General features: G+C 30.0%; 52 protein-coding genes and 1 pseudogene. 10 read left to right on the top strand and 43 right to left on the bottom strand.

The genetic code is table 11. The features are described 5' to 3' along the window. Positions 1–242 precede the first annotated feature (242 nt). From CLCHR_RS07080 to CLCHR_RS07065, 4 genes are all read right to left on the bottom strand, one after another. Positions 243–1,331, bottom strand: coding sequence for a phospholipase D-like domain-containing protein (locus CLCHR_RS07080; protein WP_079438996.1), 1,089 nt, complete (start codon positions 1,329–1,331; stop codon positions 243–245). A 178-nt stretch (positions 1,332–1,509) separates the two neighbouring features. Continuing rightward, positions 1,510–1,917 carry a bacteriohemerythrin gene (locus tag CLCHR_RS07075; RefSeq protein WP_079438995.1) on the bottom strand — a complete coding sequence of 136 codons (408 nt, stop codon included), beginning with the start codon at positions 1,915–1,917 and terminating at the stop codon, positions 1,510–1,512. 308 nt (positions 1,918–2,225) lie between these two features. After that, complete coding sequence (locus CLCHR_RS07070) at positions 2,226–2,453, bottom strand: hypothetical protein (RefSeq protein WP_079439021.1); 228 nt, start codon at positions 2,451–2,453, stop codon at positions 2,226–2,228. Between the two features lie 510 nt (positions 2,454–2,963). Further along, positions 2,964–3,329, bottom strand: a complete 366-nt coding sequence (locus CLCHR_RS07065) for an arsenate reductase family protein (protein ID WP_079438994.1) — start codon at positions 3,327–3,329, stop codon at positions 2,964–2,966. 291 nt (positions 3,330–3,620) lie between these two features. Between CLCHR_RS07065 and CLCHR_RS07060 the strand changes: the two genes are divergently transcribed. The 3 genes from CLCHR_RS07060 to CLCHR_RS07050 all read left to right on the top strand — a co-directional run bounded on the left by CLCHR_RS07060 (position 3,621) and on the right by CLCHR_RS07050 (position 6,919). Beyond that, positions 3,621–4,661 carry a galactose ABC transporter substrate-binding protein gene (locus CLCHR_RS07060; protein ID WP_079438993.1) on the top strand — a complete coding sequence of 347 codons (1,041 nt, stop codon included), beginning with the start codon at positions 3,621–3,623 and terminating at the stop codon, positions 4,659–4,661. 380 nt (positions 4,662–5,041) lie between these two features. Next, a complete protein-coding gene (gene larE / locus CLCHR_RS07055) occupies positions 5,042–5,866 on the top strand; it encodes an ATP-dependent sacrificial sulfur transferase LarE (protein WP_079438992.1) in 825 nt (274 codons plus the stop codon). A gap of 129 nt (positions 5,867–5,995) precedes the next feature. Continuing rightward, positions 5,996–6,919: an AEC family transporter gene (locus CLCHR_RS07050; RefSeq protein ID WP_079438991.1), complete on the top strand. Its 924-nt coding sequence runs from the start codon at positions 5,996–5,998 to the stop codon at positions 6,917–6,919. Positions 6,920–7,005: 86 nt separating this feature from the next. Here CLCHR_RS07050 and CLCHR_RS07045 read toward each other — a convergent pair whose 3' ends face one another. The 6 genes from CLCHR_RS07045 to CLCHR_RS07020 all read right to left on the bottom strand — a co-directional run bounded on the left by CLCHR_RS07045 (position 7,006) and on the right by CLCHR_RS07020 (position 13,332). After that, positions 7,006–8,010: a BMP family protein gene (locus CLCHR_RS07045; RefSeq protein WP_139376216.1), complete on the bottom strand. Its 1,005-nt coding sequence runs from the start codon at positions 8,008–8,010 to the stop codon at positions 7,006–7,008. Positions 8,011–8,089: 79 nt separating this feature from the next. Then, positions 8,090–9,031, bottom strand: coding sequence for an ABC transporter permease (locus CLCHR_RS07040; protein ID WP_079438989.1), 942 nt, complete (start codon positions 9,029–9,031; stop codon positions 8,090–8,092). Then, positions 9,031–10,104, bottom strand: coding sequence for an ABC transporter permease (locus CLCHR_RS07035; protein ID WP_079438988.1), 1,074 nt, complete (start codon positions 10,102–10,104; stop codon positions 9,031–9,033). The genes CLCHR_RS07040 and CLCHR_RS07035 overlap by 1 nt, the downstream gene beginning before the upstream one ends. Next, entirely contained in the window at positions 10,101–11,636 is a 1,536-nt protein-coding gene (locus tag CLCHR_RS07030; RefSeq protein ID WP_242965999.1) for an ABC transporter ATP-binding protein, read from the bottom strand. The genes CLCHR_RS07035 and CLCHR_RS07030 overlap by 4 nt, the downstream gene beginning before the upstream one ends. Positions 11,637–11,935: 299 nt before the next feature. Next, the gene (locus CLCHR_RS07025; RefSeq protein WP_079438987.1) at positions 11,936–12,958 is read right to left on the bottom strand and encodes a 5'-3' exonuclease; all 1,023 of its coding nucleotides are present in this window, start codon (positions 12,956–12,958) and stop codon (positions 11,936–11,938) included. Between the two features lie 152 nt (positions 12,959–13,110). Then, positions 13,111–13,332, bottom strand: a complete 222-nt coding sequence (locus CLCHR_RS07020) for a hypothetical protein (RefSeq protein WP_079438986.1) — start codon at positions 13,330–13,332, stop codon at positions 13,111–13,113. 160 nt (positions 13,333–13,492) lie between these two features. Between CLCHR_RS07020 and CLCHR_RS07015 the strand changes: the two genes are divergently transcribed. Further along, entirely contained in the window at positions 13,493–13,861 is a 369-nt protein-coding gene (locus tag CLCHR_RS07015; RefSeq protein WP_079438985.1) for an HsmA family protein, read from the top strand. Positions 13,862–13,920: 59 nt separating this feature from the next. On the opposite strand, the gene CLCHR_RS07010 is transcribed toward CLCHR_RS07015, so the two are convergent. The 5 genes from CLCHR_RS07010 to CLCHR_RS06990 all read right to left on the bottom strand — a co-directional run bounded on the left by CLCHR_RS07010 (position 13,921) and on the right by CLCHR_RS06990 (position 16,802). Then, entirely contained in the window at positions 13,921–14,280 is a 360-nt protein-coding gene (locus CLCHR_RS07010) for a hypothetical protein (protein ID WP_079438984.1), read from the bottom strand. Positions 14,281–14,559: 279 nt separating this feature from the next. Beyond that, positions 14,560–14,766, bottom strand: a complete 207-nt coding sequence (locus CLCHR_RS07005; protein ID WP_079438983.1) for an alpha/beta-type small acid-soluble spore protein — start codon at positions 14,764–14,766, stop codon at positions 14,560–14,562. A gap of 231 nt (positions 14,767–14,997) precedes the next feature. Beyond that, positions 14,998–15,177, bottom strand: a complete 180-nt coding sequence (locus tag CLCHR_RS07000; RefSeq protein WP_079438982.1) for a hypothetical protein — start codon at positions 15,175–15,177, stop codon at positions 14,998–15,000. 283 nt (positions 15,178–15,460) lie between these two features. Then, the gene (locus CLCHR_RS06995) at positions 15,461–16,015 is read right to left on the bottom strand and encodes a GNAT family N-acetyltransferase (protein WP_079438981.1); all 555 of its coding nucleotides are present in this window, start codon (positions 16,013–16,015) and stop codon (positions 15,461–15,463) included. A 133-nt stretch (positions 16,016–16,148) separates the two neighbouring features. Further along, a complete protein-coding gene (locus CLCHR_RS06990) occupies positions 16,149–16,802 on the bottom strand; it encodes an HAD family hydrolase (protein ID WP_079438980.1) in 654 nt (217 codons plus the stop codon). 409 nt (positions 16,803–17,211) lie between these two features. On the opposite strand from CLCHR_RS06990, the gene CLCHR_RS06985 reads away from it, so the two are divergent. After that, on the top strand, positions 17,212–17,799 hold the full coding sequence (locus CLCHR_RS06985) for a 3D domain-containing protein (protein WP_079438979.1): 588 nt from the start codon (positions 17,212–17,214) through the stop codon (positions 17,797–17,799). A gap of 100 nt (positions 17,800–17,899) precedes the next feature. Here the strand turns inward: CLCHR_RS06985 and CLCHR_RS06980 are convergent, their stop codons facing one another. From CLCHR_RS06980 to CLCHR_RS06945, 9 genes are all read right to left on the bottom strand, one after another. After that, complete coding sequence (locus CLCHR_RS06980; RefSeq protein ID WP_079438978.1) at positions 17,900–18,235, bottom strand: YnfA family protein; 336 nt, start codon at positions 18,233–18,235, stop codon at positions 17,900–17,902. Positions 18,236–18,330: 95 nt separating this feature from the next. Further along, complete coding sequence (locus CLCHR_RS06975) at positions 18,331–19,518, bottom strand: M20 metallopeptidase family protein (protein WP_079438977.1); 1,188 nt, start codon at positions 19,516–19,518, stop codon at positions 18,331–18,333. A 558-nt stretch (positions 19,519–20,076) separates the two neighbouring features. Then, positions 20,077–21,060, bottom strand: a complete 984-nt coding sequence (locus tag CLCHR_RS06970; RefSeq protein ID WP_079438976.1) for a methyl-accepting chemotaxis protein — start codon at positions 21,058–21,060, stop codon at positions 20,077–20,079. 15 nt (positions 21,061–21,075) lie between these two features. Next, positions 21,076–22,176: an FIST signal transduction protein gene (locus CLCHR_RS06965; protein WP_079438975.1), complete on the bottom strand. Its 1,101-nt coding sequence runs from the start codon at positions 22,174–22,176 to the stop codon at positions 21,076–21,078. A gap of 305 nt (positions 22,177–22,481) precedes the next feature. Then, the gene (locus tag CLCHR_RS06960) at positions 22,482–23,906 is read right to left on the bottom strand and encodes an MFS transporter (protein ID WP_079438974.1); all 1,425 of its coding nucleotides are present in this window, start codon (positions 23,904–23,906) and stop codon (positions 22,482–22,484) included. Positions 23,907–23,989: 83 nt separating this feature from the next. Further along, positions 23,990–24,154: a 4Fe-4S binding protein gene (locus CLCHR_RS24400; RefSeq protein WP_119366615.1), complete on the bottom strand. Its 165-nt coding sequence runs from the start codon at positions 24,152–24,154 to the stop codon at positions 23,990–23,992. A 38-nt stretch (positions 24,155–24,192) separates the two neighbouring features. Continuing rightward, on the bottom strand, positions 24,193–25,221 hold the full coding sequence (locus tag CLCHR_RS06955) for an epoxyqueuosine reductase (protein ID WP_079438973.1): 1,029 nt from the start codon (positions 25,219–25,221) through the stop codon (positions 24,193–24,195). A gap of 311 nt (positions 25,222–25,532) precedes the next feature. After that, positions 25,533–25,988 carry a MarR family winged helix-turn-helix transcriptional regulator gene (locus tag CLCHR_RS06950; protein ID WP_079438972.1) on the bottom strand — a complete coding sequence of 152 codons (456 nt, stop codon included), beginning with the start codon at positions 25,986–25,988 and terminating at the stop codon, positions 25,533–25,535. A 174-nt stretch (positions 25,989–26,162) separates the two neighbouring features. Beyond that, on the bottom strand, positions 26,163–27,242 hold the full coding sequence (locus CLCHR_RS06945) for an NADH:flavin oxidoreductase (RefSeq protein WP_079438971.1): 1,080 nt from the start codon (positions 27,240–27,242) through the stop codon (positions 26,163–26,165). Between the two features lie 646 nt (positions 27,243–27,888). Here CLCHR_RS06945 and CLCHR_RS06940 point away from each other — a divergent pair. The 4 genes from CLCHR_RS06940 (at position 27,889) to CLCHR_RS06925 (ending at position 35,999) form a co-directional block, all read left to right on the top strand. Next, complete coding sequence (locus CLCHR_RS06940; RefSeq protein ID WP_119366612.1) at positions 27,889–28,350, top strand: response regulator; 462 nt, start codon at positions 27,889–27,891, stop codon at positions 28,348–28,350. 164 nt (positions 28,351–28,514) lie between these two features. Further along, complete coding sequence (locus CLCHR_RS06935; protein ID WP_079438970.1) at positions 28,515–29,450, top strand: DUF2804 family protein; 936 nt, start codon at positions 28,515–28,517, stop codon at positions 29,448–29,450. A 45-nt stretch (positions 29,451–29,495) separates the two neighbouring features. Then, positions 29,496–35,444 carry a protein kinase domain-containing protein gene (locus CLCHR_RS06930; protein WP_079438969.1) on the top strand — a complete coding sequence of 1,983 codons (5,949 nt, stop codon included), beginning with the start codon at positions 29,496–29,498 and terminating at the stop codon, positions 35,442–35,444. Further along, on the top strand, positions 35,445–35,999 hold the full coding sequence (locus CLCHR_RS06925; protein ID WP_079438968.1) for a chemotaxis protein CheX: 555 nt from the start codon (positions 35,445–35,447) through the stop codon (positions 35,997–35,999). It begins immediately after the preceding gene. Between the two features lie 280 nt (positions 36,000–36,279). Here the strand turns inward: CLCHR_RS06925 and CLCHR_RS24720 are convergent, their stop codons facing one another. From CLCHR_RS24720 to CLCHR_RS06910, 4 genes are all read right to left on the bottom strand, one after another. Beyond that, positions 36,280–36,450, bottom strand: coding sequence for a hypothetical protein (locus tag CLCHR_RS24720; RefSeq protein WP_169896772.1), 171 nt, complete (start codon positions 36,448–36,450; stop codon positions 36,280–36,282). 299 nt (positions 36,451–36,749) lie between these two features. Next, a complete protein-coding gene (locus CLCHR_RS06920) occupies positions 36,750–37,817 on the bottom strand; it encodes a galactose ABC transporter substrate-binding protein (RefSeq protein ID WP_079438967.1) in 1,068 nt (355 codons plus the stop codon). Positions 37,818–38,178: 361 nt separating this feature from the next. Beyond that, positions 38,179–39,741, bottom strand: a complete 1,563-nt coding sequence (locus CLCHR_RS06915; protein WP_079438966.1) for a hypothetical protein — start codon at positions 39,739–39,741, stop codon at positions 38,179–38,181. Positions 39,742–40,126: 385 nt separating this feature from the next. Beyond that, a complete protein-coding gene (locus CLCHR_RS06910) occupies positions 40,127–41,581 on the bottom strand; it encodes an MDR family MFS transporter (RefSeq protein WP_079438965.1) in 1,455 nt (484 codons plus the stop codon). A 134-nt stretch (positions 41,582–41,715) separates the two neighbouring features. Here CLCHR_RS06910 and CLCHR_RS06905 point away from each other — a divergent pair, with 134 nt between their 5' ends. Continuing rightward, a complete protein-coding gene (locus CLCHR_RS06905) occupies positions 41,716–42,291 on the top strand; it encodes a PadR family transcriptional regulator (RefSeq protein ID WP_079438964.1) in 576 nt (191 codons plus the stop codon). Between the two features lie 104 nt (positions 42,292–42,395). Here the strand turns inward: CLCHR_RS06905 and CLCHR_RS06900 are convergent, their stop codons facing one another. The 15 genes and pseudogenes from CLCHR_RS06900 to CLCHR_RS06830 form a co-directional block, all read right to left on the bottom strand. Beyond that, positions 42,396–43,436, bottom strand: a complete 1,041-nt coding sequence (locus CLCHR_RS06900; protein WP_079438963.1) for an N-acetylmuramoyl-L-alanine amidase family protein — start codon at positions 43,434–43,436, stop codon at positions 42,396–42,398. 345 nt (positions 43,437–43,781) lie between these two features. Continuing rightward, the gene (locus CLCHR_RS06895) at positions 43,782–44,420 is read right to left on the bottom strand and encodes a plasmid pRiA4b ORF-3 family protein (protein ID WP_079438962.1); all 639 of its coding nucleotides are present in this window, start codon (positions 44,418–44,420) and stop codon (positions 43,782–43,784) included. Between the two features lie 116 nt (positions 44,421–44,536). Then, positions 44,537–44,773: pseudogene (locus CLCHR_RS06890) on the bottom strand (nitrogenase component 1); the annotation flags it as partial. A 228-nt stretch (positions 44,774–45,001) separates the two neighbouring features. Next, complete coding sequence (gene cysK, locus CLCHR_RS06885) at positions 45,002–45,916, bottom strand: cysteine synthase A (RefSeq protein WP_079438961.1); 915 nt, start codon at positions 45,914–45,916, stop codon at positions 45,002–45,004. Next, the gene (locus CLCHR_RS06880; RefSeq protein WP_079438960.1) at positions 45,913–47,073 is read right to left on the bottom strand and encodes a trans-sulfuration enzyme family protein; all 1,161 of its coding nucleotides are present in this window, start codon (positions 47,071–47,073) and stop codon (positions 45,913–45,915) included. The genes cysK and CLCHR_RS06880 overlap by 4 nt, the downstream gene beginning before the upstream one ends. A 232-nt stretch (positions 47,074–47,305) precedes the next feature. Further along, entirely contained in the window at positions 47,306–48,178 is an 873-nt protein-coding gene (locus CLCHR_RS06875; RefSeq protein ID WP_079438959.1) for a radical SAM protein, read from the bottom strand. 135 nt (positions 48,179–48,313) lie between these two features. Then, entirely contained in the window at positions 48,314–48,661 is a 348-nt protein-coding gene (locus CLCHR_RS06870; protein ID WP_079438958.1) for a NifB/NifX family molybdenum-iron cluster-binding protein, read from the bottom strand. A 14-nt stretch (positions 48,662–48,675) separates the two neighbouring features. Next, complete coding sequence (locus CLCHR_RS06865) at positions 48,676–49,521, bottom strand: MetQ/NlpA family ABC transporter substrate-binding protein (protein WP_079439018.1); 846 nt, start codon at positions 49,519–49,521, stop codon at positions 48,676–48,678. 244 nt (positions 49,522–49,765) lie between these two features. Beyond that, positions 49,766–50,434 carry a methionine ABC transporter permease gene (locus CLCHR_RS06860; protein WP_079438957.1) on the bottom strand — a complete coding sequence of 223 codons (669 nt, stop codon included), beginning with the start codon at positions 50,432–50,434 and terminating at the stop codon, positions 49,766–49,768. Then, a complete protein-coding gene (locus CLCHR_RS06855; protein ID WP_079438956.1) occupies positions 50,431–51,210 on the bottom strand; it encodes a methionine ABC transporter ATP-binding protein in 780 nt (259 codons plus the stop codon). The genes CLCHR_RS06860 and CLCHR_RS06855 overlap by 4 nt, the downstream gene beginning before the upstream one ends. A gap of 29 nt (positions 51,211–51,239) precedes the next feature. Beyond that, positions 51,240–52,073 carry a nitrogenase iron protein gene (gene nifH, locus CLCHR_RS06850; RefSeq protein ID WP_079438955.1) on the bottom strand — a complete coding sequence of 278 codons (834 nt, stop codon included), beginning with the start codon at positions 52,071–52,073 and terminating at the stop codon, positions 51,240–51,242. A gap of 270 nt (positions 52,074–52,343) precedes the next feature. Continuing rightward, the gene (locus CLCHR_RS06845; protein ID WP_079438954.1) at positions 52,344–53,642 is read right to left on the bottom strand and encodes an O-acetylhomoserine aminocarboxypropyltransferase/cysteine synthase family protein; all 1,299 of its coding nucleotides are present in this window, start codon (positions 53,640–53,642) and stop codon (positions 52,344–52,346) included. A 201-nt stretch (positions 53,643–53,843) separates the two neighbouring features. Then, positions 53,844–55,172, bottom strand: coding sequence for a nitrogenase component 1 (locus CLCHR_RS06840; protein WP_079438953.1), 1,329 nt, complete (start codon positions 55,170–55,172; stop codon positions 53,844–53,846). Further along, positions 55,156–56,637 (bottom strand): nitrogenase component 1, encoded by a 1,482-nt coding sequence (locus tag CLCHR_RS06835; RefSeq protein ID WP_079438952.1) that lies wholly within the window; start codon positions 56,635–56,637, stop codon positions 55,156–55,158. The genes CLCHR_RS06840 and CLCHR_RS06835 overlap by 17 nt, the downstream gene beginning before the upstream one ends. 428 nt (positions 56,638–57,065) lie before the next feature. Next, entirely contained in the window at positions 57,066–57,218 is a 153-nt protein-coding gene (locus CLCHR_RS06830; protein WP_079438951.1) for a YezD family protein, read from the bottom strand. Positions 57,219–57,671: the final 453 nt, after the last annotated feature.

Below are 57,671 nucleotides of genomic sequence, written 5' to 3'. Positions count from 1 at the left end.
AAATTAAATTCAAAACAAAAAAACTTTAAATAATAAACAATTACAAAAAAAAAGTGCTATTAACACTTTCTTTTTAGGCACATGAAAATAAATAACAAGTCCAAAGTTGCCATGATTATTTTTCATCAGGCAAGGAGGTAAATTGCCCTCATAGCGGGCCTATTAGGTCAATTTGGTGACGAAGGATGATGGAAAATAGGCTGGCAAATGGACTTGTTATTTTTTTGAATGTGCCTTAACAATTAGAAATTAAAATACCTGCTCCTTAAATCTTTTATTACTTCGGTGTTTGTGCTAAACGTTGCTCCTTCGTCTCTAGTATCCTTTGAATCGCTATCATATTCTCCTGAAAAAGATAATAAATTAAAACTTGTTTCTATATAATAGCTTTCATCACAGATTAAAAGCTTATTATGAGAATTAACTTTTCTTATCTTAAATCTATTCCCATAATGTTTAAATTTTTCTTCTAATTTTTTAGCTATTCTATCACTATTTTTATTCTTATTACTATTTTCTCTTTTAAAGTGATACGATGAACTATTCTCCCCTATGCCATAGATAATTTTGATAGCTCCTCCTCTTGTAAGTAAACCTTCCATCATCTCTATTAAATTTTCATTAACAACATAATTATTCATCCAAGGGCTTGCAATATTCAGCTCATGCTTTGCATCTGAAAAAGCTTTAATAAAATGATCTCTGATTTCCCTATTCTGTAAATGATATTCTTCATACTTACTAGCAATTTCATTTAATGTTCCCAATATTTCTTTATTCAAAGGCTCTATATTTTTTATTATATACTTTTCATCCTCATAACTTATATATAAATCACATATTTTTTCAACACTAAATTTATGTATTTCATATGTTTTTTCAATAGTTATTTCGTCTTTATCTAATTTATCTATAATTGCTTCTATCTCGGCAAGACTTTCCTTGTCAAAAAATATTAATCCATTTATAGCTTTTACATCAATGTGTATATTTTTATATTCAAAAAATCTTTGGTATAAACTATTCTTTTTGCAATTAATAACTGAGTTTAGATCATTAGATGTTATTAAGCAATAATCCATATCCTTTATTTCATCATCATATTTTAATAACTCAGTTTCATATCTTTCAAGTTCAAGTTTTTTAGCCTTAAATTCTTCAAATTGCTTTTTTGCTGATTCTAAATTAAGATCTTCTTTATTTTCCGATTTTACATTTTTTATTCTATGTTTAATTATATTTTTAATTCCAGATAATTTTTCACTCAAAAAAGTTCTTGAAAATTTATTATTTTCTTTATTTCCTTCGGAGTATAGTAAATTATTCTTCATATAAATCCACCTCATTTGTTTACTATTCTGGATTTTGTTTTTTTATTTACCCTAATTTTACATACTCCAATTACATACGTCAATCAATATTTTAGCAATGTTAAAGGGCTGAAAGTTAAACTTATATATATAACTTTCAGCTCAAATATAATTAATATTTCTTATTGAATTTTCTTGTTTATTTAGTATTTTTCATTAGAAAGTTACCTAATTCTTTATCAGAACTCATAATATGATCTTTGCACCATTTAACCATCTTTTGTTGTGTATTTATTACAAATAATGATGATACTCCAGTACTTTCAAAAGTTCTTCTCAATTCTTTCAGCTCATTTTTAAATTCTTCATGTTGTTTATGTTGTATATTCAATTTGGGATAATTATTCTTCCTTTGAATTTCCTCTTCATCTGTAAAATGTTTAACCACATATTCCTCAAGAAAATCTAAAGTTGTAATTACTTCGCCTTTACCCTTTCCTTCCTTCATAGCTTCTAATAATTTATTCAATCGATAAAATAATTCTTTATGCTGTTCATCAATATTATTATTCCCTACTGCGAATGTATTGTTCCAATTTAATATCATAATGTCCCCTCCTTCATCGATAAAACTAGTATCTAGTATTTATTTCTTTTTTTAATTTGCTATTATTAATAATTTGTACTTTACAGCCTTACAAAATAAATACTGACAATAGATTCCCAATTGATGCATTAATACTAATTATAACTTTCTCTAATATTTTTACGAACTTTTAAGTTTTTTCTAAATATTCTGAAAATATATGCCAAAAAAATTATAAGTATATCTAATTATAAGCTGGACACATACTTTTTATAATACTTAGAATATCGTTTACTTTTAAATTCGATTTATATAAATAACAGATATAATTAATCTACAAAAACATATTCTTTAACAATATCTTCTGGTAATTCTTTATAATCAAATGGAGTTATATCATCTATATGAAAATTAGTTAACTCCTTTACTTTTATTAATACCCTGTCCATTTTACATAGAAAATCTTCTTTTTCATCCGCTTTAATAACAAAACTATTAAATGGTATATCATATTTTTCAACAAATTCTAAATTTAAATTAACAATCCAACTTTTCATATATATCATCCTTCCACCTATAATTTAAGCTGTTTCGTGTAATATTTAAATCTTATATAATAAGCTAACTAAATTTAATACTACAAAAATCACCTTTCATTATAATAATTATTTTTATACAGTAAAGTAATTCTACATTTTTTCACCAAATCCTTTATTTTTTTCACTTTTTATTCACTTTATATATTTTTTTCTACATTTCCAAATTAAAATGCAGTCATATTATGACTGCATCTTAAACTTGAGAGAGTTAAGGTAATGGGGTTCATTGAATGTTCTGTATTTTGAATAATTTTATCTTTTGTTCATAACTGTATGTCCCATGCGATTTTTAACTTCTTTTGTATACTCATATAATAACATAATATTACAAAATAATCTATACTTATTAATAATAATTATCCTGTATTTTTTCGACATTTATATAAATAAGAGCCTATTCTCCATAAGCTCTTATAAAAATGAAATTTAATTTTTATAGCCTTTTAATAAAAAACTCCCCGAACTATTTTAACGTTTTAGAAGCGCTTCATTCCATAAACTTTCATCTCTAAATCCTACAAGAACAGAATTTTCTCCTACTACAATTGGTCGTTTAACTAACATTCCATTTGTTGAAAGAAGTTTTAATTGATCTTCTTCAGAAAGTTCCTTAAGCTTTTGGCTTAAATTCATTTCCTTATACAAAGTTCCACTCGTGTTGAAAAATTTCTTAATTGGGAGCCCACTCTTTTTTATCCATTCTTGAAGCTCTTCCATGGTTGGATTATTATCCGCTATATGTCTATCCTCATAATCAACTTTATTCTCATCTAACCATTTTTTTGCACGCCTGCAAGTTGTGCACTTTGGGTATTCTACAAATAAGTAACTCATCACTTTTCCTCCATCTCTTACTAATACTAAATTTCAAATAAATATTTAACTAATTATATTCTATTTTTTTTAACAATTCTATACATTTTTTAATTATTTATTCCTTCTCGCGTACTCATATTTCCATATCTTTTCTTGAGGAATTAATGTAAATTTAAAATAATATCTAGAATCCTTTTCAGCTAATATACTAATATAATTACCAAATGATTTATTAAATAAAATTCAACTTAAAAGTTAAACTAAATATTAATAAAAAATATATTTATTAAATATGCTTGGAGGATTTAAATGAAAATATTAAATAAATTATTACTATTATTAACGGTATTCATATTATTTTTTCGTAACATTGAAAACACATCATATGCTTATAATTTCTCAATTCAGAAGCCAATACGAGCTGCTGTATTTTTAGATAATTTTAATGATTTATTTATCTCAGCTGCAAAAGAAAGCTTAGAAAATATTCAAAAAGAAAATCAAAATTCAATCGAATTTACTTTTTTTGATTCAAAAGGAAACCAAGTTACTGAGAATGAAAATATTGATATTGCACTTAATGAGAGCTTCGATCTTTTTGTTGTTAATCCAATCACTACTAAAGTTGAAGAAATTGAAAATACACTAAATAAAATTATGAAATCTAATATTCCGTTAATTATCTATCTCCCTGCTGTTTCATCTATTATGAACGTTATTCGACCTTATCAAAGAGCTGTTATTATAACTGGAGATGTTGAACAAGGTGGTATTTTAGAAGGAAAAGTTTTAGCAGATGCATGGAATTCTAACAGAGAAATTATGGACAAAAACAGTGATAATGTGATGCAATATGTGATGCTTCAAGGAAAGTCAAATAATATATCTACCATTGCCAAAACTAAATACTCTATACGGGCACTTAATGAAGATGAAATTAAAACGCAAGAACTTTTATCAACTGTTTGCAATTGGAGTAAAGACTGTGCGAAAACTACAATAGAATCTTCATTTCTAGCTCTTGGTAATAAAATAGAAGCAATAATATCTAATAATGATGATATGGCCATAGGAGCAATTGAAGCACTCCAAAAATATGGTTTTAATAAAGGCGGTAATTCAAAATTTATTCCAGTTGTAGGCATTGGTGCTTCATTAAAAGCTAAAGAACTAGTTGATAAGGGCTTTATGACCGGTCTTATAGTTGAGGATCTGCAAACTCAGGCAAAAGCTATTTATGAGGTTGGAATGAATCTAGTTTATGGTAAAAATCCTATTAGCGGCACAAACTTTAAATTTGATGAAACAGGAATTACAATAAAAATACCTTATTACAAATATACAAAATAATAATATATTGAATTAGTATATAGTATGAACTTAATTTTTTAGAACATATAAAATTTAAGAATTCTATTTCGCGATTATAAATTTGTTAAAAGAGTAATATCCATGACTATTTAAATAAATGGTTAATATATAATAGACATTTATTTTATTAAAATCCATTACTTGACATAAAATAATACATATTATATGCTATTATCATAGTATACCCGTAGGAATATTCGTTTTGTCATTTCAAAATATCACTTCTCATAAACACTAATATTGAAAAAATAATTGTGCTTTTTACCTAGAAAACCAAGTAAATATATATGTAAAGTCTAATAGTATTTCGATATTTATTTACTATTATTAATATTTAAAATAAAATAGGAGGAATGAATATGTTACTTAAAGAAAAATATAAATTACTTAAGGATATTATTAAGAAAAGAGAAAGTGCTGCTATAGCTTTTTCCGGAGGTGTAGATAGTACTTTTCTTTTAAAAGTGGCAAAAGAAGTTTTAGGTGATAATGTAATTGCTGTTACAGCAACCTCTTCAACTTATCCAAAAAGAGAATTAAATGAAGCAATAAAATATGCTAAGGATGTTAATGCTAAACATCTTGTAATTTCCTCTGAAGAATTAGAGATTGAAGGCTTTGCTATGAATCCAAAGAATAGATGTTATTATTGTAAAAAAGAACTCTTTACAAAAATAAATAATCTCGCATTGGAAAATGGAGTTAGATATGTGTTCGATGGTTCAAACCTTGATGATACTGGAGATTACAGACCTGGTATGGTGGCCGCCAAGGAGCTTAATGTTATAAGTCCACTTAAAGAAGCTGGATTAACTAAAAATGATATACGCGAATTATCTAAGGAACTTGGACTCCCGACTTGGGATAAGCCTTCGTTTGCTTGTTTATCTTCTAGGTTTCCTTATGGTAACAAAATTACTTTACCAAAACTAACTATGGTCGATAAAGCTGAACAGTTTCTATTGGATTCAGGTATAACTCAAGTTAGAGTAAGGCATCATGGAGAAATTGCAAGAATTGAGGTAGCCCCAACTGAAAGAGAGAAATTTTATAATCAAAAATTTATGGATCGTATAGGTAACGAATTTAAAAAACTAGGTTTCACATATGTTACTTTAGACTTACTTGGATATAGAACTGGAAGCATGAATGAAACTCTATCCGAAGAGGACAAACTATTGTAAAAGTTTATCTATCTATACTAACCATTATAACTGTATACCTCTACTATTCTAATTTCCAGTATAACTCTTGCACAATATTTTAAACTTATGAATAATATGAATAATACGTAATTAGGAGGTATCATAATAATGGAAATACCAACTATTATGAATAGTATTATTTCTTTGTTCTTAATAATTTTAGTGGGCGTATATGGAAGTAAAAAGGGAATTATAAATAGTAAGGTAACCAAAAGCTTAACAGATATACTATTAGATATTACACTTCCCTGCATGATTATTTCATCCTTTAGCTTTCAATATGATCCTGGTGTTAAAATTAATATTCTTAAGACCTTTTACTATAGCTTTTCAGCATATGCTATAATTGGAATTTCGTCCTTTATGTTAATGTTTCCAGTAAAAAATGAAAAAAGGATTATATTACACTTTGCAAATATATTTACTAATACTGGTTACATCGGTTTTCCTGTACTAAATGCAGTATATGGGCCTGAGGCGGTTATGTATGGTTCAATTTTCAATATCTTTTTCACGATTCTTCTTTGGACCTATGGAGTTATGATATTTAAAGGAAATATAGAGAAAATGAATCTAGCAAAGGAAATGTTAAAAGCACTTAAAAATCCCTCACTTATTGCTGTTTACATTGGAGTATTCATAATGATCTTCGATCTAAAACTGCCAGAGGTAATTTCAGCAAGTGCTAATTCTATCGGTAACATGACAGGACCTTTATCCATGATAATAGTTGGTGCACTGTCTTATAAAATAAAATTAAAGGAATATTTACGAGACTGGACCCTATACTATGGCCTAACTGCTAAACTAATCATAATCCCAATAATTTTATATTTCATATCCCAATTAATAAATGACAGAACTATAGTTTCAAATTCTGTTATCATTCTTGCTTCAATGCCTGCTGCAGCAATGACTTCCATATTTGCAGACAGCTTTAACATAAAGAGAGAATATGCATCTGTATTTGTAGTTGCTACTACTTTATTTTCTATATTTACCTTGCCTGTACTTTTGAAAATAATCATGTAAAGTATCCTAATCATGAAACAAAAAGTATATATAAAAGAGAATTCACCTAAGTGAATTCTCTTTCTGCAATAATACTTAATTTCAATTTATTTCTTAACGAATGTACCTGCTTTAATTTTATCTACTATTTCTAAATATTTAGCTTGAACATCTTTTGGTACTTTATCACTAAATGTCCCAACACTTAAACACCCATTTTCAATATTTCCATAAATAGTTTTCTTACCAAACTTACCATTTATAATATCATCCATACATAATTTTATCATTGTCGCATTATCTGTTAATACACTAGAAATAACCACTCCTGATTTATCATCTTTTGCTAGATCACTTGGTTGACCGATATCAAACGTATTGGGATGACCAGCTAATGCTTGACGCGCACCTGAGTCAACTGCACTTGCATCACCAAACATTACATCTACATTGTTTGTTGTTACCATAGAATTTGCGATTTCCATTCCTTTTGCAGTATCACTAAATGAACCAGCATAAGCTGCTGAAACTTTGATGTTAGGATTAACAACTTTTGCTGCCGCTTCATAACTTGCAAGTTTTGCTTTAGTAGTATCTAATTCCATACCTCCAATAAAACCAATATTGTTTGTTTTACTCATAAGCCCTGCAAGAGCACCTGCCATTTGCCCTATTTGATCGGCATCTGGTAAAAGAGATACTATGTTGTCTGTTTCAATTGTACCATTTAATAATGCAAAGTGCACATCAGGATAATCTTTTGCTACTTCTTTTACTGCATCCGAGTATTGATTACCAGGTGCAAAAATTAAGTCATATCCCAAATCTGCATAAGATCTTATACTTTGAGCAAAATCTGCTGTTTTAAGACCATCAGTATATTGAGTTTCAAACCCCTTTTCTTTTGCAGCTGCTACCATAGCATTGTAACATGCTGCACCCCATCCACCATCTGAAATTGTTGAGTCTGCAATCATAGCAACTTTATAAGTTTTCTTTTTTGCATCATTTGATTCCTTAGCTGATGTATCAGCAGTTTTCGAGGCACCACACCCAGTTAATAATGCAACTAATGTGCACATTGCTAAAAATAATGATAATAATTTTTTCATATTTGTCCCCTCCATTTGTTTATTGATTACTTTTTATCTATATTATTGTAGGTAAAACCCATAATTTAGACATCTCATATTAACGTTCTTCTCTGAAATATGGTTTTCCATTTGCTTTTGGACCTGCTTTTTTGATTCCAAAGAATGCTAAAGCAAATAATGTACATAAATATGGAATCATTGCCAGAAGCTGATAAGGTGTCCCCGAACTAGCTATCTGCATACGTAACTGAAGAGCATCGGCAAATCCGAATAATAATGCAGCAAGCAGCACTCCACCTGGCATCCATCTTCCAAAGATTACTGCAGATAATGCTATAAATCCTCTCCCTGAAACTACCCCATCTGAATATGTGTTAATGTAGCATGTTGTAAGGTATGCGCCTCCAATACCTGCCAAAGCTCCACATATGATGCATGCAATATATTTCTGTCTAATTACATGGATTCCTAAGGACTCTGCCGCTTTAGGAAATTCACCAACAGCTTTAAAATTTAATCCTGCTTTTGTCTTATTTAAAAATATTGCAGTTATAGGAACCATTAAGTATGTAAAATAAACTATCGGTGTATGATTAAAGAATACTTTCCCTAGTATTGGTATACTTGATAATAAAGGAATAGTTAATGGATCCATCAATGCACCTTGTATTAATGTCGAATTAACACCAAAATAAATTTTATAAATAAATGACGCTATTGCAGGTGCAAATATATTAATTGCCATACCATATACTATCTGTTCTGCACAAAGATGGATTACACAAAAAGCATAAATCATATTCACAACTACGCCTCCAACTGCTCCTGCTAAAATTCCAAGGTAAGGATTCCCAGTGGTATAACCTACTAAAAATCCAATTAAAGCGCCGAAGGCCATTATGCCATCAAGACCAATATTTACAAGTCCAGCACGTTCTGAATAAAGTTCAGCAAGTGCAACTATAAGAATAGGTGTTGCCATACGAACTGTTGATAAAAGCAATTCCTGAATAAATCCTACATTAAATATATAACCCATTATCCTTCCACCACCTTTGCTTGTTTCTTTGATGTTATATTAATAAAAAATTGTTTAACCCTAGGAAGGTTAACAAGTGCACTTCCTGCTACTGCAAAAACAATAACTAATGCTTGAATAATGTCTATTACCGATGTTGGCATTCCTGTCCCTACCTGCATTGTATTTGCTCCAGTACGCAGTACTGCAAAAAGATATGCTACGAGAACAGTTCCTATTGGGTTTAGCTGACCAATAAGGGCTATTGCTACACCATCAAAACCATATCCAGTTCCAAAACCAGCCATTAAACGATATTGAACACCGTGAAGTTCAACGCTTCCACCAAGTCCAGCTATCGCTCCTGAAACAATAAATGCTAAAAGCATGTACCTTTTAACTGAAAAGCCATTGTACATTGAAGCTGTGTCATTTAAACCTACTGCACGAAGTTTAAATCCTTTTGACGTATAAAATAGGAAGTAATATATTATAATAGCTAAAACTATGGCTATTATAAACCCTGCATGGACATTTGATCCCTCAAATATTCGTCCTAATTTCAAATTATCATCAACTGCTTGTGTTTGTGGAACACTGCCTTCTCTTAATGGCCCAGAATAAAGATATCCCATAAAAAGTATTGCTACATAATTAAGCATAATGCTTACTATCATTTCATTTAGACCTCTTGTGATCCTTAAGATTCCTGGAATAGCTCCCCATATTCCACCTACTATGATTCCAAGTATCAAGCTTAATATTATAAGTGGAACTCCTGATATTCCTTTTACAGTTATTGAAACCCATATACTAGTTACAGCTCCCATAACAAACTGGCCTTCTGCTCCTAAGTTAAAAACTCCACATCTATATGCAAAGGTTGCTGCTAGTCCTGTAAAAATTAATGGAGTAGCTTTAACTAACGTCTTTCCAATGTTTGCAGAATTCCCAAGGGCTCCTTTAAATAAATAAGTAAATGCTTCACTAGGATTTCCTCCAATACCAGCAATCAATATTGCACCAACTATAAAAGCAAATATCATGGCTATAATTGGTATTAAGATTTTTATTAAAATATTATTTAATTTCATACTAATGCTTCCTCCAAGCTCTCTTTAGTTCTTCCAGCTATAGCAAGTGAAATTTCATTAATCAGAGGATTTTCACCTGAAAATGTGCCTACAATCTTTCCTTCAAACATTACTATAATTCTATCTGACAATTTTAATACTTCATCAAAATCAGCACTTATAAGTAATACCCCACAGCCTTTATCTCTAGAATCTATCATCTTATCATGAACATACCTTGTAGCACCTATATCAAGTCCTCTTGTAGGGTGAACCGCTACTAATAAATCCGGATTTTCTTCCATTTCTCGTGCAAGGATAACCTTTTGCTGATTTCCACCTGAAAGATTTCTTGTTTCTTGTTCTACTGAGTCACATCTAATGTCATATTTCTCTTTCATTTTATTTGCATACTCAGTTATTGCTTTCTTCTTTAAAAATAATCCATTACCTAAGGAGAATTGTGCTTTTTCAGTGGCTTTAAGGACAATATTTTCCTTTATACTCATATTTCCTACTAGGCCCATCTTATTTCTATCTTCAGGCACATGGGAAACATTTGAGTTAATAAAATTCTCTGGCAAGAATTTTGAAATCTTCTTTGACTTCAAAAAAACTTGTCCATTATCTGGTGAAATAACTCCTGTTATCAGTTGAGCCAACTGAGATTGACCATTCCCATCAACGCCTGCAATACCAACTATTTCTCCTTTACCAATAGTGAGTGAGATATCGCATAACCCATTATGTTTTGATTTCTTATTATAATCTACATGTTCTATAGCGATAACATCTTGTGTTGTTTTTTTAACTTTTTTATATTCGCTTTGAACCAATTCTCGTCCTATCATAAGACTTGCAAGTTCTTCTGAATTTGTTTTGCTTTTATCCAAAGTTTTGATTGTCTGACCCGCTCTAAGAATAGTAATTCTATCACTAATTTCTAGAACTTCTCTCATCTTATGAGATATAAAAATGACAGATTTCCTTTCACTTGTAAGTTTTCTGATAATTTTAAATAGTCCGTCAACTTCTATGTCTGTTAGAGCTGCTGTAGGTTCATCTAAAACCAAAAGCTCTGCTCCTCTATATAAAGCCTTAAGTATTTCTACTCTCTGCTGCTCACCTACTGAAATTTCAGTTATTTGTTTATCTAGCTCTACATTCAATTCATATTTTTCAGCTAATTCCATAATTTCTTTCTTAATAGTATCTTTTTTAATAAAAATAGATTTGTCTTTTGTAGTTCCTAAAATTATGTTTTCAAAGACTGTCATAGCCTCAATAAGCATAAAATGTTGATGAACCATTCCAATTCCCATATTAACTGCCTTTGCAGGAGAATCTATTTTCACTTTATTTCCATGAAGATATAAATTTCCTTTAGTTGGCTGGTATAGGCCAACAAGAATATTCATGAGTGTGCTCTTTCCTGCGCCATTTTCACCTAAAAGAGTATGAACCTCACCTTCATTTACTATTAAATTGATATCCTTATTTGCAAAGACATCACCGAACCTCTTCGTTATATTTTCCATCCTAAGAAATTCCACTCTATTGCCCCCCAATTTAATACTTTATTAAAATAAAAAAAGCCTTACTCCATAAATTATGGAATAAGACGCCCTTGTCTAATTTAAACTGTATTAATTTTTTTTACTCTCACTAAACTATATTGACATTATATCTTGCCAATCTTTTCTTGTCAATCTTTTTTATGATCAAACTTATTTATACGATAATTTGTACTTCATAAACTATTTAATTCAGAATATATTTAACAAAACCCAGAAAAATCTTTAACCGAGAGTAGTTTAATGGAAAATCCGCTCTTTTAAGTCAAATGAGCTTATTATTTTAATAAGCTCTGAAATCCCAATTCCTCGAATGTACTTTTCATAACATCTTCATTTATTTCAAGATTCAATTCATCTGCAATAACACATTCGAGTTCCTCAATATCACATTTTATAGTCGCTAGCTTTTTAGAAAGAAAAGCAGCTTTTTTTCCTACTAGTTTTGTATCCGATTCTTCAATTAATCTTGATAAAGGTGAACGAGAAATTCCTAGTTCTTTAAATGTTTCTTTAATTTCTTTTTCAGAGGAATTTTCAATAAAATCATATATTCCTTCCACTGTCTCAAATTCTTGAAGCAATGGAATAACTGATTTTTCGCCTACTCCACTTATTCCCGGAATATTATCCGAAGGATCCCCCTCAATTGCTTTTCTATCTATTATTTGAATTGGATCTACACCATAGAAGTGCTTTACATAATACGGCGTATATTCAAATATACCGCTAGGTATATTTAACTGTTTATTATCTACTCCTAGCTGACTATACATATCAGAACATTTTGAAGTTATGAGCCAAACCCTTATGTTATCATCTGCAAGCTGCAGACAATCCTGATCTTTTGTCCAAATAGTAACTCTCATATCCTTTTGAAATTTCTTTGATAATGTACCGATTATATCATCAGCTTCATATTCATCAAATAAAAACTGTGCTATTCCCATGTCTTTTAAAACTTTCTGAGCTAAAGCAAACTGGTTGCCAAGCTCACTTCTAAATTCTTTTCTATGTCCTTTGTAGTCGGGAAATAATTCTTTTCTAAATGTAAATTCCTTAGTACGATCCCAAGCCACAACCATATGGGTAGGCCTTTGATTCCTAATTACTTTAAGCATTGCTGCCATCATTGTAAAAACACCATTTGTAAATTCCCCTTGAGGAGACTGGCGTATTTTATTTAAATATTTATCCTTTTCTTCATCAGTTTTAGCAAATTTATATTCCTTTGGAAGATTCCCAAAGAAACAGCAAGATAAAAGGGATGACCCATCTATCAAAAGTAAATGTTTATTCATAATAACGCTCCTCATTTTTCTTAAGCTATAGATAACCAAAGTATAGCTTAAAGTTATAGACAAATCAACTGATATTAGGCGCATGAAAAAATCCTCGATAATAAATTACTTATCAAGGATTTTAACGATACTATAGAATTTCAATTTATTTGCTACTTTTGAAAATCACCATACTTAGCCGCGTTCTTCCACGTCTTATGATGCAAAGAATTATGTTTCCCGTCTGTCTTAATATTTCTTGCTTCTTCTCTAATCATTGCTCTCGCAATAATTCTAAACTTTTTAAAATCTTCTTCTGTTACATCCTGACCAAGTAAATTTTTTGTTATTAAGTCGCTAGTTTTTTTATTAACAGCTCTATCAAATCTATTCATTTTATCTGCTCCTATACTTAATTTTAAATTATAAGAATATTATTAACTTTATAACTATAATTTATCCTTAAATAGTTTAGAATATTAAGTATAGAACTAAGTAACAATATTATTATGGTAGTTTAATTATTAAAATTCATATACATTTGGAGGTATTTATATGTTAGTTTATGCAATTGTATCTATTACATCAGCTCTAATATTTTACACAGTAGGTGTGTGGAGCGAAAAAGTGCAAGGCGGATTAAAAAGATGGCACTTATTTATATTCTATCTAGGATTAATATTTGATACTTTAGGTACAACATTAATGGGCAAAATCGCTAAAGGTGGTTTTGAATTTAATTTTCATGGTATAACAGGCTTACTAGCAATAATTCTTATGCTCTTTCATGCACTTTGGGCTACTATTGTTTTAATTAAGAATGATAAAAAAGCAAAATTAAATTTTCATAAATTTAGTATTCTGGTTTGGACTATTTGGTTAATTCCTTTTATTTCAGGTGCAATCCTAGGAATGTCCCAATAATAGAGTTTAATTCAATGTTTCTTTTATCATAATTAATGCATTTTTCTGTTTTCACAAGATCAATGTGAACTAGATTTTTCTTCAATAGGTATTCTCTTGTATGCCTCACCATTTACGTAAATAGTTACTGTATCATGGCCTGAATCTTGTATCTCTTCACCAATGAAAAACGGTATTAATGTCTGTATGCAAAATAAATCTTCATATCCAGGTTTACGGCCTATTTCAATAAAAAGTTCCGCAGAACCTGGATCTCTCACATAGGTTCGAGTACCCGGATATTTATCAACTACCTTAGCTTGATCGCATGGTGTAGGAAGTTCACCCATGATAAGTACATATATTATTCCGTCTTTTCTATATGCTAGCGCCTCATCTAGTGATCTCATCATTCGATAATATGACTTACTTCTAAACATTCTTTACTCTCCTAAATTTATTAATACTTCATATTATGAGTGTGAAATTCAATAGTTACTTAAAACGGTTAGAACAGCATAAATAAACCTGTTGAAGCAACTTTAAATTATTGTACTTGGAGGGGTTCAATTGAACTTAACTTGCTTCAACAGGTTTATATTATATAAAAATGCCATATATAATTAATTATTTTGTATATAGGACATTTTATACATAATTAATTATAAATGTGAATGCACCAAGAATTTTCTTAGTGCATTCTTATTAATTATTTATTTTTATAATCCTTGTTCGTAACTTTCTATCATTCTTTTTACCATTTCTCCACCAACGCTACCATTTTGTCTTGAAGATAGGTTTCCTTTGTCAATACTTTGATAGTCTGAGAATCCAATTTCTGAAGCTACTTCAGTTTTTAATCTGGTTAACCCTTGTTTTGCTTCTGGTACTAAAACTCTGTTTGTTCCACTATTACTTGATGCCATTTGAATCTACCTCCTCAATTTTATTTTGCTTGGCAGTAATATATTAACCACTATACAAAAATATAATCTATTAAATTATTAGTAAAAATAGCATTGATAGCTTGCATTAGTTAACTTTAGCAAATCTTCCTTTCATAGAAGAGTTTTTTGAATTTTGTAGATTGATAATATATCTTAGCTAAGCAAAATTACAATTAGCTTAGTTTTTTCAATAATATATTCCTTTTATAATTAATCTATTTTTTTCTTTATGAATTCATTTAAAACCTCACTAAATTTCTCATCAAGTTGCTTATTTTTATAAATAGATTCCTTATATTTGCTAACTCCTTTAAGCATTACAGCTATAACTATGAACAACAAAAAAAAATTAATGCATGTCAAAATAATTCCGTTATAATCAAATCCCATATTGTCCTCCACGATTTAATCATATTAATCCTATAATATTTCTCAACTAATATAAATGTATATGATAATTATTTGATTATATTCATAAATCGAGAAATATTTCCGGAGTAGGTATTACCAAAAATAAAATATCATATAATAGAAATGTACCCTTAATAATAATTATCTCTCTTCAACACTGCCCCTTTTGTGGGGCTTTTTTTTAAATAATATGCTTTCCCTTATAACTCAAACTTTATTACTGAATAGTTTTCAAATCTAGTAAATGAATTAATAATTAATTTTACCTACTCTCAAGACTTACAAAATAATCATCATATGTCATAACTTTTCTATTGACTGACTCATATCCCATTTTACTTAAAGCTGCAATTCGTTCAATATTTTCCGGAATAGCCTTTATAAGAATAACCTTAACATCAAAGGCTTTGAAGAAATATTCATTAACAATTTCTAATATCTCACCTATAATTTGTTGACGTTCGTAATCACTTTGTAAGTCAATTCTTAATATACCATAGTGATTAAATTCGTCATCTGCAATTCTATGAAACATTTCAATTGTGCCAATTTTTTCTTTTGTATTATTTAGAATCACTGTCCATCTTACAAAATACTTGTTTTCATAAGAAAAATTCCAGAAATCAATTGCTTTTTTCATTCTTTCAAGAGTTTTGTAGTTAAAATTATCTCCATGACAGTTATCAGAATTAAAAAATGGGACAGCTTTTTCATCGGAATAACATTTTAATAATTCCTCTGCATCTTCCATTGTTGTTTGTCTTAATGTAATAAGATCCTTTGTATATATAGGACATTCTTCATAAATATCTTTCATTAATATACCCCTTCGAAAAATTTCATTGATATATTCCCTGTAATTTTATTATATTTTTCATAAAAAAGATGCGTCATTAAATAGCCCCTCCTGAATTAATAATAGGGTTTAATAAATATTATTTCGCACATTTCTAACAAGCAATTATTTCCAACAATTCTTGTGGTCTATCTATTATATGATCTGCACCTTTCGCCTCTAATATTTCTCTATCTCTAAATCCCCATGTTACACCTACACACAAAACTCCAGAATTTTTAGCAGTTTTAACATCAACTTCTGAATCCCCTACATATATAGCTTTATCTGCAGTAGATTTCAATTCATCTAAAGCTTTAAATACTGTATCAGGAGATGGTTTTTTAGATACACCTTCTGATTCTCCAATTGCTACTTTTATATATTTTTCAAAATAAACCTTGTTAAGTTCCTTAACTGCATTATCAAATTTATTTGATACTATTGCGATTTTATAATTTTCTTCTGATAGTTGTCCCAAAAGTTCCATAATTCCTTCATATGTATCAGTCTTATTTTGCATATTAATAGAATAGTGACTCCGAAAATCTTCAAGGCATTTTTCATACTTGGGATTATTAATTCCATCTGGTATTGAAAGCTCCATTAAACGTGCAACCCCATTACCCACAAAGCTCCTAATCTCTTCAACTTTTCTACATGGAAATCCATACATTCTTAATGCAGCATTAACGCTATCAGCTAGATCCTCAAGTGTATTAAGCAAAGTTCCATCTAAATCAAATATAATAGTATCATACTTTTTCATCCCTAATACCTCCCCTTAAACTATATTAATTTTCTTATCTTTTAATCAAATACAAATTTAACTCTATTATCATTCTTCCATATCTTTCTTAATTCATCAATACAATTATTTGTATGGCTAAATTTAATTTAATTATAACATATTTTGTAAGCCCATCTCATAAAATTCTTTTCTAATATTTTTCAATTCAGCCACTGTATCCTTTATCTTTATATGTTTACAACATATCTATTAGTTTTAGCGAGAACTAATGAATTAATCTTATGTATTTCAATATAGTTTAATTTAAGCACATCTTATGCGGAATAATTTTGCCAAAGTTATTTGTTAATATTTTACATATATGCTATAATCTATAAACATAATCCATTATGTTACTTATATAGTACTGATAAAGGGGAGTGGACAAATGCTAAGAGTAAAGATGCTAATGTGCTCATTAAGTTTTATAATCTTATTTAATACATACAGCATGAGTACGATAACACCATTTAACGCTTTAGCAACAGATGTTGTAGATGAAAAAAATATAAAACCGCTGAATAACGATGAAATTCAAGAAAATGAAAGCCCACTTAAAAATCTGCAAACTGAAAAAATGGAGCTGAGTAAAATAATAACTCAAAAAGAGAGTGAGAATGAAATAAATAAGAAACCAGAGGAAGCGGAAAAAAACGAACCTGAATGGAAGGAATTTATACTAACTTTCTATACCTCACTTAACTCGGAAAATAGCAGTGCTGGGCCTGTTACTTGTCAGAACAAACCGCTGACACATGGAGGCGTTGCTAATAACGTAATTCCTCAGAACACTAATATCTATTTGGAAGGTTATGGACAAGTTACTGTTAATGATAGAGGTTCTGATAAATATTTTGGTGTAGATAACAGGTTGGATGTATTTATCGAAAGAGAACCTGGCGAAAGTGATAGACAGTACTACCAAAGAGTAAACAGCTATGGAGTTCAAAAAGTTAACGGTTATATAGTTAAATAATCTCTGAAGTTTTAATATTGAACACTAAAAATACCGCAAATTCTATTTTGAATAATACGGCATTTTATATAATTCTGTTATTTGATTTGGCTTCACCTTTTTAACTTCTAGGGGCATACATTATTATAAGAACTCCGATTAATGCAATAAATCCACCGATTAGGTCAAATTTATCAGGTGCTATATTATCAATTTTCCATCCCCATAAAATTGAAAGAACAATAAATATTCCTCCATAAGCCGCATATACCTTCCCAAAGTTTGCACTTGAAGGTTGAAGCGTTGGAATTATTCCATATAAAATCAATATGACTCCACCAACAATTCCATACCAAAAACTCTTCCCATCACGTATCCATATCCATATAAGATATCCACCTCCAATTTCAAACACTCCCGCCAGTATGAAATAAAACAATGATTTTATAATCTCCATATGGATCTCCTTTGTATAAATGTATTTTGCTTAATACTTATAATCTATTAATTATAAAGCGATTATATCATAACAATAGTTCTGTGACTTTGAAATTAACCTTCTAAATAATCCAATGCAGCTTGTAGCATTACAGCAGCGCCTCTATATAATACCGAATCATCCATCATATATTTAGAATTATGAGCTGGATATACAACTCCATCTTCAAAAGCAGCTGGATTATATAATCTGAAATAACATCCTGGAATCTTTTCGAAGAAAAATCCTGCATCTTCTGCACCCATATTATAATCACTTAAAATATGAACATGATCTTCTCCTAAAATTTTTCTTGATGATTTTAATAACATATCTACCATATTGTTATCATTAATAACAGCTGGACATCCTCCATAAAAGTCTAGTTCAAAATCTGCTCTCATTATTTTTGTTAAACCCGCTACGATTTCCTCTATTCTCTGTAATACAAATTTTCTTATTTCATTATCTGTATTTCTAACAGTTCCTTTTATTTCAACTATATCTGGGATAATATTGTATGAATTTCTTCCACCTTGAATACTTCCAAAACTTATAACTGTAGGTATAGTTTGATTTACTTCTCTAGTTAAGATATATTGGATATTATTAATAAGTAAGGTTGCTACGGAAATAGGATCAATGCAAAAATTCGGCGTTGATGCATGACCACCTTTGCCTATAATTTTTATATTAATCGGATCTTCTGCTGCAGACATACTTCCGTATCTGACTAGTATATCTCCATTTTTATATTCATCAAGCTTGCTATCAACATGCAATGCTAACATTGCATCCACTTTTGGATTTTCTAGAACCCCATCTTCAATCATGGCCAATGCTCCACCTGGGCCTATCTCCTCACTTGGTTGAAAAACTAATTTCACCTTCCCATTTAATTTTTCTTCATTCTCCTTTAGTATTTTAGCTACCCCAAGAAGTATTGCTGTATGACCATCATGACCACAAGCATGCATATTATCATTTTCTGATTTAAATTCTAAATTTGTTTCTTCCTTAATAGCTAATGCATCCATATCTGCTCTTATTGCGATTATCTTTCCTGCTTTCTTTCCAAGTACAGCACTTATTCCAGAATGATTTTCATATGTAGTATACTCTATATTAAATTCTTCAAGTTTCCCTTTTACATATTCAAAGGTTTTAGGTAAAATCATACCTATTTCAGGCACCTTATGTAGATCTCTTCTCCATTTTACTATTTCATCACTGAGTGCATGAGCTTGTTCAAGTATATCCATACTTTTTATCCCTCCAAAAACTTTAATTTATATTTATTTTACTGCTAGTGAAAAACTTAGCTAAGTACTGAGCATAAAATTTAATCAACATTCTCAAACGCTTATATTTCCTATAAATATTTATATATTTTACTATTTTTATAGTTATATATAAATACTTTTTCATATATAACTATAAAAATATTTTCACAGAAGATTCTTTGTAGTTCCTTAGGATATAAGTAAATTAAACAAAATTAAAATAGATTATATAAAAAATACTGTTACCATCCACGGAGGAGTTAACAATACTACACTTTATAATTTCATTTCTTCGAAAGAGTACCCATTCACTAGAGGGGCATGCACAGCGGTAGATGTCAGCGGATATGTTTCAGGTTAAGGCCGGGGGTATTCTTCTAGATATTTAGGACTTGGCTGCGATAGCTAATGTAACTAATTTATACTATAGAATAGTTTAGTTAATCTATTGGATGATATATCTTAAGACTAGTTACTTTGTGATAGAGTAACTAGTCTTTTATTAACTTAATTTCCGCTTTACTGCATAAAGACATATTATTTTTTACTTAGTGAATCAGCCAATAAGTTTTCAATCTGATTTAAGAAGTTAATAATATCACAAATAATAATTGATCTTGAACTCATTCTTAGATTTAATTTATCTAACTTGTTACCAAAGGAAGTAACAAGCTCAGCTACAGAACCTACTCCTGTTGCTGCTTCATTAATTTCAGAGCTTGATCGTTCAATTCCTGTAATTATATGTTTAGTAAAGTCTTTTACTTCATCTGTACAATCAGTTACTTGTTTAAAATCTTTCTTAACATTTTGTGCATATTCAAAATTTTCATTAATTGCCGCCTTAGAATTTCTGATTTCTTCTCTTAATGAATCTATACTTTCATATAATTCACTTACACTTTTATCAATTCCACTTACTAATTCGGTTGTTGACGATGATAATTTTCTTATTTCGTCTGCAACTACAGCAAATCCTCTACCAGCCTCTCCTGCTCTGGCTGCTTCAATTGATGCATTTAGCGCCAAAAGATTCGTACTGCTTGCTATGTCAGTTATACTTTTTGACATATCTTGAATACTTCTCGAATTATTTTCCAACGTATGGAATGATTGAGTAATTAAATCAAGCTGATTGCATGTCCCATTTATTTTATCTGCTAATGATTCCATCTTATCATCTGCTTGTTTAACAGCTACTTCAGAACGATTAATAACCCCATCAATCTTATTAGCATATTGGCTAAAATCATTAAAATTTGAATCTATGTTATTAATCATATCTTGTATATTGTTTATCTTTAGATATGTATTGTTAATATCGTCAATAGATTGAGTTACTTTAACCTCCTCATCCATAAACTCTCCAAATTTTTTTTCTATATGTAAAACTCCAAAGTTGATATACTTATCATAATCAACAGCTTGTTCTGTTTCTACTATTTTGCCTTGCTCTACTTTTAAATTTACTTGTCCATCTGAATTAACATCTTTATTTTTCCTTAATTTAAACCACTTCATATCTTTTTACCTCATCTATTCAAATACAGCAAGAACCATAGTTTGATTAAAATGCTGTTCATTAAGCTGTTCTCCGTAACCTGCAAATCCAATATAATTACCTAGGGCATTGCTCATTTTTTTAGCAAATTCATTTAAATACCCATCATTTTCAAAAAGCATAGATCTTGCTAAACAATTTATCATAATGGCTAACGATGGATTTGGTACATCTTTTTTTACTTTTTCTATTGTTTCACTAATTACATTCTTGTAATCATCAGGTTCTAAAAGCACCATTTTTGAATTATTATAAACTCTTGCATGATATGACATTCCATTTCCCTCAGTGACCATTTGATTTGCAGTAATATACATATCGCTTCCAATAATTCTTCCGAGAGGATAACTATCTAAATATTTAGGAAGATTTTCAAGCGTTGTATTTAAAGCTTCAGCCGTTACTTTTGCAGCTGGCTTATTATCATATTCATATACTATACGATTTCTTACGTCAACTTTTGTTGCAGTAAAATAATGTTTAGTCGGCTTATAGATATTTTCTCTATATAACTTAATTTTGCCATTCAAATTTTTTATTATTACAAAAGCACATGCATTTTCATATATTGTACCATTAAAAGAAATTATTGTTCTTTCAGCTTTACCCTGATCCCCTGCAGAACCTCCAAATAATGGAATATTCTTTTCTGATAGTACGGAATTCAATGTAGATAAAACTAATTCTTCGCAGCTAATCAAAGCTGTAGATATTTCAAAACACACTGTATTAGTTATATTATTAAATTTATCAATACAGTTATTTACCCTATCAATATATTTTAGTGGGTATTTATCTACCTCTTCTAAAACATCCGCATAGCATTCAATTCCATCTTCGATTCCCATTACAAGCAACGTATCTTTAAAAGCTCCATCCCTGCAAAATCCTGCAAATGTTGTTGAACCAAGAATGATACTGTTTTCAAATTTATCCCTTATTTTTATTGTGTAAGTTTCAAAATTCTTGACATCAGAAAAAAATAATATTAACTTAGGGGATTTAAGTCCAGCTGTAGCCTCTGATACTGCATCACTTAAATCTCTTTTTGAACTTTTGCCCACTTTATAATTCATACTTATCACCTTCTACAATATAATATATGTTTTTGCATATATTTAACGTTTTCTATTTTTTATTTAATCACTCGACAACTTTATAAATCTGGTATTCGAAGTTAATTGTAGTTAATATTACATTAAAAGTCAATTAAAAATAAATTCATTTTAAGTTAAATTAATATTGCGTAAAAATTTTTGTGGAAAAATCTAATTAGTTCAATTGCTATCAATACAATATGAGACTTAAATACCTCTGAAAACTCCCTAAAAAAAGAGCAGATTCTCTTGTAGCACATGCTAAAAAATCTGCTCACTTTTATCTATTTCTGAAACTTTTTATTTTTTAATCTTATGGCCGTTACTATAACTCCAATAAAACATATAACTGCTGCACTTATATAAACATATTTCATTCCAAACATAAAAACATCATTTCTGCCTTCTACATAACCAAATACCTTCTCTCCCATTTTCACACTCATGAAAGAATATAAAAGCATTGTCGCCATTGCGACTCCAGATGATTGTCCTAAATTTCTAACAAAAGCATTTATACTTCCAGCAATACCTAATTTATCACTAGGAGCTGAAGACATTACTAAAGAATTATTAGGCGGTAAAAATAATCCATTTCCTACAGCTATAAAAATTATATAGACAATTAATTCTTGAATAGTTGATGTTTCGCTTAAGGTAGCCATTAGACTCATTCCAATTCCTATTAGTATTAATCCCAAAAATGTTAAAAATTCTGAACCTATTTTATCTGATAGATAACCACTAAAAGGTGATATTATTGTTATCATTATAGGAGATATCATCATAATTATTCCCGCAAAGCTGGGAGTCATTTTCAAAACATTTTCAAGATAAAAAGGTTGGACAATATTATTACTATTTATTGATGCATAGCATATGAACGTACATAGTATACCTACTGAAAAAAGAGAGTTTTTAAACAAAGATAGATCTAAAAGTGGGTATTTTAATTTCCTTTCTTTACGTACAAAAATAATAAATAAAATGATTGCTGCAATAAAGCAAGCGATAACCTTATTATTTTCATATCCAACGGTTTGTCCAGCTATAAGAGCGTAAAACAATAATACAACACTTAACCCCAAAATTATTGCTCCAGTAAAATCAATATCTTCATCCACTTCATTTATCTTACGTGGCAATACTTTAAATCCGATTACTACTGCAATTATCCCAACCGGAATATTTATTAGAAATATATAATGCCAGCTTAAATAAGAAATTATAACTCCCCCAAGTGGCGGTCCAATCATTGTACCAAGAGCCAAAAAGGTTCCCGAAATACCGAGGGCTCTTCCCCTCTCATTCGGTGGAAAAACTTGAGTTATTATCCCTTGATTATTTGCCATAGCTGCCGAAGCTCCTATTGCTTGAATTATTCTAAATAACACTAAGTAAGTAAAATTTTCCGATAAAGCACATAATAATGAGCCTAAAGTAAATACTAATAATCCAAAATTAAATACTATAGATTTTCCCTTTATATCTCCTAATCTTCCAAACAATAAGATTGTGCTGACTATTGTTATAAGATAACAAATTACTATTAACTGAATTGAAGACATATTTACACAAAATATATTAACCATTACCGGAAGTGCTACATTTACTATAGTACTATCAAGGGTCCCCATAAACGGAAGTAACACTACAACGGCTAATATTATCCATCTGTTTTTATATACACCTTTATTGCACTTTTCCATTATAAAAAATCACATCCCCCACTTGCTATGTTTAATTATTTCATATGTTTATATTATTAAATAATTCACCATAAGTTTACTGATTATCTAATCGGATTTTTAAATTCACAAGGCACTTTTGTTTGACACAAGCTGCACTGTGAAACACCAAATTCATTGTGCGCATCTACTTTCACCTTATCATGCCCATTTTCAGAAATAGCATTTACAGGACATCTTTTGATGCAAGCTCCGCAAGATACCTCCATATTTTATTGGATAAATGCTTCTTTTCCTAAAACCTCTTTTATATATTTAATTTACTAATTGCCCACTCAGCCATTTCCCTAACTTTTTCATGACTATCTTTACAAGCTTCATAAATGCTTTCTTTATATTGTTCTTTGTAATTATTCACCATTGCATTTATAGTATTAACTTTCCATTTCCAAACATCTTGTTTTGGTATGTACCAAAACTTTGGCTGCATTACATTTTCTAAAAAGTCATAATCCATTTTAATTATTTTTTCTAATGATATTTTCTGACTTAACTCCGCTAAATTAGGAAATTCTTCTGTTTCACTCCAGCGCTTTATATTCATAGGGCAAACATCTTGACACACATCACATCCATAGACCCAATCCCCAACTTCTTCTCTATATTTTTCATTAGGCATGTCTCTTCCCGTAAATGTAGTTATGCAGGATACACATGCAATCGGGCTCATAGTGTATGGCTGTGATAATGAAGCTGAAGGGCAAGCTTTAATGCATAAATTACATTTATCAGAACAAGGTCTTAAATTTGGTGTTTCAATTAACTCTAATTCCTCATCAATTAACCAGGCCTCTAAGTATAACCATGAACCATTTTCAGTATAGAAGAAATTATTTCTACGAACCATTCCAAGTCCAGCTTTCATAGCTGCCCAACGTAACGCAGTCAAACCAAATTTTCGTTCAGTTTCTGCTCTAATTCCAAGTTCTCGCATGTACTTTTCAAATTTCAAGCTATCTTGAAAATCTTTTGAATTTTCATCAGTTCTACTATCAACTAAATAATACTTTGCAATTACTCCCTTTAGATGCTCTGGAATATCATATTTCCCATACCTTCTTATGCAAATAACAATAGATTTTGCCCATGGGAATGTCTCTTGAGCATTTACAAAACGGTATTGACTCTGAAAAAAACCTTTAGCCTCTGGTGTTCTCTCTATTCGTTCTTCAAGTTTTTCCTTATATCCATATATATCTGACATTTTAATAATTCCGCATTTTTCATATCCTAACTCTAATGCTGCATTTTTTATTTGTAATGCTAGTGTATTCATTTGTTTAACAACCCTTTCCTATATTATTAATTTTTATTTTTTTGATTTATAACTAAACCGCTATTAACAACTGATTAATCTATTTTATTTACATGGTTGTTTTAATACATATGTTCGTAATATTGCATCGCAAACATGTATATACATGTTTATTTTTATCAAAGCCTTAATTCTTTAATAAATTTAAATTCAAGAGACACATATACTAGTTGTTCTATACTTAAGTTATTAATTTCACATTATGAAAGATATTTATGAATTGCAAGTTAGAATTTAATTAAAGTTTCTACTAGCCATAAATAGGCTATAGATTATGGTGTAGAAACTTTATTAATAAATTTTTGTATTTGCGCTAATGTTTTTAAAAATTCTTCAAGTTTTTCTGTCCCAATTTCTTGCTCAATCAAGGTCTGCACTTCATTCCATTTTGGCATTGCTTCATTAAGTTTCTGCAATCCGCTATCACTTATAGAGATACATTTCCTTCTTGAATCATTATCATCTGTTCTAACAAGTACATATCCCTTTTTTCTAAGTATTTCAATGTTTCGTGTTACAGTAGTTTGATCCATTAATAATATCTCTGCTAACTCAGTTATGGTAACGTTCTCACGAGACGCTATATCTGATAATAACGAAAACTGGGCTGCTGGTATTCCAACAGTTTGAAAAATTTGATCAAAATATTGAGTAGTGATTCTTGTTGTCATACGCAGATTTCTACAAACACAACTTTTTACATTTTCAATTTTTTTTAAATTAGACATAAATGATATACCTCCGTCAAAATCTCTGAATAAACATATAGTAATCTATCGCAATTCTTATTGTCAAGGCTATTACAAATTACTCACAATAATCTAATTCTCTGTAAAACAAGTGATATCTTAATTACATGATCTTTATAGTATATGCACTATAAAATCATCCTTATATCTATATCATCTTTTATTAAAAATACATATAGTTTTACCAAATCCTGAACACTTGCCACAAGATATACATTTTGCTGGTTCTATTTCTCCCTCATACCAACGATTTATAAGATTGCTTTCACATATAAGCGGTCTGCTTAGTGCATAATAATCAATTGAATTTTCGTTTAAAGTCTTTGTTAATGCCGTAAAATCACGAATTCCACCAACAGAAATAATTGGAATTCTCACTTGAGCTTTTATCTTTTCAGCATAAGTGATATAATAAGGATCTTCACCCTTTGCTATTTTTCTAGAATAGCTTTCATTTGGACGTGATGACAAGCTGCCCCCACTAATTTCTATAGCGTCTATTCCTAATTCTTCAAGTTTTCTACATACATATTTACATTCCTCAAAAGTCATGCCTTGTTCCATAAAATCTTCACTATTGATTTTAATTAATATAGGATATTCATCGCCAACTATATCACGCATTCTTTGATAAGTTTCTAAAATCATTCTAGCTCTATTCTCAATATCTCCACCGTATTCATCAGTTCTCGTATTATAATAAGGTGTTAAAAATTTACTAAGTAAATATCCATGTGCCGCATGTATTTGAATACCATCAAATCCAGCCTTTTTAGCTCTAAGTGCTGCATCTGCAAAAGCTTTCTGTACATAATTAATTTCTTCTAAAGTCATTTCTTGTGGAGTATTTTTATATCCTAAATCTATCTCATTACCTGGCCCCCACATGATTTTTTCTTCATTTTTAATAGTCTGCGTACCAGCTGCTCCAGCCTGAAGAATAATATTTGTATTATATTTGTGAGCTACTCCAATAATTCTTTTATACTCATCAATAAATGAATCGTCATAAATCCCCATTTGACCTGGAATAAATTCTTCTAAATCAGTTACAGCTGTTATGCCTGTAATTATAGTACCAACACCTCCTTTAGCTAAATTCTCATATACTTTAAATAATTCCTCTGTAACATGCCCTTTTTCATCTGCCATGCCTTCATAAGTAGCGGAACGAAAAAATCTGTTTTTTAATTTAAGCGTTCCAAATTGTGTTCCATCAAATAATGATTTCATAAATATCAACTCCCATTTTTTATGTATATACATATAATATATTAAAAATTTTTATTTGAAACAAAAAAGATACTTCAATAAATTTTATATGTATATGCATATATTATCATATTCAATTTTTATTTGTCAATCCAGTCGGTGAATTAGATTCGCAATTATTATATTTCCTCGCAATCTATATGATCATCAATATTAATTGAAAAATTATCACTTAAAAGTACTTCTAAAGCAACTATATTAAAAGACTTTGTAAACACTTTATAAGAATAATAAGTTATATCTAGAAATCATGCTTTTCTTTCTTCATCTTAACATCCCCCGATTACAATCCATATTTAAACCTTATTCATATCATAAAGCACAAGTAACTAATAAGCATATTTGATGTACTTAAATAATATGAGTTACCTAGTATAATAAAAAAGTTTTCTGTTCTCCGTAATTCTTTATATTAATCATGGTTTATAAATTATTTTTGATTAAAATTCTTAAGAAATAATTACCTATAAAGTAATTAATTTAATTGACACGAATACTTATCCAACTGTAAAATTACTTGTAAGTATATCTATAATAATGTATATATTGGTAGAATTAAGTAGAACTCTGGAAATAAGTTTCTAATACTTAGAAAGGTTTGATTACATTGAATAAATTAAAAATAATGGTAGTTGATGATTCTTTAATTATGATTTCCAATCTAACCCATACACTGACAGAAATGGGACATGAGGTGGTTGGTACTGCTAGGTCCGGAAGTGAAGCAGTTTCTAAATCTAAAAAATTAAATCCTGATATTATAACAATGGATATAACTATGGGTGATATTAATGGAATCGAAGCCGTAGAAAAAATTATGAAGACGGATCCCGATATGATAATAATAATGATTACTTCTCATGGACAAGAGAAAATGGTCATAGATGCTGTAAGTGTTGGCGCAAAAGGATATTTATTAAAACCAATAAAATATGATAATCTAAATAAAGTAATTACAGATGTATATAAAAAATACGGAAAAACACAAGAAGAAAAGATACAGGAAGAAAAAATACAAGACATCAAGATACAAAGTCGTAATCCAGATTTAGATCTACGATTAGATTAGCTAAATTTAATAATATTTATAAATCTTATCTTGCTTTTTACATATTTATAATTTGGAGGAAGTGCTTTTTTTAGCAGCTCTCCTCTTTTATTATTCAAATTTAAAATTATAGCTATTCAAATTTTCTTCTACTTATCTGAATTATTTACTAAAGGAGTGGAGTTATGAATTTAGAAGAAAAGAAAGTCCTTTTATCAAGATGGGATATCATAAGGCAATGGAAAGATAAAGAATGGTGGTACAGTGGCTTTTATGATACGAAAAATGACATATATTTTAATTTCTTCTTTGTTAGAGTTAATTTCATAGACCAGTTTACTCTCACCTTATTTGAGGTTAAGGAACAAAAAATATATGAATTTTCTAAAAAGCTTTTTCTCGATAAAGAACAGAAGAAAAATAAATTATGTTTAAATTATCATTCAAAGAATATATCTATTGAATATAATGGCGATGAAATAGAGGGATGGACTTTTAAGTTCAAGAATAATACCTTTGATATAGATCTTTATTTAAAACCCACTATTCCATACTTTACTAAGTTTGAAAATCAATACGTATATAAATACGGTTTAATGCATTATTTTAATAATTTAACAAACGGACTTATTAAAATATCTAATAAAACTTATAAAATTGAAAATGCGCTATGCTATTACGACCATTGCTTCGGGACCATTCCTTCAGAATCAGCATGGCATTGGATTGCCGTACAAAACAAAGATGTCTCTTTAGCTTCTCTTGTTAATTATGGCCCATATGCACAAAAATATTCTGAAATTTACTTTAAGAAAAATGATAGAAATTGGAAGCTTAATGAGTGGATTAGACTTAACCAAGATGTATCCTTTGAGCATTATGAATTAGATGATAAGCTCATGAACACTTGGAAGATTACCTCAACTGATATAGACGTTATTGTTACACCTATCATGTATATATTGGATAGAACTAAAGTCCCAAAACCACTTCCTTTTCTTGATAATATAAAACATTATGAATTCTTCATAAAACTCTCTGGTAATGTTAGAATTGACGGGCAATGGATTAAAATTAAAGATTTATACGGTATTATGGAACAACATAATGGAAAATGGTAACTTTTTCAAGAATAAATTTAGCAATATTTTATGGAGGTATAATTCATGCCTGAGATTTCAAAATATATTATAACTGAAAAAATTTACACTAACGAGAGAACTATTGTATATAGAGGTAAACGTAAAAAAGATAACCTTCCAGTGATTATAAAACAAGTGAACGATGAAACTTCAGACTTTACACATATTTTTAGTATAAGACATGAATATGAAATAAACCAGAAGATTAATAGTGACTCTATTGTCAGGATATATGAAATAATAGAAAAAGAAGGTTCTCCTTTTTTAGTTATGGAAGATTTCGGCGGGGAATCTCTTAAATCAATACTAAGGAGTAAAAAATTCACAATCAATGAATTCCTAAATATATCTCTTAAAATTGTTCAAGCCTTATGTGACATTCATAACTCTAATATTGTGCATAACGACCTTAACCCAGGTAATATAATTATAAATACTCAAACTGGGGTTGTTAAAGTTACTGATTTCGGAATGTCTTCTATATTAGAAGTTGATAATAGGAGCATAGGAAATTTTGAACATGTTCGCGGAACCATACCATATATATCCCCTGAACAAACCGGCCGTATGAATCGTTCCATTGATTATAGGACAGATTTCTACTCTCTTGGAATAACTCTATATGAATTATTGATAGGTCATTTACCTTTTACATCCAATGATGAATTAGAATTAATTTACTGCCATTTAGCTAAGGAGCCTATTTCTCCATTTAAAGCACTAAGTAGAATTCCTAAAATTATATCAGACATAATCATGAAACTTATGGAAAAGATGGCTGAAAACAGATATCAAAGTGCTGAAGAATTAAAAAATGACCTTCAAAGATGTTTAAATGACTTTGAGAATAATGGTCAAATTAATAGTTTTGTTTTAGGAAAAAATGATATTTCCAATAGATTTATAGTATCTCAAAAACTATATGGGCGCGAGTTAGAGATAAAAAAACTTGTAAACACCTTAGAATGTTCCGACTCAAATTCCCCGAAACTTATTACAGTATCTGGATATTCAGGAGTTGGTAAATCATCACTGGTTAATGAATTACGAAAATTTATTGTAAATCAAAATGGCTTTTATGCAGTCGGAAAATTCGATCAATTAAAACATTCCCTTTCTTATTCAGCATTAATACAAGCATTTGAGGAAGTTATTAAACAAATTCTTTCCAGCAGCAAATCTGAATTAGAGTATTGGAAGAATCTTTTTCTTAAAAATATAGGTTCAAACAGCAAAATTATAATAGATATTATACCATCTTTTGAATTAATTGTCGGGAATCAGCCTAATGTTCCTAGCCTTAATCCAACTGAAGCTTCTAATAGATTTAACTTTGTATTTCAAACTTTTGTGAGGATTTGCTGCTCTAAGGAACATCCACTCACTATTTTTCTAGATGATATTCAATGGTGTGATTTAGCCTCTCTAAAACTAATTGAGAAACTGCTCCTTGACAGCGAATTAAAAAACCTAACCTTGTTATTGAGTTATAGAGATAATGAAATATTTGGAGCTCATCCTTTAGTGTTATTTCTTGATAATCTTGAAAAATCAAATGTTGAGCTTATTAAAGTAAAGTTAAAGAATCTAGAATTACCTCATGTTTGCAATTTGCTAAAAGATACTTTACATATTGATTCAGATGAAATTATTCCACTGGGGGAATTGTGCTTAAATAAGACTGAGGGGAACCCATTTTTTCTAAATCAGTTTTTACAGGTCCTCCATAAGGAAAATTTAATTTCCTTTGATTCTATCACTAGACTTTGGACCTGGGATCTCAAATTGATAACTAATGCTGATATTACAGATAATGTTGTTCATTTTATGATACGTAAAATAAGTAAGCTCAATCCAGAAGTAAAAGAGCTGCTGACTCTAGCTTCTTGTATAGGAAACAGCTTTGATATTAGGACACTTTCCATCATTGCTGAGAAGCCTAAAGAAAAAATATATAATTTATTAAATGAAGCCTTATTAGACGGATTAATTGCACTTCAAGATAATAAGAATAATATACAATGGCACTTTATACATGATAGAATTCAACAGGCAGCCTATAATTTTGTAGAAAGTACCAATAAAAAAGAACTCCATCTAAAACTCGGACGACTACTGCTTTCGAATTCCGATGAGCATTATCTTAATGAGAAATTGTTTGAGATTTTAGATCATTACAGCCAAGGAGTAGATTTAATAAATACTTTAGGAGAGAGAATACAAATAGCCGAATTAGAATTAGCAGCAGGAATAAAATCTAAAAATTCTATAGCTTATGATTTTGCAGCTAACTATTTGAAGTGTGGAATTTCTTTACTAGACGATAATAGTTGGATTGATCAATATGATTTAACACTAAATCTCCATATTGAAGCTGCTGAAGCCTTTTATTTAAGTGGCAATTTTGAAAGCATGATGAGCATAATTCCAATTGTTGAGGTAAATGTGAAAACCGCATTAGATAAAGTTAGCATACACAGGATTTTAATTCAGGCTTATGCTGCCCAAGGGAATATTCCTAAAGCAATTGATACTGGTATAAATTGCTTTAAATTGCTGGGATTCAATTTTAATAGAAATCCTAGTAAAGTGGAGATAATCACAAAGCTACTTCAAGCGCGACTTTACTTGAAATCAAAAACCTTAGAATCAATTCCTGATTCTCCTGTAATTAAAGATAAAACTCTTTTATCAGTATTATCAATTATTTCTTCAGTAGGATTTATGTACTACAGAGCAGATCCTTTGCTTCTATCTTATATAGTTTCTGAAGCAGTATTAATCCTGATAAAATCTGGTAATTCTCCTGAGGCACCCTTTTTATATGGAGCTTATGGATTGATTCTTTGTTCTATTGGTGACATTGATACTGGTTATTCACTTAGCAAACTAGCTTTGCGTCTACTTGATATTTTAGATGCGAAGGAGCAGAAATCGAAAGTTTACTTTATGAACAATGCCTTTATATCTCATTGGAAGGAACCTCTAAAAGATCTTCTTCCTCTATTTAAAGAAGGGTATGAAGCTGGTCTTGAAGTTGGTGATTTAGAGTTTGCATCTTGTAACGGATTTTACTACTGCAATAAAGCTTTCTATGCTGGTAAAAGTTTAGCAGTACTAGAAACAGAAATGCCTTATTTTATTGAGAGTATAAAAAGTTTTAATCAAGACCTTCAGCTTTATCTTACTCAAATGATGTGTCAGCTTGTTTATAACCTTAGAGGAAAAAATGAAAATCCTACACTTCTTATTGGAGATGTATATGACGAGGCTAAAATGCTTCCACTACATATAAAAACTGCTGATACCACATCAGTATGTTCTGTTTATATGATAAAATTAATTTTATGCTATTTATTTGACGATCACGAAGCAGCAGCATTAAATGCGGAACTTACTAAGAAATATATTGACAGCTTAAAATCGACAGTTGCTGTTCCAACATTCTATTTCTATGCTTCACTTAATGCACTTGAAAGATGCAAAGAATTGCCTTCCATAGAACAAAAGTCGGCTTTAAGGGCAGTAATATCAAATCAGCACAAGATGAAAAAATGGGCAAAACATGCTCCTATGAACTTTTTAAATAAATATTATCTTGTAGAAGCCGAAAAAAATAGAATCCAAAAGAAAGTTACAAAAGCTATTGATTACTATAATAAGGCAATTGAATTTTCAAATAAGAATAATTTAATACAAGATGAAGCTCTTTCAAATGAACTTAAAGCAAAACTATTTATTGAAAAAGGAGATCTTAAGCTTGGCAGGTTCTACATTGAGGAAGCACATTACCTATATATGCGATGGGGTGCAAACGCAAAAGCAAAACAACTAAAAAAGAAATATAGGAATATATTCTTTACAGATTCCGAAGCAAACAGATTAAATTATATGAATAAACTTTATTTTGATTCTACTTCAAGTTCTAGTGATAAAACAATTTCTATGGATGCTGCAACTATTATTAAAGCTACTCAGGCTATTTCAGGTGAAATTATTCTTGAAGATTTATTAAAAAAGCTTACTTATATCTTAGTCGAAAACGCTGGAGCTCAAAAGGCAGTTTACTTAATAAACGAAAATAATAAATATTTTATTAAGGCTATTGGTTTAGCTGAGACAAATAAAATAGAGGTTTTACAAGGATGTCCAATTGATGATTATGAATATATTCCTAAAAGTTTAGTGAATTATGTCATCAATTCTGCAGAAACAGTTATTTTAGACAGAATTTCTCTAGATGAAAAATTTATAAACGATCCCTATATTTTAGAATATAATCCGAAATCTATCTTATGTATGCCCATATTAATAAAAGGAGACGTTAGTGGCTTAATTTACTTAGAAAATAATCTTATAGATGGAGCTTTTAGTAAAGATAGAATTGAAATATTAAAAATAATTTCTTCACAAATCGCAATTTCTATGGAAAATGCACATATTTATAAAAACTTAGAAAACTTAAATAACACTCTTGAAAGAAAAGTTGAAGAAAGAACTTTGGAACTTAATGAATCTATGAATAAAGTATACTCTCTTTTAGATAATTCAGGGGAAGGCTTTCTAATTTTTGACGATAATTTTATCATAGATTCGGAATACAGCAGTGAGTGCTTAAATATTTTCTCAAGAGATATTTCTGGCCTTAATGTTTTGAATCTTTTATTCTCTGATAGTATTGATGCAGTCACTACTTTTTCAATGAGTATCAAAATGATAATAGAGACTGATGATGAATTTAGAAAAGAAATGTTACTTTCATTACTCCCCTCTAATATTTATATTAATAAAAGATATATTAAAATGAAATGTAAGATACTTAGCAAATTAAAATTCATGCTTATTCTTACGGATATTACTCATGAAAAAGAACTTGAAGAAATGGTTAAAGATGAGCAGAAAAGACTTAAACTCGTTGTTGCAGGCTTCACTAATAAAAATGATATCTCTGAATTAGTTGATTCCTTTATATTTTTTATAGAAAGCGGCTATAACGAAATTTTAGAAATGAATTTAAGTCCTCATGAAAAATTATCTGAAATCTATCGCACAATTCATACTTACAAAGGTTCATTTTCGCAATTTAACTTTATAAGCTTACCTAAAGAGCTTCATAAAATTGAAAGTAAATTGTCTGAGCTAAAGAAAGAAGATTCTACTTTTGAAAATATAATAATGAGTATTTTTGAGAGTAGTTGTTGTTATTCCGCATTTAAAAGCGATATAAAAATTATTACTGACGTACTTGGAGAGCATTTTTTTGCTGAGGAAACTAAAATATTTATAGATGAAGCTTTAGCTATAAAGCTAGAAAAGATAGCTAAACTTGTAGGCCAAAACTCAATGTATAAAGAGAACAAATCACTTTTAGAGGCTATTGAAATCATGAGAACTATTAGATTCAAAAATATTAAAGAAATGCTTATTCCTTATATTGATTATACATATAAACTTGCACAAAGCTTAGATAAAAAGCTCTGCACATTAAATATTAATGGCGATGACATTAAAGTAAATCCAAACATATTTTCTCCTTTTATTAAAAGCTTAATCCATGTTTTTAGAAACGCTGTCGATCATGGCATAGAAACTCCTGACGAAAGGCTAGAAAATGGAAAAAACGAACTAGGTAATATTAGATGTACTGTACAAGATCATAATTCTTGCATCTCATTGATTATCGAAGATGATGGAATAGGTATCGATACTCAAAGAATTAAAGAAAAAGCCATTGATAAAAACTTAGTTTCAAATGTTCAGGCTACTTCCCTAACCCGTGAACAATTGATAACTTTAATATTTTCGGATAATTTCTCAACTAGAGATTCAATTAATGAGTTATCAGGCAGAGGTTATGGCTTAAGTGCTGTTAAAACGGAAATCGAAAAGCTTGGAGGATCAATAAACGTAGAGACATCTTTAGGTCACGGCACCAAATTCACCTTCACCTTTTTTAATAAGGAGGAATCTTAAATGTCTCATGCAAAAAAAAACACTAAAAGTTGCATTATAAGAACTGACGTAGATATAAATGAATTTTTGCTTGCTGTGGTTAGACGAACTATTTCTGTTTTAGATCAAGTTACCAAAATTAGTGTAATTCAAATGGATTTTGAATTTTTAGAGAGGGATAATACTTCTCTTACCGGATTAACTTCAATTATCTGCATTGAAGATTGCAGAAAGTTAGTCGTAGGTTTTAATTATGATAATTCACTTATAAAAGAGATATTTAGACGCTATACCAAAAGTATGGATATCAAAGAGGAAGAAACTGAATTATATATTAAAGAAACTGCGTCTGATTTAATAAATATTACCGTTGGAAATGTTCTTTCAGAATTTGGAAAACGTGATATAGCAGTTAAAATTTCAATACCTCTTATAATTCAAGAGACAGAATTGCTCAATAATTTTAGTGAAATAAATGACCGTATTGTAAAAATCGAAACGGAATTTGGTCAAATGCGAGTTTTCTGTATTTTATCTGGTAATACATTTATAAATAAAATTTTAGATTTTAAGTAGTTTGGTACATTTTTATATAGATTTTCTCGCTTCGTTCATATCTAAAGTAAACTTTGAATCAACAATTTATTTAATATAAAGCTTTCTCTATTTTATTAAGCGAAACTTTATATTTGATTGATTTCCCTTTAACTTTACAAATATCTTAAGTTAAAATAAAGATACAAAATGGACTTGGCGGTAACTTCGGTTGCTGCCTTTTTTATTACATAATTACATTTTTATTATATTAATTCAAGAAATAGTAACCGATAACTTTAGCATTACAACTTCTTAAAAACTATTTTGCTTGCAGAAACTTTTCATAGTTTTCTATTTTATCTTCTCTATTAGTTTTCTTTATCCAACAGTTATACTCCAGAATAATCTTTTCAATTGTTTCTAAGTTTAACTTATTGTCCTTTTTTCTTTTCATTTCTACGTACAGATTTATTTTAATTATATTTCCCATTTCTTCTCACCTTTTTTCAAAATATGATATTACTGCTTTTTCATGATCTTAATGCTGAAATAATATACGAATGCCTTTGTAAACATTATCATCTTTTCAATAGTTTAATTATAGACAAAATCTTAATTCTTAATACATATAAACTATTGCAATATCATGCATTTTTTCGACTTAGATTTCATGCTTAAGTTAATTTTTTATAAAATTGCTCATATTAAAAGGATGTTCATTTCAACTATGGAACTGAACATCTTTTCAAAATTCAACACATATTTTTTCCATTACTACTGAATTAAAATTCAACATACACATTGATAAAAAGGAAGATAAATAATCCTTCCACTTTCATCACATCTATATTTAGGACATTCATAACGTGTATTTCCACTTAATAGTTGGATTCCAATGTCATATATAGTTTCCGCCATAATATCTGGACTTTGAACGATAGTCGCTGCCATAAATCCTTTTTTGATAAAATCTTGAGCTTTCAGTATCGCATCTACTCCGACAACAGGAATTGTCTTTGTTTTATCACCCTTGTTATAACCAAATTTTTGCAACGTTTCAATAGCCCCTAATGCCATTGCATCGTTATTTGAGACAATAACTTCTATTTTATTGGAATATTGAGTAAACAATGCCACCATAGTATCTTTGGCAGTATCCTCCTCCCAATTGCATACCTTTGTCGCAATATTCTCTACTTTAATTCCTGCATCTTCTATTGCCATAATCGAATATTTTGTTCTATCAATTGTTTCCATGTTATCAGGATCACCTTGAAGCATAACATATTGCATTATATTATCTTTATTTTTATCAATAGTATCCTTATTTTTATTCCACATATCCACTAAAATTTTCCCCTGTAATCTTCCACCTTGTTCTGAGTCCGTAAATATGTAATAAGCTTTGTCGTAAGATTCAATCACACTTGAACTTATTTTAATTGGTCTTCTATTAACAAAAATAACTGGAATATTTTTTTCCTTAACTTTATTAATTATTTCTTTGGGATCATGCTTCAATTCCACTAAACTTAACACAAGAAGGTCTGTATTCCCACTTTCCAACAGCATATCAATAGTATGATTTTGCACAGCTTGTTCGTTTTTACTGTCATAAAAATTAAAACTAACAATATCACTATTCTTACTCTGTATATTCTCAAAACTTTGTTTTACTAAAGAAACAAAGGGATCATCGAATCTATAAAATACCACAGATACCCTTATCGGTTTTCCATTACTATTCCAGCCTGTATTTGACTTTAAGGCGAAACAGCTTGGAACGGCACCTATGAATACTTCAATTGTTATGATTGCAACTACAATAAGTATTATCATATTTTTAATTGATTTCATCGCCAATCCTCCCTGAAAAATTTTCAAATTTTATACTACAGGAATATATTGCGCTTTCTAAATAAAATTATGCCTAATATTTAATGACATATTATTAATTACTTTGTAACTAATAATATGGGTTTATCTTCATGTTGATACCGTAAACTTACTATCGCATAATATCATTAAAACGTTATTGATATTAAAGCTAAAATACATAGTAAAAATTTTGTTTTACTCATAAAAACAGAACCCTTTATACCTATTAATTAGTCTAAAGGGTTCTAAAATAATGTATCTTAATTTACAAGTTTCACTAGTATTAATAAAGGTGATTCTTCATTCACATTATCTTATATTAAAATACTTAAAATTTAATCTAAAACTTAGTAGTAATTATAGCTATATGTACTTTTTTCTCTTGGTCATTTGTTACTTTGTATTGTATTTCAACTTGAAATTTGTCTGGGAAAATTGCATCCATATACTGATATTCTTCTTTTTTATCTGTAGTACTTTCCACTGTCCCCATACTTAAAGCCATAGGATCTTTTATAGTATGAAGTTCATATAAACATTCTTCAATATGAAGTAAATCTTTTCTATTAAAATTCACAACATTATTTAATCTTTTAAATTCAAAGGTAAAATTATCAAAATAGTTAGACCATCTTTCGAAGATTTCGCTCCTTTTTATGTCTTCTCTTTTAATTACTTCCGTCTTCTTTATATCGTATTCTTTTATTAAGTCATCTACTATCCCTTTTAGCTGCTGAAATTCGCTAGCTGTTTCTGTTATTAATTTTTCTTTACTTGTTATTAATTTAGTGTTATCTTCAATTAATTCTTTTTTATATGCAACCTCAATATTAGTATCAGAAATTTTATTGTTAATATCAATAGCACTAAATTTTATCTTTTTGTATTCTTCCATTAATAAATCTAGTTCTTCTAAAACTACTTTTTCCATTTTTAATTTTATATCCTCTAGTGCATCTTCATGAGCTTTCTTGGCCGGTTCTAATTTAGCACTCATTTTTTCTAAATCTATTATTTCACCTTCAGCTTGACTCTTGCCTTTAATCGCATTATTTAGTATGCGATTTTCTTTTTGGAGATTCTTCTCAATGGAATTAATTTTATCCTTACATAAATCTATTTTGCTCTTTAACTCTAACAATTCCTCTTGAGATTTTTTTAACTCTTCATCTCCTCGCACTATTTCAACATCCTTATCAATATCTATATAGCTTGGGAGTATCTCTTCCTTTGGCGTAAATCTACCACCATAAGCCTTTACACATAGCCATATAAGTCTTGAAAAATGCAACCTATCCAGTTTTTTCCAAACATTCAATAAAGTCAGATTTTCAACATCTACAGATTGGGCAAATTCTTTCCTTTGCTTTTCATCCATGTTATTTATTATTTCTTCTATATCCTCAGTTGTCTCTTGAAGATCTACAAACGGTTGTTCATTTATATATTCTTTAGCTTTCCCATTAATTTTATCATTGTATTTTGAATATATTATATCAGCTTTTTGACTAGGCGTTGAATCATTATACATTTTATATAATTTAGCTGCTTCTTCAATTACTTCTATTGATATCTCATCCTCTGTTGGATTTTTCATATCACTTTTAGATTTTTCTAAAATAATATTTAACAATCGTTCATCTAATTCTTCCCTAGTTAAACTACTAAGCTCTTCTTTCCTCTCATCTATTAAAGTCCATATATCTTTTACCTCTGGTTCTTCGATTATTGTATTTCTGCCAATTTTACTGCCAATAAAATTTATTATACTTATTGTCTTTTTCTTAGCCTTTTGTATAATTGGCTTTGATACATTACTAATATTCATATTTTCAAGTAATGCAATTTGTTGAATTATATCCTTATCTGAAATCTTTTTAAGTCCATCAAAAATGTTAGGCATGTCTATCTCCTTCGCTCTAATTACTCTATGCAAAAATAATTACTTCTAATTGCTTTACCTTTTCTTTAACTATTTATTTTTCTCTATTATTTTACTTATAATCTTATTATATCCTATTTCTATAATTCAATAAACACTAAAATATTCTAATAAAATACATTATAGTTACTATTTAGCATAAAAATAAGAGCCTATACTATATAAGCTCTTATAAAAATTTTATTATTTTCTTGATTATAACATAAATTTGATTAAATTTGTGCCATTACATTTTAATTATGATCAAATAATTTACAAAAGCTAATGGTACTATAAAAGTATTAAATCTAAACTTATATTTCTTTTATATTAAATTCAAAAAACTCTGTTATGCTCTTTTTTGTAACTAATTTGCTAACGATGTCATCTCATCAGATCTAATTTCCTTGGTAATTGCATTCCTTTTTAACATAAAGCTAAGTGGTAATCCAACTAATATGATGATTGTAGATATTAAAAATACATCATTAATTCCCATTGTATACGCTTTTTCTTGAATCAAACTGTAAGTTATATCACTGTTATTAAGTGCTATTGTATGTAACTGAATACGTGAAATAAGTATTGAACTAAATATACCTATAGCCAAGGAACTTGATACTTGACGCAACCAATTATTAATTGAAGAAGCATGTCCTGATAATGTTCTTGGAATAATCGACATTCCTGAATTTGTTATTGGCATAGTAGAAAAGGAAATTCCAACATACCTAATTGTCATCCAAAATATTATGTATGAATGTGGAATGTCCGGTGATAAATTTGACATCTTCCATGATCCTATAGCCATAAGCGAAATTCCAAGTGCTATTAAAATTCTTGGATCAATACGATTATATAAAGTCCCTACTATTGGCATCATAAGTGCCATAGCTAATGATGGTGGAAGTAAAATAAGCCCTGTATCTAAAGCAGATAGATGCTGTGAATTTTGCAAAAATAATGGCATTAATAAAGTTCCTGCATACAAACCAATAGTCACTATACTTACTGCGATTACACTTATAGTATATTTAGTAAATTTAAATACTCTTATATTTAATGCTGGAGAGCTTATCTTAATTTCTCTAAAAACAAATACTGTCAGAGAAGCAATCCCAAGTAAAATTAAAGAAATTGTTTTAAAAGATATCCATCCCCATATAGAACCTTCACTAAATGCTATCAAAATTGATAAACTTAGAATAATAACTGTGCTAAATCCTATAAAATCAAATGAATTAACTTTCGATAAATTATATTGTGGTATAAAGCGAGCTACTAAAATAATAGCTATAATTCCAATAGGTATATTTACTAAAAAAATTGATTTCCAGCTATAATATTGAACTAACCATCCACTTAAAGTTGGGCCAAGTGCGGGGGCAAGCATTGATGCCATACTCCATAGACTTATAGCAAAAGCATGTTTTTTTCTTGAAATAACTTGATAGATAATAGTCATTGTTGTTGGTATAATTAATCCACTAAATAAACCTTGCACAACCCGAAATGCAACAAGCATAACTATATTAAAGGATAGAGCACATAATATTGCTGCGAAAGTAAATCCAATAAGTGCAAATAAATATAATTTTTTATAACTAAATTTTTCACCCAAATACCCAGCTAAAGGACACGCTACCCCTGTAGCAAGCATAAATCCAGTTAATATCCATTTTACAGAATCTAAATCTGTATTGAAACTTTGTATAAATATAGGCAAGGCAATATTAATTGCACTCATATTAAAAGTACCTAAAAATACTCCTAAAAATATTGCGAACATTACCGACCAAAAAGGTCCCTTTTCTTCTTGCATAACTTTCTTAACTCCTCCTCAATTTCCGTTTCGTAATTTATATCAATTGCCTATATGTCAATTTGGACATATAATATAAATATATTACTACTACAAAATTGATATGTCAATTTGGACATATAAGGAGAGATATTATGAATACGTTATCTTATGGCCTTTTGGGCTTTTTAGCAAATCAGTCAATGTCAGGTTATGACTTAACATCAAAAATGAATTTATTCTGGCATACTAGGCATAGCCACATATATCCATTACTAGCAAAACTAGAAGAAGATGGATATGTAGAATTTAGATTAGTGCAGCAATCTGGTAAACCTGACAAAAAAATTTACACACCAACAAATAAAGGGCTTGAAGCCACCAAAAAGTGGCTTGAAGAAGTTACATCAGAACCAGTTACAAAAGATGAAATGCTGCTCAAGACATACTGTTTACATATACTAGATAAAGAGAAAGCCATGCAAATAATCAAAGCTCGAGAAGAAATGTACTCTAATAAGTTTTTAACTTATAAACAAAAGATTGAAGACCTTAAAAAAGAAAGTGGAAAAGAGCTTCTCTCCACTGACTCAGGTTATTTCGGAAGGTTTGTAATACTTAACAAAATTTTAGGTGATTCAAAATGGGGAATGGAATGGTGTCAATGGGTTTATAGCTTATATTCCAACGGTAATATATCTAATATTTTTGAGGAAAATCCATTTAAATAAATTGAATCATTTGAAAATAAAATATAAAACAGGTGATCTAAATTAATCTTCAATTAGATTACCTGTTTTTTCAGTCATAATTTAAGATAAAAATAAAGAACATCTTATTCAGTTACAACTACATCATATGAAGTTGTTGTCCCATTAATATATACAGAAACTGTTACCTTTCCAGGTTTTAATCCTGCAATTTGTGGGGTAACATGCCTAAAATATCCATCCTCCAAACTTATATCAACTGCTGAGTAAGCAATACTACTATCAGTGCTGCTTGATATTATAATCAAATTAGGAAAAGATGACTTTTCAGTATCCGCGCTGCTTACTTTAATTGTTCCTAGATTAATATATTGCCCAACTTTACAATTCAATGTTCTTCCTTCGACCGTTGCTTTAGATTGAGTTTCATTTATCTGGCTTCCATTCTCACTATCCTCTGAATAAGTATCCGTTATATTCATCATATTGCTATCATCTAATTTTACTCCTAAATTATCTGTATTTGATTTAGTTGTTATTGCTCCAGCAACCCATAATTTATATTGTGGATTAGTGATTCCTTTTATAAACCTGCCATCATCCCCAAAAAGATATTTTTTCCCATCTAATGCAGTGTACTCGCCCTTTTGCATTACTCCATTTTTATCAAATACATATATATTTCCATCAATGTTCCATGCACCGTGTACATAATAATCTTCTGTTATTTTAAAATAAGTATTTCCATCATCATTAACCCAGCTAAAATCAGGAGCTGATTCAAATTTTTCTTGTGATGGAGGCTTACTTGCACCTTCCGTATTTGTAGATGTACTTCCACTATATATTGAATTATTTATCCATCGTCCATTATTATCAAATTCATAGGTTTTATTACCTATAGATAATTTTCCTGTAGCCATTGCACCACTATCTTGTAGATAATACCACCATGCCTTATCTAGCACCCACCCTTTCTGCATATATCCATCATTCCCAAAATAATACCATGATCCATTTATCTGTTTCCATCCATCTGAATAAGAATTTCCATCAGTATATTTCCATCCAGAATTATCATGTTTCCATTCTGCTGATACTCCCATAGGAAGGCCTGTAATTATAGATACTGCAATAAGTAGACCACAAACTAATTTTTTGACCATATTCTGTTACTCCTTTTATTATTACTTCTTTTAGCTTGTCTTATAATTTTATCAATTCTAAATATCCTATAATTATTGTTTATAACTCTATAAATTGTTATATCTCCTTTTACAAATTACCCCTTATCATTTATAGTCTTCATGTATTTCGTAATTATGTAAAAATATATTAATAATAATAACATATAAAATTATGTTTGTATGTATTCTGTTAATTCTATTTTCATCTTTATTGTGATCTTTTATTTACTAGATTTGTCTAAAAATCAAAAATTACATTTTATAAATGCTAGTTTTATAAAAATACTTCTGAAATTTATTTTCAGAAGTATTTTAAGTACAATTCTATTCTATAATTTTTTTCAATGTAATTATCTTTGCTAATAGTTTGTTGGTTGCATCAATATTAAATGTGTTATTGTAGCCTTGCTTATCTACCCATTCTTTTAAATCTGAATATTGTGGATGGTTCTTATCTTTTATTATTTCCTGAAATTCAATATATCCGACTATTCCTCCAACATCTTCAGGCGGGCATGCTCCTTCACCTTCAATACATAATGGATGGCTGTTCTCATAGTTTTCTAAGATTTCCTCTACAAGGATATTATGTTTCCAATAGTCTCCAAAATCATATATATATCTAATATTTCTTTCCTTCGCAAAATATTTATCTATCTTAACTTTATGACTAAATTTAGGTTCAATTTTCAGCATATCAGCAATAAAACCATGAGGATCATTTTTTTCAGTTAATTTTCTTCTAGAATAAAATTCATATTCAGCAATGGCTTCATCATCGCAAGTAATTCTTAGTTTTTCCTCTTTTAATTCAAAGTCATACATGTGTTGATCTTTCCATCCCATTGATATTTGAATTATCTCATGTAATTTTTTGAAAGTAATTTCTTCTGGAACTATTATTCTTCTCCAAATCACTGGTTCACTATCTTCTAGCGTAATTTTAATTTTATAAGCCTTCATAAGTATCATCCTTTTTTCGTTTTACTATGATACATATTTTTTGCATTTTTTTATTTTTTATGATTAATATTTTAACTGCCACTGTTTCCTAAATATAAAATTGCTATTATAGAAATCTATGCACTTGCACTAATTGCGGTAGTATAGATCTTCTCTAACAAATTAAGAGCTCCTTTATATCCAACATAAGTTCTTGCTAATACAACTTCATAAGATGCCGGAAAACCTACTTCAATGATAGCTCCCTTTAGTTACTTGGCTATATCTCTTTCCCATGTAGTTCCAAAAATAATAGGCGGTTTATGTCCGAAGTCTGTTTGTTTCAATAATTGTCCTATAGGATATCCAGATTTATTTTTTTTGTGCCATTTATTCAATACCTCCTAAAATTTTATTTCATAAAGTGATAAAACTGAGTTCCTTATATACTAATGTATAAATTAAGAAACCCAGTCTCTAGTTTTCTAGTCAACTTTGTTAATAAAATTATCATAATCAAGTTTTATCCCATTCAAAATGTAAATTTAAGATCTTATCCTTATATATCTTGTTCCCATATCTCATCAATTCAGTTTTATTACTTAATCATCAAATAATGTTGTACTTAGATATCTATCTCCTCTATCAGGAAAAACAACAACTATATTTCCACTATCTATTTCCTCAGATAATTTTAATGCTGCCGCAAGTATTGCTCCAGATGATGATCCTACTATTAAGCCTTCTTTTTTAGCTAGTAACTTTACAGTCTTAAAAGCTTCATCATCATTAACCTTTATAACTTTATCAACTAAAGATATATCCATTGTTTTAGGAACAAAATCATTTCCTATCCCCTCTATTTTATAACTCTTATGCTCTCCACCTACCATAGTTGAACCTTCTGGATCTGCTAACACTCCCTTGATATTTTCATCCTTTTCCTTTAGATATTTAACAATTCCTGTAAAAGTCCCTCCACTTCCTGCTCCTGCAACAAAATAATTTATATTACCCTCTAAAGCTTTATATATTTCAGGACCTGTTGTTTCATAATGGGCTAAAGGATTATCTGCATTTTCAAATTGACCTAAACTTACACTACTAGGAATCTCTTTTAACAATTCATTTGCTTTATTTATTGCACCAAGCATTCCATCTTCATCTGGAGTATTAATAATATTTGCTCCCAATGCTTTCATTAGCTTTTGCTTTTCTATTGAAAATTTTGTTGGCACTACGAAAATAATATTATAACCTCTGTTAATTGCAGCAAGTGCTATCCCAAGGCCAGTATTCCCTGCTGTTGCGTCAATTATTGTATTTCCCTTTTTTAGGATTCCTTTTTTTTCAGCACCTTCAATCATTGCTACACCAATCCTATCTTTCACACTTCCTCCTGGATTGAAGCACTCTAGCTTAGCAAATATATTAACATTTTCATTCACACTGATATGCGTAAGTCTTATTAATGGTGTATTTCCTATAAGTTCTTTTACATCACTTACGTAATTCATACTAAACTCTCCTTAAATGCATTGTTTAAGTCCTGAATTAGGTCATCAATATTTTCTATTCCTACTGATAACCTTACTAAATTATCAACAATTCCAACCTCCTGCCTTATTTTATATGGAATTGCAGCATGAGTCATGCTAGCTGGATGGCATATTAAGGATTCTACTCCACCTAGGCTTTCTCCTAGGGTTATCAGCCTTAAAGAACTTAAAAACTTTTTGTAATCAATTTTTTCATTTATAACAAAAGATAATACTCCACCAAACCCTGATGCTTGTTTCTTATGAATTTCATATCCTTTTGAATCCTTTATTCCTGGATAATAAATTTTTTCAACATATTCACTTTCTGACAAAACTTGTGCTATCTTTTCTGCATTTTCATTGTGTCTATCTAATCTAACACCTAAAGTTTTTATTCCTTGAAGCAATATAAATGAATCAAATGGCCCAAGTACTCCACCAGTTGAATTTTGAATAAAATGCAACTTGTCCCAAAGCTCCTCATTATTTACAGCTATTAATCCAGCCACCACATTACTATGACCGCCTAAATATTTAGTAGCACTATGAACAACAATGTCGGCGCCAAACTCTAAAGGTCTTTGCAAATATGGTGACATAAATGTGTTATCAACAACAGTAAGAACACCATATTCCTTTGCAAGTTTACTGACCTCTTTGATATCAGTAATATCCATAAGTGGATTTGTTGGCGTTTCAATAAAAACGGCCTTAATACTTGAGTTATCCTTACCACTTTCTAGAATTCTTTTCACATCATTTAATCTAGAAAAATCAACTATCTCATATTGAAGATTAAAATTCTTAAATACTTTATCAATTACTCTAAAGGTACCTCCATAAAGATTACTTGGAATTACTACCTTATCACCACTATGAAATAAAGATAAAACTGCTGTAATAGCAGCCATTCCGCTGCTAAATGCAAGTCCACCACTTCCACTTTCCAACAAAGCAATAGTTTTTTCTAATGCCTCTCTTGTTGGATTTCCTGTTCTTGAATATTCATATCCTTTAGTTTTACCTAATTCCTCTTGCTTATATGTGGAAGTTTGATATATAGGAACATTTACTGATCCTGTTGTTTCATCTCCATCAATAGCTCCATGAACTAATAATGATTCTATTTTCATTTTTCTTTCCTCCTTAAAGTTACACTAGTGCAAAGTATTCTACACCATCATTTATTTTATATATATCAAAGTTTTTCTATAATTATAAATATTAATTACTATATATTACTCACATTATTCTTATTTGTTTACTGTGTTTTAGGATAAACAAAATATTATTATTTCTTCTCTCAACGTAGTCCTTTTTTATGGACATTTATCATTTTTCCATTTAATCCCAACAACTAATTCTTTAGCCATGGGAGAAAGTTTCAACCACTTCTTTATCATATAACTGACCATGTATATCTTGATTTTTTCCTGGTACTCCGCAAGCATCGGCCCTGCAATGTTTGCAATGTCTAAATACATCAAGATATTCACCTGCTTCTCCTCTGCACTTATCAAGCATTATGCATGATGGTGCCTCAAGATGAGAAAGTTCATTTTGCGGTATTAAAGGAATTATATTTAATATTGATGCTCCTAGCTCTTTAGTTACTTTTGCTATTTCCTTGATATGTTTATCATTGACACCTGGAATTAGCACACTATTTATTTTAACTATAACTCCTAATTCGCTGATTTTTTTAATACCTCTAAGTTGTGCGTCAATTAATATCTTTGCACCTTCTTCTCCTTCTAGTCTTTTACCATCTCCATCAATTACAAATGAGCATATATCTTTTTGAATCTTTGGATCAATTGCATTAACAGTAACAGTTATTGTCTCAACTCCAGCTTCAACAATCTTTTCAGCCTTTTCTGCTAATCTTAGCCCATTGGTACTTAAGCAGTTAATAAGATGCGGGAACTCCTTCTTTACTAGTCTAAAGGTTTCAAGAGCGTGATCAGTGGCAAGCGTATCTCCTGGACCTGCAATTCCAACAACACTTATTTCAGGGCATAAAGTTAATGCTTTTTTAACTGTTTCTACTGCTTGCTCTGGAGTAAGTAATAATGAACTTACTCCTGGGCGCACCTCTGATTTATTGAATCCCCTTCTACAAAACTTACATTGTATGTTACATGAAGGACTCACTGGTAAGTGTATCCTCCCATATTTAAAATGTGCTTCCCCACCTAAACATGGATGAGTCTTCGCAAGGTGATCAAAATTCCCCATATAATTCACTTCCTTTACATTAACTTTGAGCAAAACTAACTTGCTATACAAAGTTTAATTAATTTGTATTCTAATTCTATTAAATTATTTAACTATTATATGACCATTTGTGTTATACTTCTAACCCCATCATTATTAATATAAATCTAAAATATTAACTTTTGAATTTAACACTTTTTCTAGTATATCCTCTATAAAATAAGGAGCTTCAATTCCTTTTATTCCTTTAGCCTCAACCTCAGCTAAAGCCCCTTGTCCAATTCTTGCAACAAAAACTGCCTTACAATCTGATATTAATTCAATAGATTGACTTAAAGCATCTTCAGTATGCTGAAATTCTTGACATGACGGTTCATTAAATCGTGTTCCAACATACTTATAGTCTTTATCATCTACTTCAACAATTAGAAATTGTTTTGTTCTTCCAAAATGTTGATTTACAACTTTTCCATCACTGCTAGCAAATGCTATTTTATATAACATACTTTTCTCCCCTTTTAGAATGCTGGAACTACAGCTGTACCATATTTTTCTTTAATAAAGTTTTTAACATCATCAGTTGTTAGCGCAGATATAAGTGCTTTGATTTCTTTTCTATCTTTATCTCCTTTTCTAACTGTAATTATATTCGCATAAGGAGAATCTCCACTTTCTCTAATAATAGCTGTATTCGGATCAATTTTAGCATCTAAAATAATATTAGTATTTATAACTGCTCCAGCTAAATCCCCAAGAGATCTTGGTAATTGGGCTGCATCTGCTTCTACAAATTCAAGATGTTTAGGATTTTCTGCTATATCATTTGGAGTCGCAGAATAATTTACTAATCCGCTTTTTAACTTAATAAGGCCATTTTTTTCAAGAAGAACCAACGCTCTATATTCATTTGAAGGATTATTAGGTATACCTATCTTGTCCCCATCTTTTAAATCATTTATAGATTTTATTTTATTTGAATATAATCCTATAGGCTCAACATGAATTTTTCCTGCAACTTCAAAATTATATCCCTTTTCTTTTGATATTGATTCTAAATAAGGAACATGTTGAAAGTAGTTTGCATCAATTTGTTTTTCATCCAGTGCTGGATTTAACTGACCTTCATCATCAAGAGTTACTATTTCCAAGTTAATACCTTGTTCCTTTAATTTCGGTTTAATATGCTCTAATATCTCGGCATGTGGTGATAATGCTGCACCTACTTTTAGAGTCACTTCACTCTTTTCAGTTGTAGCTGGTGCACTTGTAGCCTTGCTTGTATCCTCTTTACTAGCTGAGCAGCCAGCAAATACTCCAATTAAAAGTAATCCACTTGTAATTATTGATAATAATTTTTTCTTCATTTTAATTCCCTCCATATTCATTTATCTTGATATACCCTCCCAATTCCCTTAAAACCCGCATGTTTCCTATAAATTGTTATATTGTTTACTTTTTTTCTTTTTAAGTTGTTAAGAAGTTTTATTTAAAAATTTATTTATTCTTTAAAGGTTTTATTGAAACCTTTTTAAAAAGTTTTCTTTAAAACAATGTTTAAATAAACATTTATAACAAAATTCAATATATCACATATTAAATCAACTTAATTTATTCGAACTTAAATCTCTTCCTATTAATTGATCTTGCAATAAAATCTCCAATAAGTTGGATCGATTGTACAATGACTACTAAAATAACTACAGTTCCTATGAGTACATCTGTACGAAATCTTTGGTAACCAAATCTTATAGCTAAACTTCCAAGCCCCCCTGCACCAATTGCGCCAGCTATAGCTGTAAAGCCTATTATTCCTATTATTGCTATAGTTATTCCTCTTACAATTGAGGGAAGGGCTTCTGGAAGAAGCACTTTTTTTATTATCTCAAGAGGAGCCGCTCCCATTGATTCTGCCGCCTCTATCTTCCCAAACTCAACTTCCTTTAAGCTATTTTCAATTATTCTTGCAAGAAATGGTGCTGAACCTATCGAAATAGAAATTATAGCTGCATTTGCACCTAATGTTGTTCCAACTATTAGTTTTGCAAGTGGTAATAAAATAATTACGAGTATCATTTCCGGCATTGACCTTATTACATTAATTATAAAGCCAACTATTTTATTTACTTTAAGTAAAGGAAATATGCCTCCTTTATCACTAACAACTAATAAAACTCCAATGGGTACACCAAGTAAAAAAGCTATTATTGATGAAATAAACACCATATATAAAGTTTCTTTTGTCCCAGTTAAAAGCAGTCCTATTAAATCATTACTCATATTCCTTCACCTCCTGAATAATTTCTATTTCTTTGAAATCCATTTGTAATGTTAATAAAATTCTTTAAAGTATCACTTTGGGGATTTAAAAATAAATTTTCTGTACTTCCATTTTCAACAATATGTCCATCTTCTAAAACCACCATATTATTTGTACAATATCTTAGAACATCTAATTCATGGGTTATTATTACTATTGTTAGATTTAATCTCTTGTTTATATTTTTTAAAAGTTCTAAAATAGAAAAAGTTGTTTGGGGATCTAAAGCAGAAGTTGCTTCATCGCTTAATAATACATCTGGATTGTTAGCTAATGCTCTTGCAATACCTACTCTCTGCTTTTGCCCCCCACTTAACTGCAATGGATATGAATCTCGTTTTTCTGATAGTTCTACTAAATCTAATATCTCTTCAACCCTGCTTTTTATCTTTTCTTTTTTATACTCTGATATTTCTAATGGGAAAGCAATGTTCTCATAAACAGTTCTTGAATCAAATAAATTAAATTGTTGAAATATCATTCCTATTTTCTTTCTAGCATTTCTTAGTTCTTTTCGATTTAACTTAGTTATTTCATTTTCTCCAATAATTATGTTCCCTGAATCAGGTTTTTCTAGTCCATTTAAACATCTAATTAATGTAGATTTTCCTGCACCACTAAAACCTATTATTCCAAAAACATCACCGTTTTCAACACTTAAATTTATATTCTTTAATACTTCTACCTTTCCAGTTGGAGTATTAAATGTCTTGCTTACATTCATAACAGATATCATAAAATTGCCTCCCCATTATTTCCCTTAATCTAATCCATCAAACCATATTCTATTAGAATTTCTTCTAACCTTTCTTGAGTCATTGGATTTGGAATTACAAACAATTCATTTTCTTCAATCTTCTTTGCTAATTCTCTATATTCATCAGCTTGCCCATCTTCAGGATCAAATTCTATTACAGTCTTCTTTCTTATCTCAGCTCTTTGAACTACGTTATTTCTTGGAACAAAGTGAATTAATTGAGTTCCAAGTTCTCTTGCAAAAGCAGTTAAAAGATCAAGCTCTCTATCAACATTTCTGCTGTTACATATTATTCCACCTAGTCTAACTCCACCTTTTAAGGCATATTTTTGAATTCCCTTTGATATATTGTTTGCTGCATATAATGCCATCATTTCCCCACTTGCAACTATATAGATTTCTTTTGCCTTACCTTCTCTTATAGGCATTGCAAAGCCTCCGCAAACAACATCACCAAGAACATCATAAAATACATAATCTAACTCTTCGGTATATGCCCCTAATCTTTCAAGCATTCCAATAGAAGTTATTATACCTCTTCCTGCACAGCCAACACCTGGTTCTGGTCCACCAGATTCAACACATTTTATTCCTTTAAATCCATCTTTCATTATAGATTCTAATTCAATATCTTCTCCTTCTTCTCTCAAAGTATCTAAAACAGTCTTTTGTGCTAGTCCCCCCAATAATAATCTTGTAGAATCTGCTTTAGGATCACAACCAACAACCATTATATTTTTTCCAAGTTCAGCAAGTCCTGCTGTTAAATTTTGTGTAGTTGTTGATTTTCCGATTCCTCCCTTTCCATAAATCGCTACTTGTCTTAAGATTTTTTCTGCCATTTTTATATTCTCCTTTTTTATATAATTAAGTGAAACTTGATTCAGGTGGATTTTAATCTCCATCTGGATCTTAGTTGAACTTATACCCTCAAGAGGTACCCCGTCCAGGAGCGTGCAGCCGCTATCTCCCACTCAAAGAGGGGAGTGTTATGGATGCTAGCTATCGGATAAAACTTTAATATTGAACATATGAAACTATACTCATCAATTAAATTTCATTGATTTTAAAAATCATTTTGCTTTTCATATGCCTAAAGCTTTTAACTAGATTTACTTAAATGCCTCTCTAAATGCTTGCTTTAAATCATTTATCAAATCATCAGAATCCTCAAGTCCTATTGAAAGTCTTATTGTTTCTTCTGATATCTTTGCTAACTTTAACTGCTCCTCGGTTAACTCACCATGTGTTGTTTTTGCAACATTTATAATTAAAGATCTAGCATCCCCTACGTTAGCTTGATAGCTGAATAATTTTACCGAATTTATTAGTTTGTTAATTTGTTCAGGAGTTCCATTAAATCCAAATGTAAATGTCGACCCTGCTCCTTTAGAAAAATATTTATCTGCTAAAGATTTATATGAACTTGTTTCGATAGTTGGATAGCTTATCCAACTTACTCCTTCTTCAGTCTTTAAATAATCTATTATTTTTTGTGTATTGCTAACCTGTTTTTGGACTCTTTCTGATAATGTTTCTAGACCTAGTAATATTAAGTAAGCATCAAAAGGACTTAGAACCGCTCCAAAATACGTTAAATAATCTAATCTTACTTTTCCTGCAAATGCACTTTCTTTAAATGCATCAATATAGCTTCTTTCATTACCATTCAGATCTTTCAAAGTAAAATATGGTTCTGAGAACTGAGGAAATTTTCCATTTGCCCAATTGAACTTACCGCTATCGACAATTACTCCAGCAATAACATTTCCATGTCCACTTAAAGCTTTCGTAGCAGAATAAATTACAATATCTGCTCCATGTTTAATTGGATTAAATAGATATGGAGTCGCAAAAGTATTATCAACAATTAATGGAATATTATTTTCATGAGCAACCTTTGCTATTTCTTTTATATCAGATAAAATTGCATTTGGATTACTAATAGTTTCTATGAATATTGCTTTTGTATCTTCCTTTATAGCTTTTTTAAACTCCTCAGCTCCACCATCATTATCGATACTGTCAATTTGAATTCCAAACCTTGGGTATAGCTTTTTTAAAGCATCAACTGTTCCACCATATAATTGATGAGTTGTTAAGATTCTTCCTCCACCTTCAGCTACTGCTAATAATGCGTAAGTTATAGCTGCCATTCCTGATGCAACTGCTACGGCTGCAACTCCACCATCTAAAATAGCTATTCTATTTTCCAATACACTTACTGTTGGATTACTTAATCTGCTGTAAATATAACCCTCCTCAGAAAGACTAGCTAATCTTTCAAACCTTTCTGCTTCCCCTACTTCAAATGATGCAGTTGCATATATTGGCACTGAAACTGAATAATTGTGATCCTTTGGAGTATATCCTCCCCTAACTTTAATTGTGTCAAAATTATAATCTCCCATCTAACATCCCTCCACTTTTCTCTCTATTACTTTTTATTTAACATACAGTATTCTTATAAAAATGCTCATATTTAAAACCTCTAAAATTCTCTAATACTCTTTAATTTCTAGCACCTAATAAATTATGATTCTGCGTGGACCATCTATTTATCTATAAATATTTATATAGGTATATATTTAAATATTTTAATATATAAATTCCTATCTATAGGTGTTTAATACTCTATCATATATATCTTCAATTGCTCTAAGCCCACCATTATATCCAGCATAACCACAATTTAATACAAGTCTATAAGTTACTGGTACACTAGTGATAAGCAAATCTGCATTTAATTTTGTCGCTAAATCTCTATCCCAGCCACTTCCAAGTATTAAAGCCCTGCCTTCTTGAAAATCTTTTTCTTTTTCCTTTTCTATTTCCAATTGAACTGCTCCAGCATCTACATTAAATTCAACTTCTGCTGACCTATATTCAGATATATTCTCAAATTCTTTTATTATAGATTCTTTATATTGTTCGGGTGTATCATCAATAATAAATTGTTTACCAGGAAGTATTCCGAGTTCATTCAATAGAAACTTAGAAAATCCTAAGGAATATGATGAATCCAAAATACTGTAGAATTTTCTAGGTAATCCATATCTAAACTCGAGCATGAAGTCCGCAGTTTTTTCAATATGAAAATAAAATTTTTCTTCCTCTTTCTTAATAAAATTCTCAACTTTATTTTTATCCAAATGCCCAAATTCACTAACTTGTCTCAAAAACTTCGATGTCGCAATTGCTCCTATTGGTAAGTATGGAAAATGTACATATGGTGTTTTATATTTATTTTTTAAATGTTCTGCGATATTTAAGCCTACCCATGAGCTTGCAACTATATTAAACTCTGCATTAGGTATTGTCTTCCATTCCTCAATACCATTAGATTCGTTTCCAAAAAGTATATTTACATCTAGGCCAATACCTTCAAGAACCCTTTTTATTTCTTCTAAATTTCCACTCCAATATGGATCTTGGTAAGGTACTGTTGCAAATACATTTACAAGTCCCTTTTTTACACCATTGTTGTTTTTAAATTTATCTACATACTGATCAATTATTGCATTAACAACTTCACTATGGCTTACATAGTTGTTGCTTTTAAATCCACCTGTCTCTACATATACAATAGGTTTGTCTTTTTCTTGATATTTTGATGTAACGCTTCCTATATCATCTCCAACAATATCTGATGTGCAGCCAGTAAGCACCACATACAAATCAGCATCTATTACTTGGAAGGCTCCATTAATAACATCTTTAAGCTTTCGTTCCCCGCCAAATACCACATCAGCTTCTGTTGCATTAGTACATGGAATTGTATTTCCTCCAGCATAGCCTTCACCTTGTCCTATTAAAGAACTGATTTTATTGCTGCATCCTGGTCCAGAATGTAGTATAGGAACTCCTCGTTTTATAGCTATTACTGTTTGCTGTGCTCCTAAAGCACAGGAAAATCTAGGTTGTTCAATAATTTTCGACACTAGTATTACCTCCTAAGAAAGTAAATGGATCTTGATCTAGCCACCATTTTGTATATGGCATTGTGCTATGCTTAGCCAAGTTACTCACAAATTCTTTATTATCAATTGTTTCTACTATTCTTGATGCATAATTTAAAACTCCTTGATATCCAAATCCAAACTGTTCATCTCCAATTAACAACGTTGGTATACCAAGTTTGGCTCCCCACATAGTCATTCCACCATGTCTTGCAATCATTAAGTCTGGTCTAACTCTATTTAAGATATTTACAAGTTCATAAGCTTGTTTATTACAAACATTATAGTGTTTAATATCTCCATAAATATTTACAGCTTGTGCCAAAGCATCTGAATCCTTATTTTTATTATCATATAAAGGATCATGATGAAATATTGCGGCTCCTTGAACATTTAACCCAAGCTCTCTAAGCATTGCTATTATTGCATGGCCATGAGCCGCTCCCGCTGTTACATATGCGGTCTTTCCTTTTAGTTTCTCTCTATATTCTTCAAGCTTCGGGAGGACTCTTTCATGTTCTTCTTTTATAATTTTTTCAATTTCTTCTTCCCTATCTAATACTTTCCCTATATCTCTCATCCATATGTCAGTTCCTTCTATCCCATATGCTGGTGGAGCCTTTATTTCCTTTACTCCATATTCTTGCTCTAAAGCTGCTCCTAAGTAAGTACTTAGTGAAGAACACACATGAATTGTTGCTGTTGCTTCTGAAATATATTCAAGTTCTGCAACTGTTGAAAATGGTACAATGTATTGTGCCTCATAACCTAACCTACTTAAAAATTCATCAAAAATGTGACTTCCCCAAAAGTTAGCAACATTAACCTTATTAGTCTTCTTTCTTGGAGGCTTTACTAATTTTCTTAAAATAGAATGATAAGCAGCATCAAATCCTGTTGTCCAAATCTTTGATCTAAAGCCTTCACAAGAACAAGATATAACTGGTATTCCTAGTTCCTTTGATAGCCCCTCGGTTATTGCATCAACATCTTCACCTATGATTCCAGATGCACAAGATGTTGTAACAAAGATTGCATTAGGTTTTGTCCTTTTATAAGCTTCTCTTACGGTATCCTCTAATTTCTTAGCAGCACCGAAAACAGTATCTTTTTCTTCAATGCAGGTACTAAAATATCTTCCTATTGTAGCTGGAAGATCTCTTTTCATCTGTTCAACTCTATAGGTAAAATTAAAACCGAAGAAATCTCCTGCACATCCCACTGGCGCATGATTTACAACCACAGCGTCTCTTATCATTGCTAACTGACAAAACGCATGTCCTGCATTACACCCCATGCATTGGGAAAATTTTCTTGAACTATCTTTTAACTTTCCTGCATGTGCACATGTTACAAGTTCCTTTGCTGAACCATTAAATCCAGTTATAGAGCCCAATCTAGTTTCCCTTATAGTTACAGAAGACTCTTTCAAATTGATTGTTCCCATAATCGTAATTTTCCTCCTTTAAATCATTGTTTAAGCAGAATCCTTAGGCACAAAAGAAAAGAGGACATACTTCTATATCTAGAAGTACATCCTCTGGTTTTCCAGTCAGATTTACTTTTACCTGATGTCTAGCCACTGTAAAACTCCATTTCTTTGAGTAGGAGATAACAGTGATACAACTCTAGGTAAGTTCAACTAAATTCAGTTGAAGTTTACCCTCAAGGGGCACCTCGAAAACTCCACTTGAAAAGTTTCACTTTATACTATGCTATAAATTTTCCACTTATTCATATAAGTTTACTGTGTTTTGTTATAATATATTCCCTTTATTGTCATTTGTCAACAACTTTTTCAATAAAATATTAATTATTAACTTATCGCTAATAAATTTCTTTTTTTCAATCGAAAACCTGAGCCAAAATGCGCTTTTACTTCATTCTTATTTTCTCATTCTTATCAACTTGTATAATTACTCCATCCTGTATTATCAGCGTTACAGATCCATACTTTATTTTTTCAATCATCTTTAGTATTTCTTCTAGTTTTTTATTTTCTAAAATTACTTTACTGTTAATAGCCATACTATCTCCCCCAACATTTAATTATAATTTTTTTTTGAATTATAAATAATCTCCCTCAAAAATTACTATATAATTTTCTTACTATAGATAAAAAGTGCCCCTGTTATAAAAACAGAGGCAGAAAAATTCCGCGGTCCCACTCTGATTATTATGCAAAATTTCACATAACATCTCTTTGTGCTATATCAGGCACTCCTGCTAAGCCTACTGTCATGTGTATGTAATAAAATAACTGCTCTTTGATTCTCTGTTGTTTTATTTCATATACCTGTGTTCACCTTAGTGCTCCAGGATGCATTCTATTAAGTTCCATTTAAAATTCCTTTCAGCCATTTTAAGAATTCCTCTCTGAAAACTTTCCTTAATATACTTCTTCCCTTCATTGCTTTAACATCATGTAATATTTTTCTTATTATTCCTATTGAATTAGTATGATTTATATTGCTATTATAT

The sequence above is a fragment of the Clostridium chromiireducens genome, assembly GCF_002029255.1.
Classification (GTDB): domain Bacteria; phylum Bacillota; class Clostridia; order Clostridiales; family Clostridiaceae; genus Clostridium; species Clostridium chromiireducens.
This window is presented reverse-complemented; position numbering and strand designations above follow the sequence as displayed.

What these genes read in the sequence shown, in the direction of transcription:
- CLCHR_RS06915 (WP_079438966.1), bottom strand. Translation starts at nt 39,741, where the DNA reads ATGCCTAACATTTTTGATGGACTTAAAAAGATTTCAGATAAGGATATA.
- CLCHR_RS07040 (WP_079438989.1), bottom strand. Translation starts at nt 9,031, where the DNA reads ATGGGTTATATATTTAATGTAGGATTTATTCAGGAATTGCTTTTATCA.
- CLCHR_RS06930 (WP_079438969.1), top strand. Translation starts at nt 29,496, where the DNA reads ATGCCTGAGATTTCAAAATATATTATAACTGAAAAAATTTACACTAAC.
- CLCHR_RS06965 (WP_079438975.1), bottom strand. Translation starts at nt 22,176, where the DNA reads ATGAATTATAAAGTGGGCAAAAGTTCAAAAAGAGATTTAAGTGATGCA.
- CLCHR_RS06985 (WP_079438979.1), top strand. Translation starts at nt 17,212, where the DNA reads ATGCTAAGAGTAAAGATGCTAATGTGCTCATTAAGTTTTATAATCTTA.
- larE (WP_079438992.1), top strand. Translation starts at nt 5,042, where the DNA reads ATGTTACTTAAAGAAAAATATAAATTACTTAAGGATATTATTAAGAAA.
- CLCHR_RS07075 (WP_079438995.1), bottom strand. Translation starts at nt 1,917, where the DNA reads ATGATATTAAATTGGAACAATACATTCGCAGTAGGGAATAATAATATT.
- CLCHR_RS07015 (WP_079438985.1), top strand. Translation starts at nt 13,493, where the DNA reads ATGTTAGTTTATGCAATTGTATCTATTACATCAGCTCTAATATTTTAC.
- CLCHR_RS06880 (WP_079438960.1), bottom strand. Translation starts at nt 47,073, where the DNA reads ATGAAAATAGAATCATTATTAGTTCATGGAGCTATTGATGGAGATGAA.
- CLCHR_RS07050 (WP_079438991.1), top strand. Translation starts at nt 5,996, where the DNA reads ATGGAAATACCAACTATTATGAATAGTATTATTTCTTTGTTCTTAATA.
- CLCHR_RS06935 (WP_079438970.1), top strand. Translation starts at nt 28,515, where the DNA reads ATGAATTTAGAAGAAAAGAAAGTCCTTTTATCAAGATGGGATATCATA.
- CLCHR_RS06875 (WP_079438959.1), bottom strand. Translation starts at nt 48,178, where the DNA reads ATGGGGAATTTTGATCACCTTGCGAAGACTCATCCATGTTTAGGTGGG.
- CLCHR_RS06835 (WP_079438952.1), bottom strand. Translation starts at nt 56,637, where the DNA reads ATGGGAACAATCAATTTGAAAGAGTCTTCTGTAACTATAAGGGAAACT.
- nifH (WP_079438955.1), bottom strand. Translation starts at nt 52,073, where the DNA reads ATGGCAGAAAAAATCTTAAGACAAGTAGCGATTTATGGAAAGGGAGGA.
- CLCHR_RS06990 (WP_079438980.1), bottom strand. Translation starts at nt 16,802, where the DNA reads ATGAAAAAGTATGATACTATTATATTTGATTTAGATGGAACTTTGCTT.
- CLCHR_RS06980 (WP_079438978.1), bottom strand. Translation starts at nt 18,235, where the DNA reads ATGGAGATTATAAAATCATTGTTTTATTTCATACTGGCGGGAGTGTTT.
- CLCHR_RS06995 (WP_079438981.1), bottom strand. Translation starts at nt 16,015, where the DNA reads ATGAAAGATATTTATGAAGAATGTCCTATATATACAAAGGATCTTATT.
- CLCHR_RS06895 (WP_079438962.1), bottom strand. Translation starts at nt 44,420, where the DNA reads ATGAAGGCTTATAAAATTAAAATTACGCTAGAAGATAGTGAACCAGTG.
- CLCHR_RS06955 (WP_079438973.1), bottom strand. Translation starts at nt 25,221, where the DNA reads ATGAATACACTAGCATTACAAATAAAAAATGCAGCATTAGAGTTAGGA.
- CLCHR_RS06865 (WP_079439018.1), bottom strand. Translation starts at nt 49,521, where the DNA reads ATGAAGAAAAAATTATTATCAATAATTACAAGTGGATTACTTTTAATT.
- CLCHR_RS06830 (WP_079438951.1), bottom strand. Translation starts at nt 57,218, where the DNA reads ATGGCTATTAACAGTAAAGTAATTTTAGAAAATAAAAAACTAGAAGAA.
- CLCHR_RS07005 (WP_079438983.1), bottom strand. Translation starts at nt 14,766, where the DNA reads ATGGCATCAAGTAATAGTGGAACAAACAGAGTTTTAGTACCAGAAGCA.
- CLCHR_RS07060 (WP_079438993.1), top strand. Translation starts at nt 3,621, where the DNA reads ATGAAAATATTAAATAAATTATTACTATTATTAACGGTATTCATATTA.
- CLCHR_RS06920 (WP_079438967.1), bottom strand. Translation starts at nt 37,817, where the DNA reads ATGAAATCAATTAAAAATATGATAATACTTATTGTAGTTGCAATCATA.
- CLCHR_RS06900 (WP_079438963.1), bottom strand. Translation starts at nt 43,436, where the DNA reads ATGGTCAAAAAATTAGTTTGTGGTCTACTTATTGCAGTATCTATAATT.
- CLCHR_RS06845 (WP_079438954.1), bottom strand. Translation starts at nt 53,642, where the DNA reads ATGGGAGATTATAATTTTGACACAATTAAAGTTAGGGGAGGATATACT.
- CLCHR_RS07010 (WP_079438984.1), bottom strand. Translation starts at nt 14,280, where the DNA reads ATGTTTAGAAGTAAGTCATATTATCGAATGATGAGATCACTAGATGAG.
- CLCHR_RS06950 (WP_079438972.1), bottom strand. Translation starts at nt 25,988, where the DNA reads ATGTCTAATTTAAAAAAAATTGAAAATGTAAAAAGTTGTGTTTGTAGA.
- CLCHR_RS07065 (WP_079438994.1), bottom strand. Translation starts at nt 3,329, where the DNA reads ATGAGTTACTTATTTGTAGAATACCCAAAGTGCACAACTTGCAGGCGT.
- CLCHR_RS06975 (WP_079438977.1), bottom strand. Translation starts at nt 19,518, where the DNA reads ATGGATATACTTGAACAAGCTCATGCACTCAGTGATGAAATAGTAAAA.
- CLCHR_RS07070 (WP_079439021.1), bottom strand. Translation starts at nt 2,453, where the DNA reads ATGAAAAGTTGGATTGTTAATTTAAATTTAGAATTTGTTGAAAAATAT.
- CLCHR_RS06905 (WP_079438964.1), top strand. Translation starts at nt 41,716, where the DNA reads ATGAATACGTTATCTTATGGCCTTTTGGGCTTTTTAGCAAATCAGTCA.
- CLCHR_RS07045 (WP_139376216.1), bottom strand. Translation starts at nt 8,010, where the DNA reads ATGAAAAAATTATTATCATTATTTTTAGCAATGTGCACATTAGTTGCA.
- CLCHR_RS06855 (WP_079438956.1), bottom strand. Translation starts at nt 51,210, where the DNA reads ATGATATCTGTTATGAATGTAAGCAAGACATTTAATACTCCAACTGGA.
- CLCHR_RS07000 (WP_079438982.1), bottom strand. Translation starts at nt 15,177, where the DNA reads ATGGGATTTGATTATAACGGAATTATTTTGACATGCATTAATTTTTTT.
- CLCHR_RS06970 (WP_079438976.1), bottom strand. Translation starts at nt 21,060, where the DNA reads ATGAAGTGGTTTAAATTAAGGAAAAATAAAGATGTTAATTCAGATGGA.
- CLCHR_RS06945 (WP_079438971.1), bottom strand. Translation starts at nt 27,242, where the DNA reads ATGAAATCATTATTTGATGGAACACAATTTGGAACGCTTAAATTAAAA.
- CLCHR_RS06870 (WP_079438958.1), bottom strand. Translation starts at nt 48,661, where the DNA reads ATGTTATATAAAATAGCATTTGCTAGCAGTGATGGAAAAGTTGTAAAT.
- CLCHR_RS07020 (WP_079438986.1), bottom strand. Translation starts at nt 13,332, where the DNA reads ATGAATAGATTTGATAGAGCTGTTAATAAAAAAACTAGCGACTTAATA.
- CLCHR_RS07080 (WP_079438996.1), bottom strand. Translation starts at nt 1,331, where the DNA reads ATGAAGAATAATTTACTATACTCCGAAGGAAATAAAGAAAATAATAAA.
- CLCHR_RS24400 (WP_119366615.1), bottom strand. Translation starts at nt 24,154, where the DNA reads ATGGAGGTATCTTGCGGAGCTTGCATCAAAAGATGTCCTGTAAATGCT.
- CLCHR_RS06960 (WP_079438974.1), bottom strand. Translation starts at nt 23,906, where the DNA reads ATGGAAAAGTGCAATAAAGGTGTATATAAAAACAGATGGATAATATTA.
- CLCHR_RS06910 (WP_079438965.1), bottom strand. Translation starts at nt 41,581, where the DNA reads ATGCAAGAAGAAAAGGGACCTTTTTGGTCGGTAATGTTCGCAATATTT.
- CLCHR_RS07025 (WP_079438987.1), bottom strand. Translation starts at nt 12,958, where the DNA reads ATGAATAAACATTTACTTTTGATAGATGGGTCATCCCTTTTATCTTGC.
- CLCHR_RS07035 (WP_079438988.1), bottom strand. Translation starts at nt 10,104, where the DNA reads ATGAAATTAAATAATATTTTAATAAAAATCTTAATACCAATTATAGCC.
- cysK (WP_079438961.1), bottom strand. Translation starts at nt 45,916, where the DNA reads ATGAATTACGTAAGTGATGTAAAAGAACTTATAGGAAATACACCATTA.
- CLCHR_RS24720 (WP_169896772.1), bottom strand. Translation starts at nt 36,450, where the DNA reads ATGGGAAATATAATTAAAATAAATCTGTACGTAGAAATGAAAAGAAAA.
- CLCHR_RS06925 (WP_079438968.1), top strand. Translation starts at nt 35,445, where the DNA reads ATGTCTCATGCAAAAAAAAACACTAAAAGTTGCATTATAAGAACTGAC.
- CLCHR_RS06860 (WP_079438957.1), bottom strand. Translation starts at nt 50,434, where the DNA reads ATGAGTAATGATTTAATAGGACTGCTTTTAACTGGGACAAAAGAAACT.